Source organism: Streptomyces sp. CNH287, assembly GCF_000424825.1.
On record NZ_AUKQ01000003.1, the window covers coordinates 1 to 57,671 of the forward strand.

The following is a 57,671-nucleotide window of genomic DNA, read 5'->3' on the forward strand; positions in this document are numbered from 1 at the left end:
GGAGTTGACCGGTACTAATAGGCCGAGGGCTTGTCCTCAGTTGTTCGCGTCCACTGTGTGGTTTCTGAGACCACAACCAAGCCGGCACACACTGCTATCTGTTTTTTGGGGTGGGTGGTGTGGTGCTGCTGGTGTGTGTTTCACCGTGTTTCGGTGGTCATAGTGTGAGGGAAACGCCCGGTTACATTCCGAACCCGGAAGCTAAGCCTTGTTACGCCGATGGTACTGCATGCGGGAGCGTGTGGGAGAGTAGGTCACCGCCGAACAATCATTGTGGGTCGGGTTCTCTGAGTTCATTTCAGAGAACCCGACCCTCTTTTTTTGCGCCGCACCAGCGCTGGTCGCGGCGCCTGCTTTTGTTCATCGATCCCTGGCGCGGCTGAAGCTATTCCGGCACTCTTACAGCCGCCCGGCGGCCTTCAGCGCCATGTAGGAATCAGCGAGCATCGGCGCCAGCTGGGCGGGAGGCGCGTCCACGACGAGGGCGCCGTGACCGCGGAGCCGTTCTGCGGTGCTTCTCCGCTCCGCCTGGGTTCGGGCTGCCGCCGCGGCCTCGTAGACCGCGTCCACTGTGCCCCGTGACCTCGCCATCTCCTCGATCCTGGGATCGGAGATGGCTGCCACGAGGACCGTGTGCCGCCGTGTGAGCTGAGGAAGTACAGGAAGCAGTTGCTCCTCCACCGCTGCTGCCTCCAGCCCGGTGAGCAGTACGACCAGAGACCGGCGGCGGGCGAACCGCAGCGCGGTCGCCACCATCCCCCGGGTGTCGCACTCCACGAGGGCGGGTTCGATGAGCGCCATCGCCTTCACGAAGGCCGGGAGGACGTCCCGTGCCGTGCGGCCCCGGACGGTGGCCCGGGGGCGGCGGTCGTAGGCGAGCAGGTCCACCTGGTCGCCGGCCCGGGAGGCCAGGGCGGTCAGCAGCAACGCGGCGTCCATCGACGCGTCGAGCCGTGGCGCGTCGCCGACGCGGCCCGCCGAGGTGCGTCCGGTGTCGAGCACGACGAGAACGCGCCGGTCCCGCTCCGGACGCCAGGTGCGGACGGCGACGGTCGTCTGGCGGGCGGTGGCACGCCAGTCGATGGAGCGGGTGTCGTCGCCGGGGATGTATTCGCGAAGGCTGTCGAACTCGGTGCCCTCACCGCGGGTGAGGATGCTGGTACGGCCGTCGAGTTCACGGAGCCGGGCCATCTTCGCGGGCAGGTGCTTGCGGCTGGCGAAGGCGGGCAGCACGCGCAGTGTCCAGGGAACCGCGTGGCTGCCCTGGCGTGCCGCCAGCCCGAGCGGTCCGTGCGAGCGGACCGTGACGCGGGCGGCCCGGCGGTCGCCCCGTCGGACGGGGTGCAGGGGAGTGGTGAGCCGCCGCCGTTCACCAGGCGCAACGGTGAGCCGGTGGCGGGAAGCGGTGACCCCCTCGTCGCCCGGCCAGCTACTGGGAGGCCAGGCGTCGCGAACGGAGGCGCGCAGGGGGCGGTGCGAAGGATTGCTGATCAGCAGGTCCACGTGCGCACGTTCGCCAAGTCGAACTGAAGTATCACCGGATCGGGTGAAATGGAGCTTTCGCACTGGCGCCGCGAGGAGGAGGTCGTAGAGGATTGCCAGCAGCAGGGGGAGTTCCACGGCGAGCAGGCCGGTCCAGCTGGGCAGCAGCAGACCGACCAGCAGCGCGCCGAGGGCGGCGATCAGGGCAGTGCGTCCGGTGAGTGCCATGGTGTCGGGCTCGTCAATCGGTGGGTGGAGTCTCAGCGGGGGACCGGGACCTGGGCGAGGATCGAGCTGATCACACTGTCCGGGGTCACGCCTTCCATCTCCGCCTCCGGCCGCAGCTGGAGGCGATGGCGGAGGGTCGGCAGCGCGAGGGCCTTCACATCGTCAGGGATGACATAGTCGCGCCCGGTCAGCCAGGCCCAGGCGCGCGCGGTGGCGAGCAGGGCGGTGGTGCCTCGGGGAGAGACGCCGAGGGAGAGCGAGGGGGATTCGCGAGTGGCACGGCAGATATCGACGACATAGCCGGTGATCTCCGGGGAGACGGAGGTCGTGGCGACGGCGGCTCGCGCGGCGTCGAGTTGTGCCGGGCCGGCGACGGGTCGTACTCCGGCGGCGTTCAGGTCGCGGGGGTCGAAGCCCTCGGCGTGACGGGTGAGGACGCCGATCTCGTCGGCGCGGCTCGGCAGCGGCACGTTCAGTTTGAGGAGGAAGCGGTCGAGCTGGGCTTCCGGGAGAGGGTAGGTGCCCTCGTATTCCACCGGGTTCTGCGTGGCGGCGACCAGGAAGGGTTGGGGGAGGGCGCGGGGAGTGCCGTCGACGGAAACCTGGCGTTCCTCCATCGCTTCCAGCAGTGATGCCTGGGTTTTGGGGGGAGTGCGGTTGATCTCGTCGGCGAGCAGCAGATTGGTGAAGACGGGGCCGGGCTGGAAGGAGAACTCCGATGTGCGGGCGTCGTAGACGAGTGAGCCGGTGACGTCGCTGGGCATCAGGTCGGGGGTGAACTGAACGCGCTTGGTGTCGAGTTCGAGTGCTGCGGCCAGGGTGCGGACGAGCAGGGTCTTGGCGACGCCGGGCACTCCTTCGAGCAACACGTGGCCCCGGCAGAGCAGGGCGACGACGAGGCCGGTGACGGCGGCGTCCTGGCCGACGACGGCCTTGGAGATCTCGGTGCGCAGGGCCTCGAGGGCGCTGCGGGCGCTGTCTGCGGAGGGGGCGCTCACGCGGTGCCGTCCTTGTCTGTGGGTGCGGTGGCTTCTGTCGGTGCCGGGGTCGGGCCGGCCGTAGGGGCGATGCGGCTCTCGAGTGCGTCGAGTTCGTCTGCCAGGCGGATCAGGGAAGCGTCGTCCTGCGGGGGCGGACCGAAGAGCAGTGCTCGGACGGCTACCGCGCCGTCGGTGCCGGTGAGCGAGGCGTGGCCGAGCTGCGCGGCGACGGCCTGCGGCAGCTCGTCCGGCGAGTCAGCGCGGGCCGACGCGACGCCGACCAGCGGGGCGAGCCGTGCGCGGCTGGCGCTGCGCAGGGCGTGTGCCGCGCGGTCACGGGCGTTCGCCTTCCGGTAGAGGCGGGCCCGTCCCTCGGTCGCTTCGGACGCGCGTACGACGACGGGCAGCTCTTCGGAGACGAGTGGGCCGAGCCTGCGGGCGCGCCAGAGCGCGGCGAGCAGGGCGGCGAAGGCGAGTTGGTAGGTGGCCCAGGTCCAGCCGTCCGGCACGAGCGCGAAGAAGCCGCGGTCGTCCTCGCCGTCCGCCGAGTCGGAGAGGGAGGGGAGGTACCACACCAGATGCGGGCGGGAACCGAGGAGCTGAAGGGCGAGGGAGGCATTGCCGTGGTCGTCGAGGCGGTCGTTGTAGAGCGGGTCCGGGGCGCCGAGAAGGACGGTGTCGCCGCCGCCCGTGGCGGCGGGCAGGCGCACCAGGGTCGCGGACTGGCCGCGCAGGTAGCACGCGTCACCGGAGCCCTCGGGCAGCTGGTAGCGCACGCCACCCAGCTCGGCGTCGCCCGCGCGCTGCGCCGCAGGGAAGGCGCAGTCGGGCGGCGTGGGCTCTACGGGGGCGGGGAGGTCGTCCGCCCGCACGGTGGGGGCGAAGGCGCTCAGGGACGCCGGGCCCGGGGAGAGAAGTACGGTTCGGCCCCCCGGCGCGGCTTCGCGCAGCGCGGCCCGCTGCTTCGGGGTGAGGGATTCGGGTCCGGTGACCAGCAGCGTCGTATCAGGGCCCGCGGCTGCCACGGCCTCGGCCGTAGTCGTGACGACGGTGGTCCGCACGCCCCGGTCGGTGAGAAGCTCCGCGGTGGCCCGGCTGCCGTACCGGTCGGCGGAGCGGGGATCGAGTGCTCCGTGATGCTCGCCGGAGCGGAGGGCAGCGATGATCACTCCGGTCAGCGCGAGGACGGCGGCGCCCAGGAGCAGTCCGCGGGCGCGGCGCCAGAGCTGACCGGCGGTCGGCGACGTGGAGGTGGTGGCCGAGGGAGGGGAGGCGAGGGTCAACGGTCTACTCCGTGCGGCGCGGCGGAGGAGGCGGCGACCGCGAGGTCGGGCCTGCTGGCCAACAGTGCGTCGTCCAGGTCGCGCAGGCGGGCGTACCCGGGCGCGTCCGCCGGGCGGTCCGCGTATGTGACCTCGTCGAAGGCCCGCGCGGCGGCGTGCAGCGCGTCCGCGTGTGCGGGCAGCGGCCGTGCCGCCTCGGTGGCCGCCTCGTCGGCCGTCCGTCCGGGGCGGGGGTCGAGCAGCGCGCGCTCCTCCAGAGACCGCACGATGGCGCGCATCTGTTCCTGGAGCGCCTCGCTCCAGCGGCCGTGGGCCGCGTGCGCCTCGGCGGCGGCACGGTGCTCGGCGGCGCTGCGCGGACCGTTCTCGAAGAGCGTCTCGCGGGCTGCGGCGCGGCTGCGGCGCGGTGTTCCCAGGCGCAGCCAGAGGGTGAGGAGGAGCAGCAGCACCGCAGTGAGGATGACGAAGAGGCCGACGGCGCCCCCTGGTGAGACGTCCGCAGCGGAGTTGAGCAGGGTGCCGATGCGCTCCCAGATCCAGTCCAGGACGCGCTGGAGCAGCCCTGGATCGTCCTGGTGGTACGCGGGCTTGGAGAGTTCGTCCTCGGCGGCGCGCCGGGCCGGCTCGCGCGGGATGGTCACCGGCCCGTCCTCCCCGGGGGCGGCGGTGACCCGGCCCGGGGCCGTCACCGTGCCGGGTGCCGCCGCGGCCGGGCCCCACGTCATGCGGTCAGCTCCCCGGTGCCGTCGGTGCGGAGGGCGACGGGCCGCCGTCCTCCGCGCTCGCGGCACGGGCCAGCTCGAGGTCGAGTGCCTCGCGCCGGATCCGCTGATCCATGTAGAGGAGGGCGGTGATGCCCGCGCTGAGGGGAAGGGTGATGGTGGAGGCGACGACGGCGCCGACACCGAGAATGATCAGGTAGGTCCAGGAGACGGAGAAGTCGGTGCCGGAGAGGATGTTGTTTGCTCCGTTGCCCTCCGCCAGCTCGGCGACCAGGGTGGCGGGGATCTGAACGATGAAGCCCACCACGGTCACCAGCAGGACGGCCAGGACCTGGATGCCGAAGATGCGCCACCAGCTCCCCTTCACGAGCTTCGCCGACCGGCGCAGCGCGCCGGTCACGGGCTGCTTCTCGAGCATCAGGGCGGGCGCGGCGAGGCAGTAGCGCACCCACAGCCAGATTCCGGCCACCAGGCCCGCCAAGCCGCCGAGGACGGCCAGCAGGGCGCCTCCCGCCGTGGCTCCCGCGAGGGCGAGGAGCAGGCCCGGTGCGAGGCCGAGGGCGAACGCTCCGAGGACGATGAGCAGGACCAGCAGGGTCAGGCCGAGCAGTCGCGGCAACTGCGGTCGGGATTCTCGCCAGGCTTCACCGAGCGTGATCGGCCGGCCCAGTACGGCGCGGCTGACCACGATGGTGAGCATGGCGGTGGCCACCACCGTGCCGACGAGGGTGGCCAGCAGTTCGACGCCCGCGCTGCTGAGGGTGGAGCGGAGCGCGTCCGTCAGCTCCTCGGTGGAGGGGTCGGGGTCGTCCTGCAACGCCTCCAGGCCGCTGTTGTTCCGCAGCCAGATGCCGGTGGCCGCCGTGGAGGCGATCTGGATCATGACGGCGACGCCGAGGGCGATGCCCAGAGCCGTCCGCCAGTGGGCGCGGGCGCTGGAGACCGCGCCGTCGAGTATCTCGCCGACGGCGAGGGGGCGCAGCGGGATGACGCCGGGCTGGGCGGCGGGCGGCTGCGTCCAGGCGGGGTTCCACTGGTTCCAGCCGGGCGGGCCGGAGTGTCCGGGCGGGCCCTGGTATCCCGGTGGGGGCGGTGGTGGCGCGCCCGCCCAGCCCGGCTCGCCGGCCGTCGGCGGCTGCTGCGGTGCCCAGTTGCGCGGCGGCTGGTCCTGGGGCGGCTGCGAGTCGGGCCGCGCGGGGCGGTCGGGCTGCCCTTCGGCGCCCTCTGCCGCCCCGGTCGGGTCGGCCTGTCCGGTCGGGTCGGACGGGGAAGATCCGGGCGAAGCCCAGCCCGGAGAGTCACTCATGGTTCTCCTACTCCTTCGCCTGGTTGGCAGCCATCGTGTCACGGAGGCCCGCGGGACGGGTCGCGGCCTGTGGCCATCTGCGGCCTGTGGCCGGGCACGGGCAGCAGGCAGACTGTGCGGATGGCTGATCAGAATCTTCCGGTAGTGCGATGGCAGGAGCCACCCGAGGGGCCCGCCGTGGTCCTTCTCGACCAGACGCGGCTTCCGTCGGAGGAGGTCGAGCTGGCGTGTACGGAGGTGTCCGCGCTGGTGGAGGCGATCCAGCGGCTTGCTGTGCGCGGTGCGCCGCTGCTGGGCGTCGTCGGCGCGTACGGGGTGGCGCTCGCTGCGGCCCGCGGTGACGAGGTGGCCTGGGCGGCGGCCCGGCTCGCGCACGCGCGGCCGACCGCCGTCAATCTGGGCTACGGCGTGCGGCGGGCGGAGCGCGCGTACCGTGCGGCGGTCGAGGGCGGTGCCGGGCCGGAGCGGGCCGCCGCCGCCGCGCTCGCGGCGGCGCGGGAGCTGCACGCGGAGGACGCGCGGGCGAGCGCGGCGATGGCGGAGCACGGGCGGGCCCTGCTGGCGGAGTTGTTCCCCGGTGGCGGTCTCCGTGTCCTCACGCACTGCAACACGGGGCGGCTGGTCTCCGGCGGTGAGGGGACCGCGTTCGCGGTGGTGCGGGCGGTGCACCGCACGGGTGAGTTGCGGCGGCTGTGGGTGGACGAGACGCGTCCGCTGCTCCAGGGTGCCCGGCTCACCGCGTACGAGGCGGCCCGCGAGGGCATGCCCTACTGCGTACTGGCGGACAACGCCGCGGGTTCGCTGTTCGCGGCGGGTGAGGTGGACGCGGTGCTGATAGGCGCGGACCGGATCGCGGCGGACGGCTCGGTGGCCAACAAGGTGGGCAGCTATCCGCTGGCGGTGCTCGCCCGCCACCACCGGGTGCCTTTCGTGGTGGTCGCCCCCGCGACGACGGTCGACTCGGAGTCGGCGGACGGCGCGGCGATAGAGGTGGAGCAGCGGCCCGCGCGCGAGGTGACCGAGCCCGCGGGTGTGCGGATGGTTCCGGAGGGTGCCGAGGCGTACAACCCGGCGTTCGACGTGACTCCGCCGGAGCTGGTGACGGCGCTGATCACCGAGCGCGGTGTGGTGTCCCCGATCGACGGGAAGGGCATCGCGGAATTGTGTTCCATGTCACGATCGGGAGAGTCACGATCGGGTAATGGGATGATGAACTCATGAAGGGACGCGTCCTTGTCGTCGACGACGACACCGCACTGGCAGAGATGCTTGGCATCGTGCTGCGCGGCGAAGGCTTTGAACCGTCGTTCGTGTCGGACGGAGACAAGGCGCTGGCCGCCTTCCGCGAGACCAAACCCGACCTAGTGCTGCTCGATCTGATGCTGCCGGGGCGGGATGGCATAGAGGTGTGCCGACTGATCAGAGCGGAGTCCGGGGTGCCGGTGGTCATGCTGACCGCCAAGACGGACACCGTGGACGTCGTGGTCGGGCTGGAGTCCGGCGCTGACGACTACATCGTCAAACCGTTCAAACCCAAGGAGCTGGTCGCCCGTATCCGGGCCCGGCTGAGGCGGTCCGAGGAGCCCGCGCCGGAGCAGCTGGCCATCGGCGACCTGGTGATCGACGTCGCCGGCCACTCGGTCAAGCGGGAGGGGCAGGCGATCGCGCTGACCCCGCTGGAGTTCGATCTGCTGGTGGCGCTCGCGCGCAAGCCGTGGCAGGTCTTCACCCGCGAGGTGCTCCTGGAGCAGGTGTGGGGCTATCGGCATGCGGCGGACACCCGCCTGGTGAATGTCCACGTGCAGCGGCTGCGGTCGAAGGTCGAGCGGGACCCGGAGCGGCCGGAGATCGTGGTGACGGTGCGCGGCGTGGGGTACAAGGCTGGGCCTGGCTGAGATGTCCGGCACGGGCGGTGGCCCCCGGCCCACGGGCGGGGGCGGCACCGGGGACCAGCCGCGCGAGTCCTCGAAACTCGGGCGGCTGAGGCCCGCTGGCGGGTTCTTCTCCGACGGACTGCTGCCCGAGGGCGCGACAGGGACCAGGGCGCATCCGGTGTTCCGGATGTTCGTCCGGCTGGTGCGCCGCCCGCTGCTGCCCGCCATCCGCCTGTGGCGCCGTAATCTCCAGCTCCGGGTGGTCGCGGCCACGCTCCTGATGTCGCTGGGCGTCGTGCTGCTGCTCGGGATCGTCGTCACCGGCCAGGTGCGGAACGGCCTGCTCGAAGCGAAGGAGCAGTCCGCGCAGAGCCAGGCGATGGGCGGGTTCGCCTTCGCCCAGCAGGCGGCCGACAACAGCAACCCCCGGGGCTCCGGTGACGCGGAGACGGGTGCGGTCAACAGCAGCGCGCAGTCCGCGGGCACCTGGCTGAACAGCCTGATGGAGCAGCTGGCGAGTGGCGGGCAGGGCGTGTACTCCGTGGTCGTGCTCAGTTCGGAGAGCGACGAGATCCCCATCCTCGGCAACGCCGACGCGCGGCTGAAGGGCTCGCGCGCCACCGGCGACATCCTGCCGGAGGAGAGCATCCCCACGGATCTGCGTGCGGCGATGGACGAGCACGACGGCACCCATCAGCGGTACGCGGAACTGCACCGCAAGAGCGGCGGCACCGAGCCCGCGCTGATCGTCGGCAAGCGGGTCACCGACGGGAACGGCAATCCGTACCAGCTGTACTACGTCTTCCCCTTCGAGCAGGAGGAGGAAACGCTGATCCTGGTCAAGGGGACGCTGGTCACCGCGGGCGTCTTCGTCGTGGTGCTGCTGGGCGCCATCGCCTGGCTGGTGGTGCGGCAGGTCGTCACGCCCGTGCGGATGGCGGCCGGGATCTCCGAGCGGCTGGCGGCGGGGCGGCTCCAGGAGCGGATGAAGGTCACCGGTGAGGACGACATCGCCCGGCTCGGTGAGGCGTTCAACAAGATGGCGCAGAACCTCCAGGTGAAGATCCAGCAGTTGGAGGGCCTCTCCCGGATGCAGCGGCGGTTCGTCTCCGACGTCTCGCACGAGCTGCGTACCCCGCTGACGACGGTGCGGATGGCGGCCGATGTGATCCACGCGGGCCGGGCGGACTTCGACGCCGCGACGGCGCGCTCCGCCGAACTGCTGCTGGGCCAGCTCGACCGTTTCGAGTCGCTGCTCAACGACCTGCTGGAGATCAGCCGCTTCGACGCGGGCGCCGCCGCGCTGGAGGCCGAGCCGACCGACCTGCGGGACGTGGTCCGGCGGGTGGTGGACGGCTGCGAGCCGCTCGCGGAGCGCAAGGGCAGCACGGTGGTGATCCTGGGGGACGAGGAGCCGGTGGTGGCCGAGGTGGACAGCCGCAGGATCGAGCGGGTGCTGCGCAATCTGCTCGACAACGCGATCGAGCACGGCGAGGGCCGCGACGTGGTGATCCGGCTCGCGTCGGACGGCGGCGCGGTGGCCGTGGCGGTCCGCGACTACGGCGTGGGCCTGAAGCCCGGCGAGGTCAACCGCGTCTTCAACCGCTTCTGGCGGGCCGATCCGGCGCGGGCCCGCACGACCGGCGGCACGGGTCTGGGGCTGTCCATCGCGATGGAGGACGCCCGGCTGCACGGTGGTTCGCTGCGGGCGTGGGGCGAGCCCGGTGGCGGTTCACAGTTCCGGCTCACGCTGCCCGCCGCGCTCGGTGATCCGCTGCACGGCTCTCCGATCCCGCTGGAGCCGGCCGATTCGCGCCGCCACCGCGGGGTGGCCGGCGCCTTCCCCGCCCACTCACGGGTCCCGGCGGGCGCCGGCGCGGCGGGCGGCACGGCAGGGAGCACGGGCAACGGGGCCGGGTCGCGCCCGGAGAAGACCGGGGACTGGGGAGAGGAGCCGGACGATGCGCGTTGAGCGCCGTGGTACGGCCGGAGTGCTGCTGCTGGTCGGCGTCCTGCTGCTGTCCGCCTGCGCGTCGATGCCGTCCGGGGGGAAGGTCGACCGGGTCGACTCCTCGCACCGGGCGGAGGGCGAGTCCAGGGTGCGGGTCTTCGGTGTGAGCCCGCAGAAGGGCGAGGGGCCGCAGGAGATCGTCCGGGGCTTCCTGGAGGCGACGACGAGCGACGAGCCGACGTTCGCCACCGCGCGCGAGTATCTGACCGACCAGGCGGCGAAGGACTGGGACCCGTTCCGGCGGACGACGGTGGTCACCGGCGGACCCAACCCGGGCGCCTCGCTGCCGGACGGCGGGGGTGCACACGGCTATTCGGTCGAGGTGGGCGGCAGCCGCACGGCCGTGGTCGACGGCACGCACGGCTACGACTCGGCGAGCGGCGACTACGGCGAGCGGTTCCACCTCACCAAGCTGAAGGAGGGCTGGCGGATCGACGACCTGCCGGACGGCCTGATCCTCAGTGAGTCCGACTTCGAACGCATCTACCGCTCGGTCAACGTCTACTACTACGCGCGTCTGGGACCGGACATCGAGACGGTCTCGCGAGGCAGGGACGTGCTGGTGGCGGACCCGGTCTACGTGCGCGGCCGGATCGACCCCGTGACCGAGACGCTGGAGGCGCTCCTCCAGGGTCCGACGGCCTGGCTCGACCCCGTGGTCTCCTCGGCCTTCCCGGCGGGCACCCGCCTCGCGGGCAAGGGCAGGCGGCACCTGTCGCTGGACGACTCGGGCCAGCTGACCGTACGGATCAACGAGCGCGGTGCGCGGGCCGGGCGGGCGCAGTGCGCCCGGATGGCGGCGCAGGTGCTGCACTCCGTCCAGTCCCAGGGCTCCTCCACGGTGAGCAGGGTGACGCTGGAGGGCCCCGGCGGCGAGGAGTTGTGCGGGCTCTCGAAGGAGGGTGCCGAGTCGTACGAGCCGGGGCGGCTCAACGGGCGCGGCGACCGGCAGTACTTCATCGACGGCAAGCACCGGGTCGCCGCGGTGACCGCCACCAGTGAGGACACCAAGGTGGTGGAGGGCGCGCTGGGCAGCGGCGAGGTGGAGATGGGCTCGGTCGCGGTCAGCCGCGACGAGCGGCAGGCCGCCGCGGTCTCCCTCGACGGCCGCTCCCTCTACGTCGCCCCGCTCTCCAGCGGCGGCGAACTGGGGGAGCCCGTGCTCCGCAGCGGAGCCGAGCGGGAGAAGGACCGGCTGACCGCCCCCAGTTGGGACGGGCTGGGGGATCTGTGGGTCGCGGACCGGGACCCGGAGGACCCCCGGCTGCTGCGGCTGCGCGGTGGCCGGGAGAAGCCCGAGGAGGTCGACGTGCCCGCGCTGGGCAAGGGCGAGCGCATCGAGTCGCTGCGCATCTCCTCCGACGGCGTGCGGATCGCGATCCGGGTGCGTGAGCCGGACGGACAGCGGTCTCTCCAGTTGGGCCGCGTCGAGCGGACGGGCACCCGCGAGGAGCCGCGGATCGCGGTGGCGGCGTTGCGGCCCGCCGCGCCCCAGTTCGAGGATGTGATCGCCGCGTCCTGGGCGGGGGACAGCCAGCTGGTGGTGGTCGGGCGGGAGACGGAGAGCGTCCAGCAGCTCCAGTACGTGGGTACGGACGGCTCGACGACGAACCAGCCGACGCTTCCCGGTATCAACGACGTGACCGGGGTGGCCGCGTCCGAGGACGAGGGCAGGCCCCTGCTGGCGGAGTCGGCGTACGGGATCGTGCGGCTGCCGCCGGACGCGAACTGGAAGACGCTGACGGACAAGGGCACCGCACCGGTCTATCCGGGGTAGATGTCCGGACTTATCCACAGCTCTGGCGGTCCTGTGAAGGTGCTGGGACAGTAGAGGTATGCGAGGGATGTGGCAGGAGCTGGCGGATCTGGTGCTGCCTGTCGGCTGCCCCGGATGCGGCGCTCCGGGCGCCGGGTCGCCCTTGTGCGAGGAGTGCCGGGGCAGGCTCGGTGCGGCGGTGGCGCGGCGTGTCCGGCCGACTCCGGAGCCCGCCGGGCTGCCCCCGGTCTACGCGGCCGTCGGTTACGCGGACGAGGTGCGGGCCGCGCTGCTGGCGCACAAGGAGCGGGGTGCGCTGCGCCTCGCGGCGCCGCTGGGAGCGCTGCTGGCCGTTGCGGTGCGCGCGGCAGTCCCCCTCGGGGCGGCGGGCCGCGCGCCGCCGGTGGCGCTGGTGCCGGTGCCCTCCGCGCGCCGGGCCGTGGCGGGGCGCGGTCATGACCCCGGCCGGCGCATCGCCCTGGCCGCCGCCGGCGAGCTGCGGCGCGGTGGGGTGCCCGCCCGGGTGCTGGGTGTGCTGCGCCAGCGGCGTGCGGTCGCGGATCAGGCGGGGCTCACGGCGGGGCAGCGGATGCGGAATCTCGGCGGTGCGCTGGAGGCGGTGCCCCGCTTCGGCAGGCCGCTGTCGGCGGCGGAGGTGGTGCTGGTGGACGACGTGATGACGACGGGCGCCTCGTTGGCGGAAGGTGCGCGTGCGATCGGCGCGGTGACCGGCCGGGCGCCGGTGGCCGCGGTGGTGGCGGTGCGCGTCCGGCGCTGAGCCGGCCCCCGGGCGGAACCACCGAGGATCTCGTGTCGTTACTCCTGGCAGAGGGAGAACGGCCTCTGAACGGAGGTACGTATCGGTAGGGGGGTGTCGAGTTACCCCCCGCTGGATGTACGTTCGGAGTGGGGGTGACGATCTTCCCCCCGGGGGAGAAGGAGGTGAAAGCCGCAACCCGACGTTATGCCGGAGGGCGTCCGCGGTTTCACCGCGAGCCTCCGGCGTCAGTGCACAACGGACGCGTTCCGCTCGATCGCGCGGAGCGGTCCGGGAACGGAGTTCTGCGTGGACATCGTCGTCAAGGGCCGAAAGACAGACGTGCCGGACAGGTTCCGCAAGCACGTGGCCGAGAAGCTGGAGAAGATCCAGAAACTCGACGGCAAGGTGATCAATCTGGACGTCGAGGTGTCCAAGGAGCACAATCCCCGCCAGGCCGACCGTTCCGACAGGGTGGAGATCACCCTGCGCACGCGTGGTCCGGTCATCCGGGCGGAGGCCGCCGCGTCCGATCCGTACGCGGCACTGGATCTGGCAGCGGGCAAGCTGGAGGCGCGGCTGCGCAAGCAGCACGACAAGCGCCGGGTGCACCGCGCGGGTGGCCGGGCGCCGATCAGCGTGGCCGCCGCGACCGCGCATCTGGCCGCGGAACTCAACGACGAACTCGATGCGGCTGCCTCGGCCCCGCCCGCGAGCGACGGGCAGCCGGTGACCACCAAGGTGGGGCCGCTGGAGGTGCAGGGCGACGGACCGCTCGTGGTCCGGGAGAAGACGCACGCGGCAGCGCCCATGCCGCTCGACCAGGCGCTCTACGAGATGGAGCTGGTAGGTCATGACTTCTATCTCTTCGTCGACGCCGAGACGAAGCAGCCGAGTGTCGTCTACCGGCGGCACGGATACGACTACGGCGTGATCCATCTGGACCAGGACCCGTTCGCCGAGGAGGCACCGCCCGGCGCGGGCGGAGCCCTCGGCGGGTGACCGACGTGATCGCGCCCCCGGCCGGGCCTTGGGCCCGGCCGGGGGCGCGGGCATGGAATCATGTCCTCACCGCCAACCGGCGCCGCTCGCGGTCCGGTTGACGCGGCACAGCCTGCTGGGGGAGGAACGATGGCGGACAGCTTCGGTCCCGCGATGCCCGTGCCCGGGACCCGCGCGGACCCGTCCGGGGACGCGTCGGACGCGTGCGATCCGCGCAAGGAGCCCATCCGGGTGCTGGTGGTGGACGATCACGCGCTGTTCCGGCGCGGGCTGGAGATCGTCCTTGCACAGGAGGAGGACATCCAGGTCGTCGGCGAGGCGGGGGACGGCGCCGAGGCGGTGGACAAGGCCGCCGACCTGCTGCCCGACATCGTGCTGATGGACGTGCGGATGCCCAAACGCGGCGGCATCGAGGCGTGCACCGCGATCAAGGAGGTCGCCCCCAGCGCGAAGATCATCATGCTGACGATCAGTGACGAGGAGGCCGACCTCTACGAGGCGATCAAGGCGGGGGCCACCGGGTACCTGCTCAAGGAGATCTCCACGGACGAGGTGTCCACGGCGATCCGGGCGGTCGCCGACGGCCAGTCCCAGATCAGTCCGTCGATGGCGGCGAAGTTGCTGACCGAGTTCAAGTCGATGATCCAGCGCACCGACGAGAGCAAGCTCGTGCCCGCGCCCCGGCTCACGGACCGGGAGCTGGAGGTGCTGAAGCTGGTCGCCACCGGGATGAACAACCGAGACATCGCGAAAGAACTCTTCATCAGTGAGAACACCGTGAAGAACCACGTGCGCAACATCCTGGAGAAGCTCCAGCTGCACTCCCGGATGGAAGCCGTGGTGTACGCGATGCGGGAGAAGATCCTCGAGATCAGGTGAGGGCGAGGTCCTGCCCGGCCTGCACCTGCCCGCGCTCGTACCGCCCGCGCCCGCCCCAGCGGCCCGCCCGCCCCGCGGTCCGTCCCCTGTGCCCGTATCCGCTCAGCCCGCCGCGGGCAGCGCCTCCCGGAGTGCCGCGTCCAGCGGCCCGCGCAGCTCCGCCGCCACCCGCTCCACCCGCACCTCCGTGCAGCCCGCCCAGGAGGCGGCCTCGGCCAGCGCCTGCGCCATCGGAGCCACCGCGCCCGGATCGCTCAGCGACAACTGCCGGGCCACCAGCGTCGTGCCCTCACGCGCGGGATCGACGCGCCCGCGCAGCCGCCCGCCCGTCAGCAGCGGCATCGCGAAGTAGCCGTGCACCCGCTTGGGCTTGGGCACGTACGCCTCCAGCCGGTGGGTGAAGCCGAAGATCCGCTGCGTGCGCGGCCGGTCCCAGATGAGCGAGTCGAACGGGGAGAGCAGCGTCGTACGGTGGCGGCCGCGAGGCGGTGCGGCGAGCGCCTCCGGGGCGGCCCAGGCCGGCCGCCCCCAGCCCGCGACCTCCACCGGGACCAGGCCGGTGTCCGCCACGGCCGAGGCCACCTGCTCGCGCTTCAGCCGGTGGTAGTCGGCCAGATCCGCCTCCGTCGCGACGCCCATCGCGCCGCCCGCCTGGGCGACCAGGCGGCGCACGCACTCCTGGTCGGACAGGTCGTCGTGCAGCAGCGCGCCCGGGACGGCGCGCTCCGCCAGGTCGTACACCCGCTTCCAGCCGCGCCGCTCGGCGCACACCACCTCACCGGTGTCCAGCAGCCACTCCACCGCGATCTTGGTCTCCGACCAGTCGTACCACTCCCCGCCGTTCTTCCCGCCGCCCAGCTCGGTGGTGGTCAGCGGGCCCTCGGCCTTGAGGCGGTCGCGCACCAGGGCGCAGGCGACGTCCCGCTCGGCGAGCTGGTGCCAGCGATGCCCGCGGGCGCGCATCGCCCGGCGCCGGAACGCGAAGTGCGGCCATTCCTCGATCGGCAGGATGCACGCCGCGTGCGACCAGTACTCGAACGAGTGCCCCTCGCTCCAGTACGCCGACTCCACCGTCCCGCGGCGGACCGCGCCCAGCCGCGCGTACGGAATCAGCTCGTGCGAGCGGGCCAGCACGGAGATGGTGTCCAGCTGCACCGCGCCCAGCTGCCGGAGCACGCCGCGCACGCCCGCACGCCGGTCCGGCGCGCCCAGCAGCCCCTGGGCCCGCAGCGCGATACGGCGGGCTTCGTCGGCGGAGAGGGAGAACTCGGGTTTCATACAGGACACCGTAGGCGCCGCCACTGACACCCCGGTCCGGTGCTCCCGCCCCGGCCGGCTCCCGCGCCAACGGCCGCTACCCGCCAGCCGCTTCGGGGCCGGGCAGATAGGGCGTGGGCGAGCCGCGCCCCCAGTCCGACGGCAGCAGCGCACCGATCCACGCGTCCCGCCGCGTGCCCCGGTGCACGATCCGGGCCCGCTGCACGCCCTCGACGACGAAGCCCAGCTTGCGCGCCACCGCCAGCGAACCGTCGTTGCCCGTCTGCGCGACCCACTCCAGCCGTTCGACCCCGAGCCCGCCGAAGGCCCAGTCGATCACCGCGCGGGCGGCCTCGTCCGTGTACCCCTTGCCGCGCTGTTCGGGGGCGGCCCAGAAGCCCAGCTCGGCCTGGTGTTCGGTGGTACGCAGCAGGGCCAGCCGTACGAGCCCCATGGAACCGGTCAGGGTGCCGTCCCGGGTGAACACCCCGAAGTTGTACATGGTGTCCTCGCGCCAGGCGGCCGGACTGGTGTTGCGTACGAAATCCTCCGCGTGCCCGCGCTCGTAGGGGTCGGGCACGGGTATCCAGCGGCGGATCGCCGGGTCCTGGCAGGCGGCGAACACGGCCTCCACGTCGCGTTCCTCGAAGGGGCGCAGCAGGAGGCGCGGAGTGCTGAGCGTGATCGGTTCCATGCCGTTCATTCTCACGCCGTCACGCGGCACCTTCCGGATGTCCGGCACGTTGGGGGTACAGCGGCCATCTCCACTGTCTTACGATGGCCGGTGCGGCGGGGGTCCACTCCGCTGTGCCCGCGCACCAGACCGTGCCAGGCCCGACCGGCAAGGAGTCACCCTACGTGTCCGTCTTCGGCAAGCTCATGCGCGCAGGTGAAGGCAAAATCCTGCGCAAGCTGGACCGCATCGCGCGGCAGGTGAATTCCATCGAAGAGGATTTTCTCGATCTCTCCGACGCCGAGCTGCGGGCTCTCACCGATGAGTACAAGGAGCGGTACGCCGGTGGTGAGTCCCTGGACGACCTGATGCCGGAGGCCTTCGCGACAGTGCGCGAGGCGGCCAAGCGCGTGCTCGGCCAGCGCCACTACAACGTGCAGATCCAAGGCGGCGCGGCGCTGCACCTCGGCTATGTCGCCGAGATGAAGACCGGTGAGGGCAAGACCCTGGTCAGCACGCTGCCCGCGTATCTGAACGCCATCTCGGGCGACGGCGTCCACATCATCACGGTCAACGACTACCTGGCCGAGCGCGACTCCGAGTGGATGGGCCGGGTGCACCGCTTCCTCGGCCTCTCGGTGGGCTGCATCCTCGCCAACATGACGCCGACGCAGCGCCGCGAGCAGTACCACAGCGACATCACCTACGGCACGAACAACGAGTTCGGCTTCGACTACCTGCGCGACAACATGGCCTGGTCGCAGGACGAGCTGGTCCAGCGCGGGCACAACTTCGCGATCGTGGACGAGGTCGACTCCATCCTGGTCGACGAGGCGCGTACGCCGCTGATCATCTCCGGCCCGGCCGACCAGGCCACCAAGTGGTACAGCGACTTCGCCAAGCTGGTGAAGCGGCTGGAGAAGGGCGAGGCCGGCGACACGCGGCTCCAGAAGCCGGAGACCGGCGACTACGAGATCGAGGAGAAGAAGCGCACCGTCGCGATCCACGAGGCCGGAGTCGCCAAGGTCGAGGACTGGCTGGGCATCGACAACCTCTACGAGTCGGTCAACACCCCTCTCGTCGGTTATCTGAACAACGCCATCAAGGCGAAAGAGCTGTACAAGAAGGACAAGGACTACGTCGTCATCGATGGCGAAGTCATGATCGTCGACGAGCACACCGGCCGTATCCTCGCGGGCCGCCGCTACAACGAGGGCATGCACCAGGCCATCGAGGCGAAGGAGGAGGTGGACATCAAGGACGAGAACCAGACGCTCGCCACGATCACCCTCCAGAACTTCTTCCGCCTTTACAGCAAGCTCTCCGGCATGACCGGTACGGCGATGACCGAGGCCGCCGAGTTCCACCAGATCTACAAGCTCGGCGTGGTCCCGATCCCGACCCACCGCCCGCTCGCCCGCGCCGACAAGGGCGACCTGATCTACCGCACCGAGGTCGCCAAGTTCGACGCCGTGGTCGACGACATCGCGGAGAAGCACGAGAAGGGCCAGCCCGTCCTGGTCGGCACCACCTCGGTCGAGAAGTCCGAGTACCTCTCCAAGCAGCTCAACAAGCGCGGCGTCCGGCACGAGGTGCTCAACGCCAAGCAGCACGACCGGGAGGCGGCGATCGTCGCCCAGGCGGGCCGCAAGGGCTCGGTCACGGTCGCGACGAACATGGCCGGCCGAGGCACGGACATCAAGCTCGGCGGGAACCCGGACGACATCGCCGAGACGGAGCTGCGCACCAAGGGCCTGGACCCGGTCGAGCACGCGGAGGAGTGGGCCGCGGCGCTCCCGGCGGCCCTGGAGCGGGCCGAGAAGGCGGTGGAGGCCGAGTTCGCGGAGGTCAAGGACCTCGGCGGGCTGTACGTCCTGGGCACCGAGCGGCACGAGTCGCGCCGTATCGACAACCAGCTGCGCGGCCGTTCCGGGCGCCAGGGAGACCCGGGCGAGTCCCGCTTCTACCTCTCGCTGGGCGACGACCTGATGCGGCTGTTCAAGGCGCAGATGGTCGAGCGCGTCATGGCCATGGCCAACGTCCCCGACGACGTGCCGATCGAGAACAAGATGGTGACCCGCGCCATCGCCTCCGCCCAGTCCCAGGTGGAGCAGCAGAACTTCGAGATCCGCAAGAACGTCCTGAAATACGACGAGGTCCTCAACCGGCAGCGCGAGGTCATCTATGGCGAGCGCCGCCGGGTGCTGGAGGGCGAGGACCTCCAGGACCAGGTGCGCCACTTCATGGACGACACCATCGACGCCTACGTGCAGGCCGAGACGGTGGAGGGGTTCGCCGAGGAGTGGGACCTCGACCGCCTCTGGGCCGCTTTCAAGCAGCTCTACCCGGTGGTGGCGACCATTGAGGAGCTGGAGGACGCGGCCGGTGAGCGGGAGGGCATCACCGCCGACTTCATCGTCGAGTCGATCAAGGACGACATCCACGAGCAGTACGACAAGCGCGAGGAGCAGCTCGGCTCCGAGATCATGCGCGAGCTGGAGCGCCGCGTGGTCCTCTCGGTGCTCGACCGCAAGTGGCGCGAGCACCTCTACGAGATGGACTACCTCCAGGAGGGCATCGGCCTGCGTGCCATGGCCCAGAAGGACCCGCTGGTCGAGTACCAGCGGGAGGGCTTCGACATGTTCCAGGCCATGATGGAGGGCATCAAGGAGGAGTCCGTCGGCTACCTGTTCAACCTGGAGGTCCAGGTCGAGCAGCAGGTCGAGGAGGTGCCGGTGCAGGACGAGGTGCCGGTCGGCGCCCCGTCCCTGCGGAAGGAGGCGCGGGACGCGGTACCCGCCGGAGCCGCACCCGCGATCCGGGCGAAGGGCCTGGACGCGCCGCAGCGCCCCGACAAGCTGCACTTCTCCGCGCCCACCGCTGAGGGCGGCGTGGTCGAGGGCGAGATGTCCACGGGGGAGGACGGTGCCTCGGACGCGGGCGACTCGGCGGCTGCCGACGACGGTCCCATCCGCTCCCAGGCCGACGGCCTGACCCGCGCGGAGCGGCGGCGCAAGACCCAGAAGGGCCGTCGCCGCAAGAAGTGACACACGGCGCGCAGGCGCCGATGCGACGGGCCGGGCCCGTGCCCCCGCGGGGAGCGCGGGCCCGGCCCGTCGTTGCGGGGCGAGGCCCGGCGTCAGCCGGGCTGCCGGGGGAGCGGGGGCGCCGCCGCTGCTGGGCGTGACCGCCCTCCGGCCCCGGTGCCGGTACCGCTGCCGGTGCCGTCCAGTTCGAAGGCCGAGCAGCGCCAGCGGTGATCCTCGCCCAGCTCCAGACGGAAGGCCAGTGCCTGCCGCCGGCCGCCCGCCGTGATCCGGGCGAACGCCTCGACGACCCCCGCCCGCGGCTGCTGCACCCCGACGGCTGCCACCTCCGGCGCCGTACGGTCCGCCCCGCGCGGCCGGAGCGGGGCCTGCGGCGCGATCCTGGTCAGCTCGTCGAACGCGTCGCCCCGTACGTGGCGCAGCATCGTGTGGGCGGGCCGCTGCCCGCTGAGCACCAGCAGGAGCTGCTGGGCGAACCAGCGGTGCGGCCTGGCCTCGCGGCGCCGCCGTGCGGCGGCGCCCACGGCCGACTCGGTGGGCCGCGCGCGCCGCGGGTCGGGCCGCCGCGAGTCCCGGCGCCCCGGTGGTCCGGTACGCGCGGGTGCGCGGCTCGGCCCCTGGCCCGGTACGCGCGCCTCCCCGGGCTCCGTGGCGCCCCGGCGCGCGGCAGCGCCCGGCGGCGGTACCGCGGCTGGTGTGTGTGCGCTGGTGCTGGTCATGGCTCCCCCGCTCCCGGCCGGCCCGGTCGCGGCAGGTGGATACCGGGCAGTAGCTTTCGGGTCGGTTGTAGCGGTCGGCTTCCCCGACCGCAACGCGCGCGAGCCCGTGGGGCGGGTGCGGCGGAATTCACCCGTCCGGGTCATGTGTGCCGCACCACTGACGCATGCCGCCGGTGAGCTGCGGGTTTCCGTGCGCGCTCGGATGCCCTCGGGCGTACCGGGGCCCGTATGCTGGCGGATCAGTCGGTACGGCGATACACGAAAGCGGCAAGTCATGCGTGTCTATGTCCCCCTGACCCTCCCCGCGCTCGCCCAGGCGCACCGGTCGGACGAGCTGGCAGCGGGCACGGTCGACGCGTACGCCGTCACCCCCGGGCTCCGGGAGTGGCACCCGTCCGGCCATGACGAGGAGCTGGAGTACGCGGCGCTCGGTCACGCGGCCGAGTCCTCCCTGCACCTCCTCGCGGCCGACCCGGACGCGGTACGGCGCCGGGTCGTCGTCGCGCTGGACGTGGCGCCGCAGGACCTGGCGGTGCCGGGCGACGCCGCCGCGGCCGACGCGGCACGCGGCGAGGTCCGGATCACCGGGCCGGTGCGGCTGAGCGAGGCCGCCGCGGTGCACGTCGACGCCGAGGAGGCCGCGGCGCGGATCGCCGCCGCCGTGTCGGCCCTGGCCGCGGCGGAGCGGGACGAGGCGGGAGCGCGGCAGGCGGTGGAGGACGCGGAGGAGCACGAGCTGCTGTGGTTCGCCACCCAGGAGATCCCCGCACTGCTCGCCTGAGCCGGTCCCCCCGACTCGGCCAGCCCAGCCGAGCCCCGGCCCCGCCCAGCCGCAGGGGCCCTCGGGAAGCCCGCCACCGGTTGTCAGACCCGGCGCGTACGGTCGGGACCATGGCACTGGAGAACGCAGAGCACGGCGCCGCCCCCGCGCAGGCCCGTGTCGGCGTCACACACATCGTCTGGGACTGGAACGGCACGCTTCTGCACGACGTCCACGCCGTGCTGGAGGCGACGAACGCCTCGTTCGGGGAGGCGGGCCTGCCCCCGATCACGCTGGAGCGCTACCGCGAGCTGTACTGCGTGCCGGTCCCGCTCTTCTACGAGCGCGTGCTGGGGCGGCAGCCGACGCGGGAGGAGTGGGAGGTGCTGGACACCTCCTTCCACCGCTACTACTGGCAGCTGGTGCGGGAGGTCGGGCTCACCGAGGGGGCGGCGGAGCTGCTGGCGGCCCGGCAGCAGGACGGGCACACCCAGTCCCTGTGCTCGCTCGCCCCGCACGACCGGCTCGTCCCGCTCGTCCGCACCTACGGGATCGACCGCCGCTTCCTGCGGGTCGACGGCGCCCTCGGGCCCTCCGACGGGGGCAAGGCGGATCAGCTGGCCCGGCACCTCTCGGCCCTTGGGGGGATCGATCCGGCCCGTACGGTGGTCGTGGGCGACGCGGTGGACGACGCGCTCGCCGCCGCGCGGGCCGGTGTCGGCGCCGTGCTCTACACGGGCGGTTCGCACAGCCGCGCGAGCCTGGCGACGGCCGGGGTGCCGGTGGTGGACACCCTGCTGGACGCTGTCGAGGTGGCGGAGCGGATAGCCTCCGCCGGGTAGCGGCGGCCTGATCTGGGCGTCTGTCCATTATGGACAAGCCGGGGTTCTGGTTTGTCCACATAACCTCATGACGATCAGCCTCGGGGGGTTAGCCTTACCGTCGTGATCAGCGCCATATCCGTCGAAGGGGACGCAGCCTTCGCACCGTGTCCCCAGCGCGACAGCGCCCGGGCTGCCGCTGTTCATCCCCTGTGGCATAACGTCGGTGAGGCGCGGGCACCCCGCGTTCCGACGTCATGCCTTCGCCACACCGACGTCACGCAAAGGCGCGTTGACAGGAGTCAGAGGACATGCAGACCAAGCTGGACGAAGCAAAGGCCGAGCGGCTCGCGGAAGCCGCACGGGTAGCCGAGCAGAACCCGCTCGGGGGACACCCCGCGCAGGGGCCGGGGGACTTGGGGGGTCTCGGGTCCGGCGAGCATCACGCCCTCGCCGTGTATCTCCAGCGCTACTACCTGCATGCCGCTCCCGAAGACCTCACCGACCGTGACCCGGTCGACATCCTCGGCGCGGCCCTCGCCCACCACCGGCTCGCGCAGGACCGGCCGCAGGGCACGGCGAACGTCCGCGTCTACACGCCGACGGTCGACGAGAACGGCTGGACGTGCACCCACACCGTCGTCGAGGTCGTCACCGACGACATGCCCTTCCTCGTCGACTCGGTCACCAACGAGCTGTCCCGGCAGGGCCGCGGCATCCACGCCGTCATCCACCCCCAGATCACCGTGCGCCGCGACGTGACCGGCAAGCTGCTGGAGGTGCTCGACTCCGGCCGGGACACCCGCCTTCGGGCGGGCCACGCCGAGACCGAGGAGGCGCTGCCGCACGACGCGGTCACCGAGTCGTGGATTCACGTCGAGATCGACCGCGAGACCGAGCGGGAGGATCTCAAGCAGATCACCGGTGACCTGCTGCGCATCCTGTCCGACGTGCGCGAGGCGGTCGAGGACTGGGAGAAGATGCGGGACTCCGCCCTCCGCCTCGCCGAAGGGCTGGCCGCCGAGCCCATCGCCTCGGACGTGCGCGACCAGGAGGTGGAGGAGGCGCGCGAGCTGCTGGACTGGCTCGCGCAGGACCACTTCACCTTCCTCGGCTACCGGGAGTACGAGCTGGAGGTCGACTCGGGCCATGGCGAGGAGGAGCTGCTGCTGAGCGCCGTCCCCGGTACCGGGCTGGGCATCCTGCGCTCCGACCCCAAGCACCTCGACTCCGAGGGGCATCCGGTCTCCCCCTCCTTCAACCGGCTCCCGGCGGACGCCCGGGCGAAGGCGCGCGAGCACAAGCTGCTGGTGCTGACCAAAGCCAACAGCCGGTCCACGGTGCACCGCCGCTCCTACCTCGACTACCTCGGTGTGAAGAAGTTCGACGCCGAGGGCAACGTCATCGGTGAGCGCCGCTTCCTCGGCCTCTTCTCCTCCTCGGCCTACACCGAGTCGGTGCGCCGGGTCCCGGTCATCCGCCGCAAGGTGGCCGAGGTGCTCAGCTCCGCCGGCTTCACCCCCGACAGCCACGACGGCCGGGACCTGCTCCAGATTCTGGAGACCTACCCGCGCGACGAGCTGTTCCAGACCCCGGTCGACCAGCTCCGCTCCATCGTCACCTCGGTGCTCTACCTCCAGGAGCGCCGCAAGCTGCGGCTCTACCTGCGGCAGGACGAGTACGGCCGGTACTACTCGGCGCTCGTCTACCTCCCGCGCGACCGCTACACCACGGGTGTGCGGCTGCGGCTGATCGACATCCTCACGGAGGAACTGGGCGGCACCAGCGTCGACTTCACCGCGTGGAACACCGAGTCGATCCTCTCCCGGCTGCACTTCGTCATCCGGGTCACCCCCGGCAGCGAGCTGTCCGGGCTCACCGACGCGGAGACGGACCGGATCGAGGCCCGCCTCGCCGAGGCCGCCCGCTCCTGGGCCGACGGCTTCACCGAGGCACTCGTCGCCGAGTGCGGCGAGGAGCAGGCCGCCGAGCTGTCGCACCGCTACGGGCACGCCTTCCCCGAGGGGTACAAGGCCGACTTCGCGCCGCGCGCTGCCGTCGCCGACCTCCAGTACATCCAGCGACTGTCCACCGGGGGCGACTTCGCGCTGAGCCTGTACGAGCCGGTGGGCGCCGCCGAGGGCGAGCGCCGCTTCAAGATCTACCGCACCGGCGAGCCGATCTCCCTCTCCGCCGTCCTCCCCATCCTCCAGGCCCTGGGCGTCGAGGTCGTCGACGAGCGGCCGTACGAGCTGCGCTGCGCCGACCGCAGCAAGGCGTGGATCTACGACTTCGGGCTGCGGATGCCCGTCGCCCAGACGCAGGAGTTCGGGGACGACGCCCGCGACCGCTTCCAGGAGGCGTTCGCCGCCGTCTGGTACGGCCGGGCGGAGAACGACGGATTCAACTCCCTGGTGTTCTCCGCCGGTCTCGGCTGGCGCCAGGCGATGGTCCTGCGCGCGTACGCCAAGTACCTGCGCCAGGCGGGGGCCACCTTCAGCCAGGACTACATGGAGGACACCCTCCGCCGCAACGTCCACACCACCCGGCTGCTGGTCAACCTCTTCGAGGCGCGGATGTCCCCGGAGCGCGCCTCCGCCGGGCACGAGCTGACGGACGGCCTGCTGGAGGAGCTGGACGGCGCGCTCGACCAGGTCGCCAGCCTGGACGAGGACCGCATCCTGCGCTCCTTCCTGACGGTGATCAAGGCCACCCTGCGCACCAACTACTTCCAGTGCGACAGCCACGGCGCCCCGCACAGCTACGTGTCGATGAAGCTGGACCCGCAGCGCATCCCCGACCTCCCCGCGCCCCGCCCGGCGTACGAGATCTGGGTGTACTCGCCGCGGGTCGAGGGCGTCCACCTGCGCTTCGGCAAGGTCGCGCGCGGCGGCCTGCGCTGGTCCGACCGGCGGGAGGACTTCCGTACGGAGATCCTCGGCCTGGTCAAGGCGCAGGAGGTGAAGAACACCGTCATCGTGCCCGTCGGCGCCAAGGGCGGGTTCGTCGGCAAGCAGCTGCCCGACCCCTCGGTGGACCGGGACGCCTGGCAGGCCGAAGGCATCGCCTGCTACCGGACGTTCATCTCCGGCCTCCTCGACATCACCGACAACCTCGTCGCCGGCGAGGTCGAGCACCCCGCCGACGTCGTACGGCACGACGGCGACGACACCTACCTCGTGGTCGCCGCCGACAAGGGCACCGCGAAGTTCTCCGACATCGCCAACGAGGTGGCCGTCGCCTACGGCTACTGGCTGGGCGACGCCTTCGCCTCCGGCGGCTCGGCGGGCTACGACCACAAGGGCATGGGCATCACGGCGCGCGGCGCCTGGGAGTCGGTCAAGCGGCACTTCCGCGAGCTGGGCCACGACACCCAGACCCAGGACTTCACGGTCGTCGGCGTCGGTGACATGTCCGGAGACGTCTTCGGCAACGGCATGCTGCTCTCCGAGCACATCCGCCTGGTGGCCGCCTTCGACCACCGGCACATCTTCCTCGACCCGGACCCGGAGGCGGCGACCTCGTACGCCGAGCGGCGCCGCGTCTTCGAACTGCCCCGCTCCTCCTGGGAGGACTACGACACCAAGCTGCTGTCGGCGGGCGGCGGCGTCCACCCGCGCAGCGCGAAGGCCGTCCCGATCACCCCCCAGGTGCGTGCCGCGCTCGGCATCCCCTCCGGCGTCACCAAGATGACCCCGGCCGACCTGATGAAGGCGATCCTCAGCGCCCCCGTCGACCTGCTGTGGAACGGCGGCATCGGCACGTACGTCAAGGCGTCCAACGAGACGCACGCGGACGTGGGGGACAAGGCCAACGACGCCATCCGGGTGGACGGGCAGGAGCTGCGCGTCAAGGTCGTCGGCGAGGGCGGCAACCTCGGCCTGACCCAGCTGGGCCGGATCGAGTTCGCCACCCGGGGCGGCCGGATCAACACCGACGCCATCGACAACAGCGCGGGTGTGGACACCTCCGACCACGAGGTGAACATCAAGATCCTGCTCAACACGGTCGTCACCAACGGCGACATGACCGTCAAGCAGCGCAACGCCCTGCTGGCCGAGATGACCGACGAGGTCGGCGCGCTCGTGCTGCGCTCCAACTACGCGCAGAACGCCGCGCTGGGCAACTCGCTGGACCAGGCGCCGAGCCTCCTCCAGGCCAACCAGCGCCACATGCGCAGGCTGAGCAAGGAGGGCAAGCTCGACCGGGGCCTGGAGTTCCTGCCCAGCGACAAGCAGATCCGCGACCGGCTGGCGGGCGGTCAGGGCCTGACCCAGCCCGAGCTGGCCGTCATGCTCGCCTACACCAAGATCACGCTCACCGAGAAGCTGATCACGGGCGAGCTGCCGGACGACCCCTACCTCCAGCGGTTGCTGTACGCCTACTTCCCGCAGGCGCTGCGGGACCGCTTCACCGAGGCGATCGACACCCACGCGCTGCGCCGCGAGATCGTCACGACGGTGCTGGTCAACGACACCGTGAACACCGGCGGTTCCACCTTCCTGCACCGCATCAAGGAGGAGACCGGCGCGTCGACGGAGGAGATCGTCCGGGCGCACACGGCCGCCCGCGAGATCTACGGGCTCGGCGCCATCTGGGACGAGGTGGAGGCGCTCGACAACGTCGTTCCGGCGGCCGTCCAGACCCGCATCCGGCTGCACTCGCGGCGGCTGGTGGAGCGCGCCGCCCGCTGGCTGCTCAACAACCGGCCGCAGCCGCTGCTGCTCGCCGACACCATCGAGCTGTTCGGCGAGCGGGTGGAGGCGGTCTGCGCGGAGCTGCCCAAGCTGCTCAAGGGCGAGGACGCCTCGTGGTACGAGAAGGTGTACGACGAGCTGGCCGAGGCGGGCGTCCCGGCCGAGCTGGCCCGGCGCGTGGCGGGCTTCTCGGCCGCCTTCCCGGCGCTGGACGTCGTCGCGGTGGCGGGCCGTACGGACAATGAGCTGCTGGACGTCGCAGCGGTCTACTACGACCTGGCGGACCGGCTGGCCATCACGCAGCTGCAGGAGCGGGTGGGCGAGCTGCCGCGTGCGGACCGCTGGCAGTCCACGGCCCGCGCCGCGATCCGCGAGGACCTGTACGCGGCTCATCAGCTGCTGACGGCGGACGTCCTGGCGGCGGGGAACGGCTCGGCGTCGGCCGAGCGGCGCTTCGCGGCCTGGGAGGAGAAGAACTCCGCGATCCTGGCGCGGGCCCGGGCGACGCTCGACGAGATCCACTCGTCGGACACGTTCGACCTGGCCAACCTGTCCGTCGCCATGCGCACGATGCGGACGCTGCTGCGGTCGAACCGCTGACCGCGGCGCCGGGCGGGGAGCCGGGCCCGGTGGTCCGGGCTCCCCGCCCAGGCCGCTGACCAAGCTCCCCGTCCGGGCGGCGGCCGTCCGGACCACAGCCCGTGTGCACGGGCGCGGGGCCACCGCTGGGCCGATTGCCGCATCCTGTCCTCCGTACGGGCGACGGCGGCGAGCGCTGCCGTGCACGCAGATACGTTTTGCGTATTTTCGGCCAGGTGGCACCCGAGACCTTCCCTCCCTCCCGCCGCACACCGGCGGACGACGCCCCCGCGGCCGACCGCGACAGCTACTTCGACAACGCGAAGTTCCTGCTGGTGCTCCTCGTCGTGGCCGGGCACAGCTGGTCCCCGCTCGTCGACCGGATGAGCGGGGTGAAGGCGGCGTACCTCCTCGTCTACGCCTTCCACATGCCCGTCTTCGTCCTCCTGTGCGGCTACTTCTCGCGCCGCTTCACCGGCACCCCCGCGCAGCTGCGCAAGCTGGTCAGCGGGGTGCTGCTGCCGTATCTGCTCTTCGAGGCCGTCTACGCGGCGATATACACGCTGGTGTGGGACGAGCCGTTCTCCGTCACTCCGACCGAGCCGCGCTACCTCACCTGGTTCCTGCTGGCGCTCTTCCTGTGGCGGCTGACCGCGCTGGTGTGGCGGGCCGTGCGCTGGCCCGTCGCGGTGGCGGTGCTCATCTCGCTCGGCGCGGGGCTCACCAGCGTCGGGGAGGAGCTGGCGCTGCCGCGGGTGCTCCAGTTCCTGCCGTGGTTCGTACTGGGCCTGCGGCTGCGGCCCGAGCACTTCCGGCTGCTGCACACCGTCCTGGTCCGCCGGCTGGCCGTGCTCGTGCTCGCGGGGGCTGCGGCGGGCGCGTACTGGATCGCGCCGCGGGCGCGGACGGCCTGGCTGCTGATGCAGTCGGGCAGTGCCGAGCTTGAGGTGTCGCCCGGCCGGTACCTGGCGGTGCGGCTGGCGCTCTTCGCGCTCACCGCGCTGCTCGGCGCCGCCTTCCTGGCCCTCGTGCCCACCGGGCCCACGGTCTACACCCTGCTCGGCGCCGTCACGCTCTACCCGTACCTGCTGCACGGCCTGCTGGTGAAGACCCTCCAGGGGAGCGGCGGTTACGACCTCCTCGCGCCGGGCGGGCTGCTGGTGGCCGGGCTGCTGACGCTGCTGGCGGCGGTGGTCGCGGTGCTCCTGTGCGGCGTGCCGGTACGGCGGGCGCTGTGGCCGCTGGTGGAGCCGCGGCTGCCGGAGTGGCTGTGGCACACCTCCGCCGCCGCGCGCGCCCCCGCGCCCGAACGCGCCCCCGGGCCACCGCAGCCACTCCCGCCACCGCAGCCCCCGCACACCCCGCCGTCGTCCTCGTACGCGGCCACGTGAGCACGTGAGCACGTTCGGTGAGCGGGGATGAACGAGGGATGGCCAGCTGTCGTCCCGCTGTGGAATGTTCGGAATGCACTCCTACCGGGCACCCCGTCACCCGGCAGCCGCCCCTATACAGGCAGTCAGTCACTCCACCGCCGAGGAGGCCCCCATGACCGCAGCAGCCACCGCTTCCGCGGCCGAGGAACTGCCCGTGCCGAGGAACTTCTACGACGTGCCGGGCTGGTTCTACAACACCGACGTCGTCCTCTTCGACTGGTTCCTCTCCCGCCAGAAACGCCTGGGTGAGCGCGGCGACCTGCTGGAGATGGGCGCGTACATGGGCAAGAGCGCCGTCCTGATGCGCGCCTACCTCCGGGACGACGAGCAGTTCACGGTCTGCGACCTGTTCGATTCGGACGCGCCGGACGAGCACAACAAGCGGGAGATGCGCGGCTCGTACGCGACGCTCACCCGCCGCTCGTTCGAGAGCAACTTCCTCTCCTTCCACGACGAGCTGCCGCGCATCCTCCAGGCGCCCACCTCCGTGGTGCCCGACGAGGTGGCGGCGGGCAGCTGCCGCTTCGTGCACGTCGACGCCTCGCATCTGTACGAGCACGTCCACCCCGACATCACGCACTCGCGCGACGCGCTGGCCGCCGACGGGCTCCTCGTGCTCGACGACTACCGCTCAAGCCACACGCCCGGCGTCGCCTGCGCCACCTGGCAGGCGGTGCTGGAGGGGGAGCTGCGGCCGATCTGCGTGAGCAACAACAAGTTCTACGGGACCTGGGGCAACCCGGCCCCGATACAGGACCAGCTGCACGCCGAGCTGAAGGAGCGGGGCGACTTCTGGCTCCAGTGGCAGGACGTGGCCGGCCACCGGCTGCTGCTCGTCGGCGGCGGGAAGGCGGCGCCGCCGCCGCTGCCGGTCTCCCGGTACGCGGACTCCCCGGGTGCGGGTGCGGGTGCCGGGCCGTCCGCCGGGGCCGGGGCCGCGGGCGGGGGGCCTGCGGGGCGTACGGCCGCGCCCGGCGCGTCGCGGCGACAGCGCTCCCGAATGGGCCGGGTGGCCGCTGACGTCCTGCCGCCGGTCCTCACCCGGGCGCTGGTGCGGGCGCGGAAGGCCCAGCGGCGCCGCGGGTGAGACGCGCCGCCCCGGGCGGCCTGAGAGGGTGCGCGCGGGGCGGGATCACCGTAATTGTGTGATATTAGGCCAATCAGGCCCAATGTGTGCGGTGATCCGCCAACACGCCCGCCCGGGACGGCGGAGGCGGACGCCTCCTGGTCGACAGTCGGAAGCCGTTCGGCTGTCGTCAGCGAGCGTTTGCTCCGTCGTCCGGCGGGTACTGCGCGACGCGTGTCCGCCTAGGAATGGTGATCATGCCCCGTCTCAGTGTCATCGTCCCTGTCTTCAAAGTTCAGGGCTACCTCAGAGAGTGCCTGGACTCCGTCCTCGGCCAGTCGTTCACCGACCTGGAGATCATCGCCGTCGACGACTGCTCGCCGGACGGCTGCGGCCGCATCCTGGACGAGTACGCCGCCCGCGACAGCCGGGTCACCGTCCTCCACCTGCCCGCCAACGTCGGCCTGGGCCGGGCCCGCAACGCGGGCGCCGAGCGGGCGCGCGGCGACTACCTGCTCTTCCTCGACAGCGACGACAGCTACCTGGACGGTGCCCTGGAGGCGGTCGCCGGGCGGCTGGAGGAGTGCGGGGAGCCGGACGTGCTCGTCTTCGACCACGTGCGCTCCTACTGGTGGAACGCCGTGCGGCCGAGCATCTTCGGCGAACTGCTGGCCGGTCCCGGCACCGCCACCGCCGACGTCTTCGAGCGCCCGGAGCTGCTCCGCCTCTTCGCCGTGGCCTGGAACAAGGCGTACCGCCGCGCGTTCTACCAGCAGCACGGGCTGGCGTTCGAGCCCGGCCTCTACGAGGATGCGCCGCTCGCCTACGAGGCCATGGTCTCCGCCCGGAGTATCGGCTGCCTGCCGCGCGCCTGCCTCAGCTACCGGCAGCGCCCCCAGGGCGCCATCACCCGCTCGCCCGGCCGGAAGCACTTCGACATCTTCCGCCAGTACGAGTCGCTGTTCGCCTTCCTGGACGCACGGCCGGAGCTGGACCCGCTGCGGCCCCTGCTCTTCGAACGGATGATCAGCCACTACTTGTTCTGCGTCCGGCGGCCCGACCGGGTGTGGCCGTCCGACCGGCGCGCGTACTTCCGTGCCGCCGCCCGCCACTACCGCCGGTTCCGCCCCGCCGGGTTCCTTCCGCCCACCGGCCCCGAGGGCGTCGCGTTCCGGCTGCTGGCGGCCCGCTCGTACGCCGGGTTCGCCGCGCTGGAAGCAGCCAAGCGGGGCCGCAGGTCGCTGCTGCGCACGGGACGGCGGGCGCGGCACGTGCTGGGCGGGCCCGGCTACCGGCTGTACTACCGGCTTCAGCGGCGGCTTCCGCTGGACGCGCGCCTCGCCGTGTACAGCGCGTACTGGGACCGGGGGGTGACCTGCAACCCGGCCGCGGTCGCCGCCAAGTGCGCCGAGCTGGCGCCGCGGGTGCACGCCGTGTGGATCGTCCGCCGCGACGCGGTGCCCGACCTGCCGCCCGGCACGGACTACGTGCTGCCGCGCTCCCGCCGCTACTGGCAGCTGATGGCACGCGCCACCTACTTCGTCAACAACGTGAACTTCCCCGGCACCGTGGACAAGCGCCCGGGGCAGATCCACCTCCAGACCCACCACGGCACCCCGCTCAAGAAGATGGGGCTGGACCAGCAGCCCCACCCGGCCGCCGGTATGGACTTCCGCGCGCTGCTGCGGCGCGCCGCGCGCTGGGACGTCAGTGTGTCCGCCAACCCGCACTCCACGGAGGTCTGGGACCGGGCCTACCCCTGCGCCTACGAGCATCTGGAGAGCGGCTACCCGCGCAACGACGTCCTCGCCACCGCCACCGGCGAGGACGTGCTCGCCGCACGGGACGCCCTCGGCATCCCCCGCGACCGGATCGCGCTGCTCTACGCGCCCACGATGCGCGACTACCGCAAGGGCTTCGTGCCGCAGGCCGACCTCGCGCGGCTGAGCCGGGAGCTGGGCGAGGAGTTCGTTCTGCTGGTGCGCACGCACTACTTCTACGGCGACAGCCCGGCGCTGCTGGAGCTGCACGAGCGCGGCCTGGTACGGGACGTGTCGCGCCACCCGCGCGTCGAGGAGCTGTGCCTCGCCTCGGACGCGCTGATCACCGACTACTCGTCACTGATGTTCGACTACGCGGTACTCGACCGCCCCCTGATCACCTACGCCCCCGACTGGGACGCCTACCAGGCCTCCCGCGGCGTCTACTTCGACCTGCTCTCCGGCCGCCCCGGCGACACCCCCGGCGCCGTGGCCCGTACGGAGCGGGAGCTGGCCGAGGTGTTCACCTCCGGGGCGTGGCAGGGGGCCGCGGCGGACGCGCTGCGCGGCGCGTTCCGCGAGCGCTTCTGCCCCTACGACGACGGGTACGCCGCCGAGCGCGTGGTGCGCCGGGTCTTCCTGGGCGAGGAGGCCGCCTCGCTGCCGCCGGTCGTGCCGGTGGCCGAGCGCCGCCCCGCGCCGCCCGCCCGGCACGTGGAGCCGCCGGAAGGGCCGCCGCCGCCGAAGGTGCCGCTGGGGTCACTCCCGTGAACCGGCCGCGCGCCGCCGCGCCGACCTGCCCGGCGGGGCCACGGCGAGCATCCGGTCCACCACGCGGGCGGCGGCGCTGCCGTCGTCGAGGTCGCAGAACGCCTGCTGGAACTCCGCGTAGCGCACGGTGTGCTCGGCGGCCACCGCCTCCACCTCGCGCAGCGCCCCGATCACCTCGTGCGAGGTGGCCAGCAGGGGGCCGGGCGCCCGTTCGGCGAAGTCGAAGTAGAAGCCGCGCAGCACGTCGCGGTAGCGCTCCAGGTCGTAGGTGAAGAAGAGCATCGGACGGCCCGTGTGCGCGAAGTCGAACATCAGCGACGAGTAGTCCGTGACCAGGACGTCCGCGATGAGCAGCAGTTCCGCCAGGTCCGGCCAGGCGGAGACGTCGCGCACGAAGCCGTCGCCGGCGGCCGGCACCGCGTCCGCCACCAGGTAGTGCTTGCGTACCAGCAGCACGTGGTCGGCGCCGAGCGCGGAGCGGGCCGCGTCCAGATCGAGCCGCAGGTCGAACTTGCAGTTGTTCCGGTCGAAGCGGCTGTCGTCCCGCCAGGTCGGCGCGTAGAGCACCACCCGCTTGTCCGCCGGGACGCCGAGCGCCTCGCGGACCTCCTCGGCGTGCTTGTCCCGGTCGGCGGCGTACAGCAGGTCGTTGCGCGGGTAGCCCGACTCGAGGATCTCGCCCTCGTAGCCGAACGCCCGCCGCAGGATCGGGGTGCTGAAGCGGTTGGGGGAGACCAGGAAGCTCCACTCGGCGGTGCGCCGGGTCAGCCCCGCGAGGTAGGCGTGGTTGGCGTAGACGCTGTCCGCCAGGTCCAGCCCGATGCGCTTGAGCGGGGTGCCGTGCCAGGTCTGCACGGCCGCCTGCCCCTCCCGGCGGGCGAACCAGCGCGGGAAGTGGGTGTTGCCCACCAGCCAGCGGCAGCGGGCGAGCGCCTCGTGCCACTCGGCGCTGCCCAGCACCACGGCCCGGGCCCCGGCCGGTACGGCGGCCTGCCCGTCGCGCACCGCCCACAGGTGCTCCACCCCGAGGTCCCGGTGCCGCATCTCCTCGTAGAGGGCGCGCGGTGAGTCGGAGAACTGGCGGCCGTCGAAGCTCTGGTAGAGCACCGCGTCCCGCAGCGGGCGGCGCCGCGCCGCCGGGTAGCGCACCGTGCTCAGCCGGTGCTGCTGGTACGCGCCCTCCTCGCGCGGGCCGAGCACCGAGCCGGACAGCAGGAACAGCCGGTCGTGGAAGCGCCGCTCCAGCGTGTACGTGCGGTCGGCCTCGTGGGCGGACGGCAGCGTGGCGTGCAGCGCTGGCCGCAGCCGCAGCGGTACGTCGGCGGTACGCCGCTCCGCGCCCGGCACCCGCAGGAAGGGGTACCAGCGGCCCTGGCGCAGCGGCAGGCCGCCGGGCGCGGCCGTGGCCGGGCGGAGCCGGGCGGTGAAGCGGTCGCCCGCCCGCTCGACGGGCACCGTCACCTCCTCCCGGTGGCCGCTGTGCTGCCAGACCAGTTCCCGGGCACCGGCCGCCCGGGCCGGGAAGCTGCCGGAGACGACGAGTTCGCCGTCGGTACTCCAGGCGAGCGTGTCGGCGACGGGGTGGATCGTGCGGTCGGTGAGCACCAGGTGGCCGGAGGCGTCGGGGCCCAGGCACAGCTCGCGCGGCGCGCCGCCGAGCCGGGCGTCGGCGCCCAGCGGGTAGCGGCCCGGCGCGGTGTCCTGGGGCGCCACGATCCGGTGGGCGGCGCCGTCCGCGAGCACCAGGGTCACCCGCCAGGTGTCGGACGGGCGGGGCGCGAGGCGGGGCGGGGGCGGGGCAGCGGCGTCCGGTGCGTCCGCCGCCTCCGGTGCTGTGTCCGGTGCGGCGTCCGGAGCCGCCTCCCGTGCCGCCGCCTCCGGCTTCCCGCCCGGCCTCTCCGGCGCCGCGTCGGCCGGTGCCTCCGCCTGCGCCTCCGCCGTCTCCGGTGCCCCCGCCGTCTCCGCCTCCGCCCCCGCGCCCCCGTCCTCCGGTGCCGTGCGCGCCGCCGCCAGTTCCGCGAGCGGCACCCGCACCGTGAAGCGCGTCCAGCCGTCCCCGGCGGCACCCTCGTCGCGCACCGGGTACTCGGCCGAGGCCCCGGAGTGCTGGTGCCCGGCGCGCAGCAGCACCGGCCGGTGCTGCTCGCGGACCCGGCCCGTCAGCTCCAGCGTCCGCCCGTCCCAGCGGTGATCCTCCAGCCGGGCCGCCGTCTCCTCCAGCGACAGCCGCAGCCAGCCGCGCCGGAACGCGGGCACCAGCCGTCGCCCGTCGCCGAGTTCGCGCGCCTGCGGCTGCGCCCCCGAGCCGTCGCCGCCCGGCTCGATCCGGCCGCGCCGCAGCAGCCCGCCGCTCAGCACCCCGAGCACCGGGGTCCACGAGACGGTACGGCCGTCGGGCCGGCGGGAGCCGGGCAGCCGCGCCGGGTCGATGGTGATCTCGAAGCCCGAGGCGTCGTACGAGTACAGCCGCTGCCGCGAGTTGCGGGTGGCCTCCGGCGCCGGGACGCTCCGGACGCGCAGCGGTGTCCGGCGGCGGCTGCCCTGCTGCCGCAGCCAGCCGACCTTGCGGGAGCTGCGGCGGTGCCCCGCGTCGACCGAGCGGACGTACGCGTAGCCGCGCAGCAGCAGGGTGCCGTCCGGCTGCCAGCGCGCCTCCCGCAGCCGGGCGACCAGCGGCAGGTCCGCGGAGCGCGGGCGGGCGACGGTGCGGGGCACGGGGATCTCGCGGCCGTCCGGGTGCTGGTAGGCGGCGCGACGGGCCCGGATGCCGTGCGTACGGAAGACCCGCGGGTTGTCGCGCTCGAAGGCCAGCGCGTCGAGCAGGTCCGCGGTACGCCGCTCGCGGATCAGGTGCCATTTCATCCGCAGGCCGACGGGCAGTCCGGCGAAGACCGCCGGGTCCACGCGGGAGGCGAACTCCGCGGCCAGCACGGTGAACAGGCCCTGGTAGCCCTCGCCGCCGCGGTGCAGCGCCTTGATGAAGGGGATCATGTCGCCGGTGAGCACCGAGCGGTCGTAGTGCCGCTTCGCCGCCTGTCCGGCCCAGCCCGGCCCGCCGTGCTCCGCGAGCCTGCGGCTGACCTCGTCCACCACGGCCAGCCGGTCCCGCAGCACCGCGAGTCCGGCGTCCTGGCCCGCCGGGGCGCCGGGGGGCGGCTGCTGCGTCCGGCAGATGTACTCGCTGCGTACGTCCACAGCCTCCGCGAGGTAGTGCGCGGGCAGTGTGACCGCGGTGTCCTCGCGCAGCGGACCGTCCGGCCAGTGCAGGGCGTGCCGCTCCCAGAAGGCGCGGCGGAAGACCTTGTTGCCGATCGGGCGGTCGTGGGCCAGCGAGGGGTGGCGGGTGATGTGGGTGCCCTGCCGGGTGCTCTCCATCGCCTTGCGGAACGCGCCCGCCTGGGCGCTGCCCGTCGGACGCCCCCGCAGCACGTTGCCGGTGGCGAAGTCCGAGCCGGATTCCTCCAGGCTGCCGACGAGCAGCGCGTACGCGTCCGGCGGCAGCGTGTCCGCGGGGTCGGCGAAGGCGAGGTAGGTGCTGCCGGGGTCGGTGTGCCGCAGCCCCGCCGCCCGTGCCCGGCCCAGGCCCTCGCCGTCCTGCTCCACCACCCGGAAGCGGCCGTCGCCCGCGGCGAACCCGACGGCGGCCGTACGGGCGGCACCGTCGGCGGCCGTCGTCACGAGTACGACCTCCAGGTCCGCCAGGGTCTGCGCGGCGATCGAGCGCAGGCACTCCTGGAGCGGCCTGCCGGCGTGCTGGACGGGGACGACGACGGAGAGACGCGGACTCATCGGACACGACCGTTCATCAACAGCGGACATCTGGCTCGCGGACGGCCGCGACGGAGCCGCCGCGTCCGGCCGTACTGCTCAACCCCGGTACGGCGCGGGGGTCACGGAGGTCCTCCGTCCGGGTGAGTCATCGCACGCCCGTCCGGCCGTCCGGCGCCTCCGCCTGTCCGGCCGTCCGCGCGTGGCCGCCCCCGGCCGCACCGCAGCGGGCGTCCGGCCCGGCCGTACGCAACCGCTGCGCCGTCGCCCGCGCCCAGCGGCGCAGCTCGGGCAGCCGCTCCGGCGCGGTGAGCGCGCTGCGGTGCACGAAGTCGCCGCCGCCGCCCCGGCGCAGCAGCGGACGGTAGCCGTGGTCGGCCAGCCGCTCGGGGGTGAGCCCGGTGCCGCGCGCGAGCGCGCCGTCCACGTGCAGGAACTCCGGCCGGGCGCGCTCCAGTACGTGGCGGCGCAGCGCCGCCATGTCGTGCGCGGCGTAGGCCGCCGCGACCTGGGGGTCGGTGCCGCCGGTCAGCCCCAGGACGCGCTGCGGGCCGGCGACCAGCAGGGCGCCGCCCGGCTCGGACAGCCCGGCCGTGCTCCGCTCCAGCCCCAGGCGGTGCGCGTACACCGCGAACATGGCGCCGTACCGCTGCGCGGTGAAGCACAGCGCGGGACCCTGCGGAGCCACCGGCGGCGCGGCCGGTGCCAGCAGCAGCCCGCAGCCGACGGTGACCGCCAGCCCCGCCCGTACGTACGGCCGCCCCGCCTGGCGCAGCAGCGCACCCGCGCCCCGGCGCAGCCGCCCCGGCCGGGTCAGAGCCAGAGCGAGCACGGAGGCGGTGGCCAGCGCGGCGGCCTGGGCGCCGGGCGGCGGGTCGGTGGTGCGCGGCAGCCAGTGGCCGAAGGAGGCGTGCCACCACAGCAGTCCGAGGCCGCAGGGCAGCCCGAAGGCGAGCGCGTACGCGCCCAGGGCGCGCGCCGCCGCAGCGGCCCGCGGCCGGTGGAGGGGGAAGCGGCCCGCCCGTACGGCGCACAGCAGGACCACGGCGGGGAAGACCGCGGCGAGCCCGAAGGCGTCGGTACGGGCACCGGCCGCCAGCGCCGCGCACCCACCGGCGGCCATCGCCGTACGGGGGCTCAGCAGGTGCCCGTGCACGAGGCCGCGCACCACGGTGCGGGTGAACAGCGCCAGCGCGAGCGCGTACAGCGGGCTCGCCAGGCCGGAGAAGAGCCACCGCAGCACCGGCGGCGGCACCGCCAGCGCTCCGGCCGCCAGCAGGACCACCGGCCAGCCGTCCCGGCGCAGCAGCGCCCGTGCCGTGCCCGCGACGGCCGCCAGCACGCCCGCCACGCACAGCAGGGCCAGCAGCTTGGGGAACCAGACCAGGTCCGGCACCCCCCACAGCGAGCGGTGGTCGAAGAGCGCGAGCCGCCGGGCCAGCACGAGCAGGCCCAGCCAGCCCGGTCCGGTGAAGCCCTCGGAGGGGTCGGCGCCGGGCTGCGGCACGGGGCCGTGCCCCTCGTCGAGGCTGCGCGCGTAGGCGAAGGTGACGGCCGCCTCGTCGGTGATCCAGGAGCCGAGCCGCAGCGCCTGGGCGCCGACCAGCGCGGTGCCCGCCGCGACCGCCGCGGCCTCCGCCCGGCGGGGGCGCGGGCGGCCCGGGGGGCGGGTTGGCACCGGGTCGGTGCCGGACACGTCGTCAGGGCGGGGGTGTACGACGGGTTTCGTCATGCTCGGCACAACTGGACGGCGGGGGCGGGGTTACTCGGCCTCCCCCGGTCCGGTGAGCGGATAAGCCCACTTGGCGCAGTGCGCTGCGCCGGTCGCCGTACGCCCGTCGCGACGCGCGGCGCGCGGCGGCGGAAGGAGCTTCCGCCACCGCGCGCCGCACCGGCCCGGCCGCCGCCGCGGCCGGGAGCTCACTTCACCGCGCCCGCCATCACGCCGGAGACGAACTGCCGCTGGAAGGCGAAGAAGACCGCCAGCGGGATGATCATCGAGACGAACGCGCCGGGCGCCAGTACGTCGATGTTGCTGCCGAACTGGCGCACCTGCTGCTGGAGCGCCACCGTGACCGGCGGCGAGCCGGCGTCCGCGAAGATCAGCGCCACCAGCATGTCGTTCCACACCCACAGGAACTGGAAGATCCCCAGCGAGGCGATGGCCGGGCCGCCCAGCGGCAGCACGACCCGGAGGAAGAGGCGGATCTCGCCCGCCCCGTCGAGCCGGGCCGCCTCCATCAGCTCGCGCGGGATCTCGGCGAAGAAGTTCCGCAGCAGGAAGACGGCGAAGGGCAGCCCGAAGGCGGTGTGGAAGAGGACCACACCGGGTGTCGTCTCGAAGAGCCCGAGCGTGTTGAACAGCTTGGACACCGGGATGAGCGCCACCTGTACGGGCACCACGAGCAGCCCGACCACCACCAGGAACCACCAGTCGCGGCCGGGGAAGTCCAGCCACGCGAAGGCGTATCCGGCCAGCGCGCCCAGGATGACGACCAGCGCCGTCGACGGCACCGTGATCATGAGGGTGACCAGCAGCGAGTCGGTGATGGCGTCGTTCGCCAGCAGCGTGTCGTAGTTGCTGAAGGTGAGCTGGCCCGGGTCGCCGAAGACGCTCCACCAGCCGGAGTCCGCGATGTCGGTGGAGTCCCGGAAGGAGGAGCCGAGCAGACCGGCGGTCGGCAGCAGCCAGAAGAGGCCGACCAGCAGCAGCACGACCCGGGTGGCCGTACCGCCGGTCAGCGCGGCGATCCGGGACGCGACGGACCGCTTGGCCCGTACGGAGGTCACCTCGGTGACCGGCGGGGTCTTGCGGGCGGGTGCGGGGGGCAGGGTGCTCATCGGCGGTTCTCCCTCCGCAGTCGGCGGATGTTGATGATCATCACGGGGACGACGAGCAGCAGCAGGACCACCGCGATGGCGCTGCCCACGCCCTGGTTCGCGCCGCCGCCGAACGACGACAGGTACAGCTCCAGCGCGAGCACGTTGGCGTCGGACTGGGTGGCGCTGGGCGCGATGATGTAGACGAGGTCGAAGATCTTCAGCACGTTGATCATCAGGGTGACGACCACGACCGAGAGGACCGGGGCGAGCAGCGGTACGGTCACCTTGCGGAAGACCTGCCACTCGTTGGCGCCGTCCATCCGCGCCGCCTCCAGCAGTTCGCGCGGAATCCCGGCGAGCCCGGCGGCGATCAGCACCATCGCGAAGCCCGCCCACATCCAGATGTACGAGGCGATGATGGCGGGGGTCACCAGCGAGGGGCCGAGCCAGTCGACACCGTTGTACGGCTCCGCGAAGTTCGAGGCGGGGAGCCGGAGTGCGGCGCCCTCGGCCTCCTTGGGCAGGGCGTACGTACCGTCGTCGCCGGTCTTCGCGGAGGCGACCACCTCGCCGCCCTTCACCGCCTCCACGGTGATCCCGGCCAGCGCCTTCTCCTTCGGGTCGATCGCGCCGGGCTTGCCGCCGCCGCCCTTGGTGAAGTCCAGCCAGACCGTGCCGCGCACGCCGCCGCCGGCGGGCTTCGCCTTGCCCGCCTCGCCCGCGCCCGCCGCGTCCTGCGGGGGCACGCCGACCAGCGGCAGGTCCGCCGTACCGGAGCCGTCCACGGGGGACTCGGTGGTGAACGAGCCGCCGCCCGATTCCTTGAGGTCCGAGGTCGGCCGGGGCCGGGCCCCGGGCCAGGCGGAGGAGTCGGTGAAGGTGTCATGGACGCCCACCCACACCGCGTTGGCCACCCCGCGGTCCGGGTCCTGCTGGTAGACGAGGCCGAAGATGATGCCCGCGGCGAGCATCGAGATCGCCATCGGCATGAAGACGACCATCTTGAAGGCCGTGCCCCAGCTCACCCGTTCGGTCAGCACCGCGAAGACCAGGCCGAACGCCGTGGCGACCGAGGGCGCGACGATCACCCAGACCAGGGTGTTCTTGACGGCGGTCAGCCGGTCGCCCGAGAAGACCTCCGTGTAGTTGTCCAGGCCCACGAAGCCGGAGCCGGAGGAGTCGAAGAAGCTGCGGTAGAGGGAGTAGACGATGGGATAGGCGACCAGCGCCCCGAGCAGCAGCAGCGCGGGGAGGAGGAAGCCGGCGGCGATCCAGGGACGGGTGCTCATGAGCGAGCCGCGCCCGCCGGCGCCCCGCCCCGGCGGCTTGCTGCCGCCGGAGGGGGACGCCGCCGCACCGGATGGTGTGTCGGGGGCGGGTGCGCCGGTGGCGCCGGTCTCCTTGGAGACCGGCGTACCGGGGCCGCCCGCCGATGCGTTCGACATGGAGGTCCTGTCCCTGCCCGTCAGCTCTTGAACGCCTTGGCGGCGGACGCCTCCAGCGCGCGCTGGGCGCCGGCCACGTCCTTCGGGTTCTTCAGGAAGTCCTGGAGCGCCTTCCACTCACCCTCGCCCTTGGTGCCGCCGAACGCGGCCGGTGCCTGGTCGGACATGTCGAAGCGGAAGTCGTCACCCGCGTCGACCAGTGCCTTGGCGATCTCGCGCTGCACGTCGTTGGGGTAGGCGGCGGTGTCCATCTCCTTGTTGGGGGAGACCACGCCGCCCTGCCCGGTCCAGATCTCGGCGGCGTCGGTGGAGGCGAGGAAGGTGAGCAGAGCCTGTGCGCCCTTGCTGTCCTTGAGCGCCACGGCCGCGTCCCCGCCGGTGACCACCGGCGGCTTCGCGCCGACCTTGGGGAACGGGAAGACCTTGGCGTCGGTGCCGATCTTCGCCTTCGTGTCGCTCGTGATGTTCGCCCCGACGAAGTCCGCCTCGAAGACGATGGCGGCCTTGGGCGCGTCCGTGCTGGAGAAGGTCTTGGTGACGGACTCGGGGAACGGCGTCTGGAGCGCGCCCTTCTTGCCGCCTGCCAGCAGCCGGTCCTTGCCGAACAGTTCGCCGAGGGTGGTCAGCGCCTTCTTCACGGACGGGTCGGTCCACTTGATCTCGTGCTTGGCCAGCTGGTCGTACTTCTCCGGGCCCGCCTGCGAGAGGTAGATGTTCTCGAACCAGTCGGTGAGCGTCCAGCCGTCGGCGCCGCCGACGGAGACGGGCTCGACACCCGAGTCGGAGATGAGCTGCGCCTGGGTGAGGAAGTCCTTCCAGGTCTTGGCCTCGGTCGCGCCCGCCGTTTCGAACGCGGTGGTGTTGTACCACATCAGGGACTTGTTGGCGGCCTTCGCGTAGACGCCGTACTGGGTGCCCTCGTGCGCGCCGAGGTCCTGCCAGCCCTGCGAGAAGTTCTTGCTCAGCTGCTTCTTGGCCGCATCGCCCAGCGGCTTGATCCACTTCTTCTTCGCGAACTCGTGCAGCACGCCGACCTGCGGCAGGAAGGCGACGTCCGGCGGCGCGCCGCCCTCGATCTTGGTGCCGAGGAAGGTGGCGGTGTTGTCGCCGGTCGGGACGAGCTTGACCTCCGCGCCGGTGCGCTTCTCGAACTCGTCGAGGACCTTGCGGAAGTTCGCCTCCTCCGGGCCGGTCCACACGGCGGCCACCTGGAGCTTCTGGCCGTCCAGCTTGGGCAGCTCCACGGAGGGCGCGGCCTTCTTGTCGCCGGTCTTGCCGCCGTCGCCTGAGGAGTCGTCGTCGCTGCCGCAGGCGGCGGTGAAGGAGAGGGCGAGCGCGGCGAACAGGGCGGTCGCGGAGCGGGTGCGGAGGTTCCGGTGTGCCGTACGGGATCTCATGTCGGGGGTTCCTTCCGGAGTGGACGAGCAGAGCGGACAGAGTCGTCAGGGGGACGGGGAGGGGACGGGGGTGCGGGCAGGCGGAGGTGCCGTCAGGGGGCGGTGCGGTCGCTGATCCACCAGGCGGCGGTGGAGCCGGGCAGCACCGGGCCCTCGCACGGCCCGCTGGCGAGCAGCAGCGTGGCGGGGACGGGGGCGTCCACGGGGGTGGTGCCGAAGTTGACGGCGCACACCAGGCCGTCACCGCGCGCGAAGGCCAGCACGTCGGGCGGCGAGTCCAGCCACCGCATGCTGCCCGTGCCCAACTGCGGCAGCCCGCGCCGCAGTTGCAGCGCCTCGCGGTAGAGGTGCCAGAAGGAACGCGGGTCGGACAGCGCACGGTCGGTCGCGTGCTCCGCGAACCATTCGGGCTGGGGCAGCCACGGCTGTACGCCCTCGGTCCCGGCCGTGAAGCCGAACGGCGAGGCGTGCCCCGACCAGGGCAGCGGCACCCGGCAGCCGTCGCGTACGCCCGTACGGCTGCCGGTGCGGCGGAAGATGGGGTCGGTGAGCAGTTCGTCGGGCAGGTCCACGACCTCGGGCAGGCCCAGCTCCTCCCCCTGGTAGATGTACGCGGCGCCGGGCAGCGCCAGCATCAGCAGGGCGGCGGCGCGGGCGCGGTCCGAGCCGAGGCCGCCGCCGTCGATGCCCGGCTCGCCCGCGTAGCGGGTCACCGACCGCACCTGGTCGTGGTTGTTGAGGACCCAGGTGGTGGTGGAGCCGGTGTCCGCGATGTCGCGCAGCGCCTCGGAGATCGACTTGCGGAAGGCGTCGGCGTTCCAGGGCGCGCTGAGCAGGTCGAAGAAGAAGGCCTGGTGCAGTTCGTCGGGCCGGATGTACTGCGCGTGCTCGCGGGTGGTGGGGACGGATATCTCGCCCACCAGCAGCCGGTCGCAGCCGTCCTGCGCGGTGTACTCCTCGCACACGGCCCGCCAGCGGCGCCACACCTCGTGCACCTCGGGCTGGTTCCAGGCGAGCGGGTTGACCGAGTCGCGCGACCGCTCGTCGGCCAGCGGGTCGGGGGAGTCGGGCAGCGCGCGGTCCTTGAAGAGGCCGGCCGCGACGTCGATGCGGAATCCGTCGATGCCCCGGTCCAACCAGAAGCGGAGGATGTCGTCGAAGGACTCGGCGACGTCGGCGTCCCGCCAGTTCAGGTCGGGCTGCTCCGGGGTGAACAGGTGCAGGTACCACTGGCCCGGGGTGCCGTCGGGCTCGGTGACCCTGGTCCAGGCCGGGCCGCCGAACATCGCGTGCCAGTTGTTGGGCGGCTCGTCGCCGCCGGGGCCGCGCCCGTCGGCGAAGTGGAAGCGGTCGCGGGGGGCGCTGCCCGCAGGGGAGGCGAGCGCCTCGCGGAACCAGGCGTGCTCGCTGGAGCAGTGGTTGGGCACGATGTCGAGGACGAGCTTCATGCCGAGCCGACGGGCGTCGGTGACCAGCCGGTCGAACTCGTCCAGGTCGCCGTAGACCGGGTCCACGTCGCGGTAGTCGGCGACGTCGTAGCCGTGGTCGTGCTGGGGCGAGGGGTAGAAGGGGCTGAGCCAGATGCCGTCGACACCCAGTTTCTTCAGGTACGGCAACCCCGCCCGGACGCCGGCGAGATCACCGATCCCGTCGCCGGTGCTGTCCAGGAAGCTCCGGACGTACACCTGATAGATCACCGCGTCGCGCCACCAGGCGTCCGTCGTACGCGGGGGGAGGCCGTCACCATGCGTGAGTGCCGACATGTTCGCTGCCCGTTCTCTGGAGATACACGGCGCCCGCTGGCCGCCGGTTGCCTGCATGTTAGGTAGGCGTGTCCAGGGCGTGTCAACGGAAGTGCGGAGCGGGAAACTGAACTTCAGTGGGAATGGCCGGATATGACGGGGGTTTGAGCGCGTTGCGAGATGGTGAAGATAGCGATTGACTACTTAACAAGTGACTACAGAGCCGGGGGAGTGCCCGATGTGCCGGAGGTACCGGAGGTGCGGCACCGCGCGGCGGGAGAGACCGCGGGGGCCGGCACCCGGCCCCGTCTCAGTCCCGGCGCGCGATCGCCGTCAGCTCGCGGGAGAGCCGGTCCACGGCACTCCTCGGCGACTGCCGCAGCGCCAGCACGTCGTGCACCACCGCCTGGACGGCCAGCGTCACCTGGTCGTAGTGCGGGCTCTTGGTGCGCGGCTCGGCGCGGAGCAGGCTCCGGCGCAGTATCGGCAGATAAGGGTGGTCGCGTACGAGCGCCGGATCGTCGTACAGATCGGCGCGCACGGGCGGCAGCCCGCCCTCGGTGAGCACCCGGCGCTGGGCGGGCGCGCTGGTGAGGTACGCGATCAGGTCCGCGGCCGACTCGCTGTTGCGGGAACCTTTGTTGACCGCGAGGTTGGAGCCGCCGAGCACGCTGGTGCCCGGCCCGTCGGGCCCCGGCAGCGGCACGGCCCCGAAGTCACCGGCGACGGCCGAGTCCCGCTGCCCGGCCAGGGAGTACACGTACGGCCAGTTCCGCAGGAAGAGCAGCTCGCCGTCCTGGAACGACTCGCGCGACTCCTCCTCCTTGTAGCGCAGCGCCGCGCGCGGAATCCAGCCCTCGCGGACGCCCTCGGCGAGGAACTCCAGCCCCTCGCGCACCCGCCCGTCGACGGTGACCCGCGCGCCCTCGTCCGCCAGCAGTGTGCCGCCCGCCGACAGCACGGCCTCGGTGAGGTTGGCGGTCAGCCCCTCGTACGGCAGGAACTGGCCCGCGTAGCCGTCGAGTCCGTACTCCGGCGCGATCGTGCCGGCCTGCCGGGCCAGCTCGGCCCAGGTCCGCGGCGGACGCTCACCCTCCCGGTCCAGGATGTCCTTGCGGTAGTAGAGCAGCCCGGCGTTGGTGACGTAGGGGACGGCGTACAGGCGCCCGTCGAAGGTGGCGGTGTCCACCACCGGGGGCAGGAAGGTCTCCAGAGGGAAGCGGTCCCGGCGGAGCGGGGCTATCCAGCCCGCGGCGGCGAACTCCGAGGTCCAGGCGACGTCGATGTTGAGGATGTCGTAGCGCGGCCGGTCCGCGCGCAGGTCGGTGATCATCTGGGCGCGGGTCTCGTCGGCGGACTCCGGCAGCTCGACGACCGTGACCTTCTCGCCTGGGTGCGCGCTGTTCCAGTCGTCCAGCAGCGGACCCAGATAGCGGGTCAGGTCGTCGGAGGTCGCCAGCGTCATCGGCCCCCGGCCCGCCGGGGCGTCGCGCTGCGGCCCCAGACCCGCGTAGCCGGAGGCGACCACGGCGGCGGCCAGAAGACCCCTGCCCGCGGCTCGCGTCCACCGCATCAGCACCCCCTTGTGCGTCGGCCCGTGGCTTCTTGCCCCCACATCTGGGGCTCATATATACCCGTTAGGCATAGGCGATACTAGGGAGTGTCTTCGAAGTAGCGTCGTCCGCCCCTTGGGCGGTGCTCGTGGTGTTTGGCGCGTGCGAGCGCAAGGCGGAGGGAGGAGAGCGCAGCGGGCTGCGCCGACGACCGACAACGCAGCGGGCGTGCGTGCCAGACACCACGAGCAAGACGAGACTTCGAAGACACGACCCAGAGCCTGAGGAGGGGTGCGGAAGCGTCCGCGGACCACCCCGCACCAGCGGATCGTCCCGCACCGCCCGCGCTGACAGCGCTCACGAGACCGGAGGAGGAGAGCGCGCTTGCGTCTGCCGCTCCTGGCTCTCCTCGCACGCGGCCCGGCCCACGGCTACGAGCTGAAACAGGACCTTGAGAAGCTCCTGGGCTCCGCGTATCCTCAGCCGAACGTCGGCCAGATCTACGTCACGCTCGGCCGGCTGGAGAAGGCCGGGCTGATCGCCGGCGAGGATGTCGAACAGACGAGTCGGCCCAACAAGCGCATCTACCAGCTCACCGAAGCCGGGCAGGAAGCCGTGCTCGCCTGGTTCGAGGACACGACGGACGAACCACGCGTCCGGGACGAGTTCTTCATGAAGCTCGCGCTCGCCACGCCCTCCGGCATGGCCGACCGCATCGCCCTGATCAACAAGCAGCGGCGCCGGTACCTGAACACCATGCGCGATCTGTCCAAGCTGAGCACCGCCGAGGACGTGGACAACCGGATCGCGCAGCTGCTGATCGAAGGCGCGATGCTGCATCTCCAGGCGGACCTCGACTGGCTGGAGCGATGCCAGGAGGAGCTGGAATGAGTGCTGACGGCTCCGCGGCCCCCGCCGCCCCCGCGCGGACCCCGCTGGTGCGGGCCGAGGGCCTCACCAAGACCCACCACGGCGAGGGCGTCCCCGTACAGGCGGTCCGCGGGGTCGACCTGACCGTCGAGCGCGGCGAGTTCGTCGCCGTCACCGGCCCCTCCGGCGCGGGCAAGTCCACCCTGCTGCACCTGCTCGGCGGGCTCCAGCAGCCCGACAGCGGCAGCATCTGGATCGACGGCCGCCGCATGGACGGCCTCTCCGAAGCCCGCTGGGCGGTGCTGCGGCGCAGCGGCATCGGCATCGTCTTCCAGTTCTTCAACCTCGTCTCCAACCTCACGGTCTCCGACAACATCGAACTCCCCGCGCTGCTCGCCGGGGCCTCGCCCCGCAAGGCGCGGGCCGCCCGCGAGGAACTCCTGGCCGACCTGGGCATGGCGGGCAAGGAGCGCGCCATGCCGGGCGAGCTGTCCGGTGGCGAGCAGCAGCGCGTCGCCCTCGCCCGCGCCCTGGTCAACCACCCCGCGCTGCTGCTCGCCGACGAGCCCGCAGGCAGCCTCGACAGCAAGGGCACCCGGGAGGTCCTGCGGCTGCTGAGCAGCTTCCATCGGCGGGGCCAGACCATCCTCATGGTCACCCACGACGCCCGCATGGCCAGTGCCGCGGACCGGGTGATCAGCTTCTTCGACGGCCGGATCGCCGACGACGCCGACCTGGGCCCCGCCCGCAGGCCCGCCGGCCGGGGCGTCTCGGGCGTACTGGAAATCGACCCATGACGGTCCGCGCCACCCTGCGCTGGGCCCACGCCGACCTGCGCGCGCACCGAGGGCAGGCCGCCGTCACCGTGCTCACCACCGCCGGGGTCATCGCCTCGCTGCTGCTGGCCGCCGCGCTCTTCAGCTACGCCACCAACCCGTGGGAGCGGATCTTCAGCCAGACGCGCGGCGCCCACGTCTGGCTCAGCACCGGTGCCGACGCCGACGTGGCGGCGCTGACCAGGCTCGACGGGGTCGCGGACGTCTCCGGGCCGTTCCCCACCGCCCGTACGACCGCCGAGTCCGGCGGTGTGCGCGCGGCGATCGAGATGCGGGCCGCCGACCCCGAGCCGCCCGAGGCGGGCGCCCCGCTGCTGGTCGACGGGCAGTGGCTGGCTCCGGACGCGCCCGGCGGCATCGTGCTGGAGCGCTCCTTCGCCCAGGCGCTCTGGGCCGACACCGGCGACACGCTCACCGTGCCCGGCGCTGGCGGGCCCCGCACCCTGACCGTCATCGGCGTCGCCGAGACCGCCGAACCGCACTACCGCCCCGGCGAAGGGCCCGGCGTCGGCTGGGTGCTGCCCGCCGCGCTGGCGGGGGCCCCGCAGGAGGGGGCGGGACAGACGCTCGGGCTGCGGCTGCACGACCCGGACGACACCGACTTCATCGTCCAGCGGGCCGTCACCGAACTCGGCGCCGACCAGGTGGCCGGTGTCACCAAGTGGCAGGAGGCACGCGCCGACGCCGAGGAGGGCTACCGCCTGCTCGGCATCGTCTTCGGCCTCTTCGGCTTGGGCGCGCTGCTGGCCGGAGCCCTCGTCGCCTCCGGAGCCATCAGCACCCGTATCCGCGGCCAGTTGCGGGACGTCTCGGTGCTCAAGGCCATCGGCTTCACCCCCGGCCAGGTGATCCGGATCTTCCTGATCCAGCACCTGGCCATGGCACTGCTCGCCGTCGCCCTCGGCACCGGCGCCACCCTGGCACTCGGCTCGCGCATGCCCGGCCGGGTGGGCGAGGCGGCGGCCGTGTGGCAGGAGCTGCCGGGGCACCTGACGCTGCTGCTCGGGCTGCCCGTCTCCGCCGTACTGCTGATCGCGGTGGCCACCGGCCTGGCCGCCTGGCGGGCCGGGCGCGTCTCGCCCGTGCCCTCCGCACGCGGTGCGGGCACGGCACCGGCCGTCGGGCCGCTCTCGCGACTCACCCGGGGCGCCCTCGGACTGCCGCTCGGGCTGTCGGTGTCGTCGATGGCCTCGATCCTCGTACTCGGCTGGCGCAGCGCCTTCCCACGCCGCCCGCAGGCGGCCTCGGCGGTCCTGCGGCTGGCGCTGCCGCTGCTGCTGATCACCGTCGCGCTCAGCGTCTGGTCCACCATGGAGCGCTTCCAGGACCACCCGGAGGAGGTGGGCCTGCCCGCCGCGCTCACCGCCCGCTCCGGCCCCTCCGGCGACCTCACCGAGCAGCAGACACGGCGGCTGCTGGCCGGGCACCCGGACGTCACCGCCGTCCATCCCGGCGCCGAGGTCGACGCGCTCATCCCCGGGCAGACCGGCACGATCACCCTGCGCGCGCTGGGCACCACCGCGCACCCGTACCCCTACGCCGTCGCGGAGGGGCGCCACCCCGACGGGCCGGACGAGGCGGTGGCGGGCGAGGGGCTGCTCGACCTGCTCCAGGCGGACGTCGGCGACTGGGTGCGGATGACCGTCGGCGGCCGTCCGCAGATCCTGCACATCGTCGGCCGCAGCCTCGAACCCGCCGACGGCGGCAGAGTCATCTCCGCCTCCCTCGACACCCTCCGCGAACACACCCCCGGCCTGCGGCCCGACTTCTCCCTGCTGGAGCTACGCCCCGGCAGCGACCCCCGGGCCGTCAGCGCCGAACTGGGCGAACGCGTGGACGGCGGCCTGGAGATCTGGGAGGTCGCCAACCCCGCCGACGGCCTCTCGCCCGCCCGCTGGGGGATCGCCGGACTGGTCGTCGTCCTCGCCCTGATCTGCTTCACCGAACTGCTCACCACGATCGGCGCCTGCGTACGCGACCGGGGCCGGGACCTGCTTGCCCTGCGCGCGATCGGGCTGACTCCGCGTCAGATCAGCGGGGTGGTGGTGACCTCCACCGGCCTGATCGCGCTGGCGGCGGCGGGGGCGGGCATCGGGGGCGGGGTACTGCTGAGCGGCTGGCTCATCGACACCCAGGCCAGACTGAACGGCATCGGCGCGGGCATCGCGCAACTGCCCTCGGCCTGGACGCTGTTCGGGCTCGGGGCGGGGGCCGTACTGGGCGGCGTGGCGTCCGCGCTGCTGCCCGCGGCACGGGTGGCGCGACGGCGGCTCGCGGATTCGCTCAGCGAAACGCTCTGAGAGCTTCTGCGGCACGCCGTTCCCCGAGGGCTGTCCGGTGACTCCCGGTGGGACTTCGGGGCCACGGAGGGGGAGGGAGCCGGGCTGGCGGGCTGGTGACCGACGACGCAGGGGGCTTTCCGGCGAAGCCAGGGCGAGATGTGCTGTAGCTGTCGCGTGAGCCCGGCGGGACCTACGGGGTGGCCCGGCGGGCCTGAGGGAGGTTGGGGGCTGGGGCTTGGCGGGGCCTGGGAAGCCTCGGTCCGCGCTGCCCCGTCGGTGTGTTCCCTGTGCGGGGGCGCGGGGACGTGCGGGAGCCGCTGCGGCCCTGCGCGGCTTGGGGCGGCTGGCGGGCTTGGCAGGGCCTGGGAAGCTCCTGTTCGTCCGTGGTGTCGGTGCCTTCCCTGCGTGCGGTGCGCGGACGAGGCCGGAGCCCCGCGAGCGCCTTCGGCTCGGGGAGGCGGGAGGAGCCGGGGTGTAGCGGGCCTGGGATCTCCCCGGGGCCGGGATGCCGCGACGCGGCACACGGTGCGCCGGACGCCGCGAGCTGCCCGACCAGTGAGCAGGCCGGTCGGCGCAGCGCTCCGGGATCGGCCGCCTGTCGTCGGCCCACGGCTGCCGGGGCGGCGTGGCCCCGCCCCGGCGAGGGTCAGCCCCGGGTGCGGGAGCGGTCCGAGGCCAGGCCCGGCCCGCCGGTGCCGCCCGTCTCGCGGGCGCCGCCGGTGCCCGTCGCCCGCAGCCCCTCGCCGGTACGGAAGTCCGCCACGCCCAGGGTGCGCGCGGCGCGGTCCATCGCGCTGGCGAGCAGCGCCAGGTCCGTCGGGCCGTTGCCCAGCTCCCGGATGGGGCGGCGGGTGGGCGGATCGCCCGAGCGCGCCCAGTCGAGCGGCACCACCGTGGGGCGGAGCGTCGCGGTACGCGGGATGCGGCCCGTCACCCGGCCCGCCTGGAAGGCGGTCACGGCACCGCCGGGGAGCCGCATGATGCCGCGCCCGGGCATCGGCTCCTCATCCTCCCGGCCGGTCAGTTCGATGCGTATCGCCGCGCCCTTGTCCACCGCCGTACGGCCGGTGCGCTCCGGGCGGGCGGACGCGGTGACCAGGTGCACGCCGAGCCGCACCCCCTCGCGCGCCACCGACTCCAGCGCCCGCACGACCGACCCGGAGGCCGGGCGGCCCGGATTGCCGAGCGCCGGGTCGACCAGGGTGTCGAAGTCGTCGACCAGGACGACGAGCCGGGGCAGCGCGGTATCCGGCGCCCCGGCGGGCTCCGGCTCCGGTACGGGAGCGCGCCGCGCGTCCTCGGCCGGGCGCCGGGGCGCCACCACGCGGGGGGCGGTCGCCGGGGCGACCGCTGCCACGTACTCGTCGTACGAGCTGTGCTCGCCGATCAGCTCCGCCCGCCGCTTCAGCTCGGCGCTCAGCGACTGGGCGAACTCGCGCATCCGCACCGGGTCGCCGGCTGTCAGATGAGCGCCCGCGTGCGGCAGTTCCGCACACGCGTGCAGCCCGCCGTCCCGTGCGTCGCCCGAGCCGTCGATCAGGACCAGGCCCAGGCGGTCGGGCCGCTCACCGGCAGCCAGCGAGGCGGCGAGCGCGCGCAGCAGCTCCGTACGCCCCGACCCGGCCGGGCCGGTGATCAGGGCATGGCCGCGGTCCAGCGCCAGATCCGCGCCGACGGGGCCCTGCGGCCCCGCCCCCAGCACGAACGGCGCCCGGCTCGCCGTACGCGGCGCCTCGCCGCGGGCCGAGCCCGACCAGCGGGCCAGCACCGCGACCGGCGTGGCGCGGGCGAGACCCAGCTCGTCCAGCAGGCGGCAGCTCTGCGGCAGGGCGACGGCCGCCGCCCGATGACCCCGCGCGCCGCCGCGACCCGTGCCCTCCGGCTCGCGCAGGGGCGCGAGCGCGCGGGCGAACCGCTCCGCCCAGGCCGCCGAGACACCGTCCATCGAGGCGATCGTGCCGCCCTGCGCGGAACCGGCGGCGCGCCGGACCACCTGGACGGCGGTGGCGACGGCGCCGCTCAGCAGCGCCAGCGTCCGGCACTCGCGGAAAGGGGGCGCGGCGGTGTAGGCAGCCTCTATCGTCGCGTCCAGCGGGGAGGCCGGGGTGGCGGGCGGGGTCTCGGCGAGGCAGAGCACGTGGATACCGGCGGCGGCGCCCTCGCCGGTGAGGCGGGCGACCGCCCCGCGCAGCGCGGCCGAGCCGGGATCGCCGTCCACGACGAGCACGGTGCGCGGCCCGTGGTAGCCGCCCGCGGCCGGTGCTTCCCCGCCCACTGCCGCCCCGGCAGGCCGCGCGGCGTCCGCCGACCGGCCCGGACCCGGCGGCGCGGCCGGGGGCGACGCCTCGTCCAGCCGCCGGATCAGCTCCGCCGTACGGGCCGCCGCCTGCTCGCGGTCGTAGGCGACCAGCAGGCGGCAGTCCTGGCCGCGCGCCGGGCGCAGATGGGGCAGCCAGCCCAGCCAGGCCCACTCCTGGACCCGGCTCTCCACGGCACGGGTCCGGTCCGCCGAGATCAGCACGATCTCCAGATCGCTCGGCGCGTGCAGCGCCGCCAGCTGGGCCAGCAGCGAACGCGCCATCCCGGCCAGCCGCGACCGGGGACCGGCCAGGCCCACGCCGCCCGCCTCCCGCAGGCTGACCGTCACCGGCTCGCCCGAGCCGTCGCTGCGGTGCGCGCTGCCCAGCCGCACCGTCAGCGCCTCCGGATGCTCCGGGCCCCGCTCCCACAGCCGGGGGCCGGGGCCGAGGGTGGTCAGCAGCACCGTGGCCGGATCGGGCCAGCGCTCCTCGCCGCTCCCGGAGGCGGCGGCGCCGGGCGGGCCCTCGCCGTCGGCGCCGTACGCATGGCCGACGAGGGGCTCGCCGAGGCCGCCGGGGGCGCCCCGGGTGTCGTAGCCGTCCGGATCGCCGGAGCCGTGCCGGGCCTCGTCGGGCGGCTCGTCACGCGCCGCGGTGAGCCGCCGTGCCCAGGCGCCTATACCGCGCCCGCGTCTGCGCCGCCGGCCCTCCTCCTCGTCCTCCGGAGGCCCGGGAGGCAGCGCGGCCGGGCCTGCCGGCGCGGCGAAACCGGCCCCCCGGGTGCCGTCGGAGCCGGGGAAGGGACCGCTCGGTGCGTAGGTGTGCGTGGGGACCGGGGGCTCCGCCGCACCCGGCCAGGGGGACGCGGGGCCGGGCGCCGCGCGCGGCGGCGGCTCGGTGCCGCGCACCGGGGTGTCCAGCCGGGCGCTGACCGGCGCGCCGTCGGCCCCGGCCCCGCCGTCGGCCCCGCGGCCGGGACGGGCAGCACCGGGGGAGTGGCCGGGCGCGGCAACGCCCGCGGCGGGCGCCGCCGCGGCGGGCACGCTGCGCGGCGCCGGGCCCCCGGTCAGCCTGCCCCCGGGGGGCCGGGCGGACGGCTGCCCGGTGGCGGCCCCCACCGGCGCTGCGCCGTCGGCGGGCTCCGCTGGAGCCAGCCGCAGATGGCCCTCGCCGTCCGGGGCGGTGGGCACGGCCGGCGGCAGCCCGGCGGGAGTGGCCGCGGCGAGTTGGATCGCCGTCTCCCCGACCCGCAGCACCGCCCCCGGCGCGAGCAGCGCGGGGCGGCCGTCGACCACCGATCCGTCGACCGTCGTGCCGTTGGTGGAGCCGAGGTCGGTCACCGTCACGGCACCGCTGTCGGTGACCGTGACCGTGCAGTGCAGCCGGGAGACGTCCGGATCGTCCAGCGCGACGTCCGCCTCGGCGGACCTGCCCAGCTGGACCCGGCCGCCGCGCAGCAGATGGACGCCGCCCGCGTCCGGGCCGCTCACCACGTGCAGCCGGGCCTTCGCCGCGCCGTACGCCGAGACGGGGACGGGGGCCGCCGGGCCGTACAGGGAGAGCACCGCGCCGTCGATCAGCGGCGGCTCGCCGAGCACCTGGCGGTGCGGGTCCAGCCGCTCGCCGCCCGCGTAGACCGGCGCCGCGTCGTGCGAGGTCTCGGCGGCGGGGGAGCCCTGGGCGGCGGCAGCCGCAGCGGCCGTCGCCACCAGGGAATCCGCCACCGCCGCGAGCGCCGTGCCCGGCGGGGCCGTCACCAGCACGTCGCAGGGCCGCACGGCGGCCTGGCCGCTGCGCGACGCGAGGACAGTCAGACGGATCTGCATCGGCCCCTCCCGGTCCCACCAACGCTCCGTAGCTGGATGCATCCTCGCACCCGGCACTGACAATATGCTGCGCCGGCACTATCTAATGATCTTGGTTTTCCGGCCTGGCGCGCAAGAGTGCCTGATGGGGCAGGTGATCGACCGGTAGCGACCGCGAATGACCGATCCCGTCCGCTTCCGCTTCCACCCCGTCCTGCCTCCTCCACCGGTTTCCCGCCCCGCTCCGCAACCAACCGCCGGCCCCGCGCGTCTAGCCGTGTGGCCGGAAGGCGTCCCGCGTCCCGGAGTTCAGCGAGGGACGCGGCCGGTGATCGTCCCGCGCGGCGGCACTACAGTGTGCGGGATGGCAGGACGAGACAGACCAGGGAGCGCATGACGTGCGGCCGGTAGGCAGTAAATACCTGCTCGAGGAACCGCTCGGTCGCGGCGCCACGGGCACCGTCTGGAGGGCCCGGCAGCGTGAGACGGCGGGCTCCGAGGCGGCCGTCGCCGGGCAGCCCGGCGAGACCGTCGCGATCAAGGTGCTCAAGGAGGAGTTGGCCAACGACCCGGACGTCGTGATGCGCTTTCTGCGGGAGCGCTCCGTCCTGCTCCGGCTCACCCACCCCAACATCGTGCGCACCCGCGACCTGGTGGTCGAGGGCGATCTGCTGGCGCTGGTCATGGACCTGGTCGAGGGCCCGGACCTCCACCACCACCTGCGGCAGAACGGGCCGTTCTCGCCGATAGGCGCGGCGCTGCTGACCGCCCAGATCGCGGACGCGCTGGCGGCCAGCCACGCGGACGGCGTCGTGCACCGGGACCTGAAGCCGGCCAACGTGCTCATGGCCGAGGGCGAGGACGGCATGCGCCCGCTGCTCACCGACTTCGGCATCGCCCGGCTCGCCGACTCACCGGGGCTGACCCGCACCCAGGAGTTCGTCGGCACACCCGCCTACGTGGCGCCCGAGTCCGCCGAGGGCCGCCCCCAGACCTCCGCCGTCGACATCTACGGCGCGGGCATCCTGCTCTACGAACTGGTCACCGGCCGCCCGCCGTTCAGCGGCGAGAGCGCCCTCCAGGTCATCCACCGGCACCTGGGCGAGGAGCCGCAGCGTCCGCCGGGCCTGCCGGACCCGCTGTGGACGGCCATCGAGCGCTGCCTGCGCAAGCGCCCGGAGGAGCGGCCCAGCGCGGAGAGCCTGGCCCGCGGGCTCCGTACGATCGCCGCCGGGATCGGCGCGGGCGCCACCCCCGAGCAGGCGCGCGCCGCGCTCGGCGTCGCGGCGCTGCTGGCACCGGACCCGCAGCCCGCGCCCGTGCCGGAGGGCCAGCTCAGCGGCGACGCCGACCCGACCCAGGTGCTCCCCAGCTCCGGCCACGGCCCGGGGCAGGGCGGCCAGGGGCCGGGCCACGACCCGAACGCCGCGACGAACGTGCTGCCCCAGTCGGGCGGACCCGGCGGCCGCGGCCCGGGGGCGCCCGCCGACCCCACCCAGGCCCTGCCGCCCGTACCCGGCGGCCCGCCGCCGCAGCCGGACGGCCCGCACCCCTGGCAGAACCAGATGCGGGCCGCCCGCGACCGCAACGAGCAGACGCAGGTCCAGCCGCTCGACCCGAGCCTGGACCCGCTGCGCCGCCGCCCGCAGCGCCAGCAGCCGCCCCCGCCGCCGCCCCAGCAGCGCCAGCAGTACGCGCCGGCGCCCGCACCGCCGCCCCGGCGCCAGCAGCCCGCGCGCCGCCCCGCGCAGCCGGAGCCGCAGCGGTACGAGCCGCCGCGCCCGCCCGCCCCGCAGCCGCCGCCGCAGCGGCGCGAGCCGCGGCAGCGCGGCGCGAACCCGATGCGCATCCCCGGGCTGGGCTGCCTCAAGGGCTGCCTGTTCATGGTCCTGATCCTGGTCGTCATCGGCGTCCTGGTGTGGAACTTCACCCCGATGCCCGAGTGGTGGGCGGAGGGCAAGAGTTTCTGGGAGAAGACGAAGGACCTCTTCGGGGAGGTTCGGGACTTCTTCGAGAGGCTCGGGTGAGCGGCCGAACGGGGGCCGGAAGGGGCCGTAGGTTCGGCGATCTCAGCGATTTATCGACTTCCCCGTGGTAAATCGCTCGCAGAAGTGACATTTGGCACCAGTATTGGGTCCCCGACGGGCCCGCGACGCGTAGCTTGTCGCCGTGACGCTCTGACGCACCCTGCTCCGCGGCGGCGGAGCTGTTTCGTGCGGCTCACTCGGCACGGTCGGCTCACTCGGCTCCAGCGAGGGACGGATGGTGGCACGGAAGATCGGCAGTCGCTACACCGCTCACCAGATCCTGGGACGCGGCAGCGCGGGCACGGTGTGGCTCGGCGAGGGCCCCGAGGGCCCGGTCGCCATCAAGCTGCTGCGCGAGGACCTCTCCTCCGACCAGGAACTGGTCGACCGCTTCGTCCAGGAGCGCGCGGCACTGCTCTCGCTGGACCACCCCCGGGTGGTCGGCCTGCGCGAGCTGGTGGTGGACGGGAGTGATCTCGCCCTCGTCATGGACCTGGTGCGCGGCACGGATCTGCGCACCAGGCTGGAACACGAGCGGCGGCTCGCCCCGCAGGCCGCCGTGGCCATCGCCACCGACATCGCCGACGCCCTCGTGGCGGCGCACGCGGCGGGCATCATCCACCGCGACGTCAAGCCCGAGAACGTCCTGCTCGACGCGCACGCCCCGGCCGGTCCGGGCGGCGCGCCGCCCGCCCTGCTCACCGACTTCGGCGTCGCCAAGCTGATCGACTCACCCCGCCGTACGGCCGCCCTGCGCACGTCCGGTGCCGGGGGCGGGGGCCAGTCCCCCGGCGGCGCGGTCTCCTCGTCCCAGGGCCCGCGCGGCATCATCGGCACGCCCGACTACCTCGCCCCCGAGCTGGTCGAGGGCCTGCCGCCGCGCGCCGCGGTGGACATCTACGCCCTGGCCACCGTCCTGTACGAGCTGCTCGCCGGGTTCACCCCGTTCGGCGGCGGACACCCCGGCGCGATCCTGCGCCGGCACGTCACCGAGCGGGTGGCGCCGCTGCCCGGCATCCCCGACGACCTGTGGCAGCTCATCCACCAGTGCCTGGCCAAGGCCCCGGCCTCCCGCCTGCGCGCGCCCGAGATGGCCGCCCGGCTGCGCGAGATCCTGCCGGAGCTGGCGGGCTACCCGCCCCTGGAGATCGACGAGCAGCCCGACGAGCCGTACGAGGAGCCGCCCCCGGGCCGTTCCTCGGCCGGTGCCCCGGCTGCCGCCGATCCGGCCTCCGGGCACCTCGTACGGGGTGCCGTGCCGCTGGTGGAGACGAGCACCGGGCCGGAGTCCAACCGGGACACGCACACCTCGATGCGGGTACCGGGTGCGGACGAGCTGGCGGGCGGCGCGCACGGCACCGCGCGGGCACCCCGGGAGACGGGCGCCCGCCGGGCGGGCTCCGCACGCAACCGCGCCGCGCAGGCTGCGGAGCTGCGGAGGCGGCGGGTGCGGCTCGGCGTGGTCGCGGGCGTGCTCGCGCTCGCCGCCGCGCTGGGCGGCTGGCTGGCGACCTCCGGCGGTGACTCCTCCACCCGCCCCGCGCCGGTGGTCCAGCAGTCCGCCGGCCCCTGACCGGCTCCTTGACCGGCCCCGCACCCGCGGGGCCGCGGGTCCCGTACGCAGGCGCGGCAGCACCCGTGCGGTCAGCCGTTAGGCTGGACCCGTGGCAGTCGTCGATGTATCCGAACAGCTGAAATCCCTCTCCTCCACCATGGAGTCGATCGAGGCAGTCCTCGACCTGGACAGGATGAGGGCCGATGTCGCCGTGCTCGAGGAGCAGGCCGCGGCCCCCGACCTCTGGGACGACGCCGAGAACGCGCAGAAGGTGACCAGCAAGCTGTCCTATCTCCAGGGCCAGCTGCGCAAGGCCGAGGAGCTGCGGTCGCGTATCGACGATCTCGAGGTGCTCTTCGAGCTGGCGGAGGCCGAGGACGACGCCGACGCGCGCGCGGAGGCCGAGGCCGAGCTGGCGTCCGTACGCAAGACGGTCGACGAGCTGGAGGTCCGTACGCTGCTCTCCGGCGAGTACGACCCGCGTGAGGCGGTCGTCAGCGTCCGGGCCGAGGCGGGCGGCGTGGACGCCGCCGACTTCGCCGAGCAACTCATGCGGATGTACCTGCGCTGGGCCGAGCGCCGTGGCTACCCGACCGACGTGTTCGACATCTCCTACGCGGAGGAGGCGGGCATCAAGTCCGCCACCTTCGCGGTCAAGGCCCCGTACGCGTACGGGACGCTCTCCGTCGAGCAGGGCACGCACCGGATGGTGCGGATCTCGCCGTTCGACAACCAGGGGCGCCGCCAGACCTCCTTCTCCGGTGTCGAGGTGCTGCCCGTCGTCGAGCAGACGGACCACATCGACATCCCGGAGAACGAACTGCGCATCGACGTCTTCCGCTCCTCCGGCCCGGGCGGCCAGTCGGTCAACACCACCGACTCGGCGGTCCGGATGACCCACCTGCCGACGGGCATCGTCGTCTCCTGCCAGAACGAGAAGTCCCAGATCCAGAACCGCGCCGCCGCCATGCGCGTCATGCAGTCCCGCCTGCTGGCACACCGCCGCCAGGAGGAGCAGGCCAAGATGGACGCCCTCAAGGGCGACGGCGGCAACTCCTGGGGCAACCAGATGCGTTCCTACGTGCTGCATCCGTACCAGATGGTCAAGGACCTGCGCACGGAGCACGAGGTGGGCAACCCACAGGCCGTGCTCGACGGGGACATCGACGCCTTCCTGGACGCGGGTATCCGCTGGCGCAAGCAGCAGGAGAAGTCGACCGACTGACGGCGGCGCGCGCCGAGGTATCCGGCTGGTAACGATTACCCGGCGCCGCGTGGCGCCCAGGCCGCAACTCCGTCCGCTCACAGGACACTTCCCCGCTCGCGGCAGCCGCCGAAACCGGGACAGAACGTTTCGGCCGGCATGCGGTCGACGTGTCGACACTCTGGCCTTTCCGGGACGAAC

Annotated in this window: 36 protein-coding genes and 1 rRNA gene; 21 read left to right on the forward strand and 16 right to left on the reverse strand. The window is 73.3% G+C overall.

Going from position 1 to position 57,671, the window contains the following annotated elements:
• Window positions 1–149 precede the first annotated feature (149 nt).
• Window positions 150–266 (forward strand): 5S ribosomal RNA (rrf, locus tag H299_RS0100005).
• A 133-nt stretch (window positions 267–399) separates the two neighbouring features.
• On the opposite strand, the gene H299_RS0100010 is transcribed toward rrf, so the two are convergent.
• From H299_RS0100010 to H299_RS0100030, 5 genes are read right to left on the reverse strand one after another with little or no spacing between them, the layout of a single operon-like run.
• Window positions 400–1,710, reverse strand: coding sequence for a DUF58 domain-containing protein (locus H299_RS0100010; RefSeq protein ID WP_027746736.1), 1,311 nt, complete (start codon window positions 1,708–1,710; stop codon window positions 400–402).
• Between the two features lie 32 nt (window positions 1,711–1,742).
• The gene (locus tag H299_RS0100015) at window positions 1,743–2,708 is read right to left on the reverse strand and encodes an AAA family ATPase (protein WP_027746737.1); all 966 of its coding nucleotides are present in this window, start codon (window positions 2,706–2,708) and stop codon (window positions 1,743–1,745) included.
• Window positions 2,705–3,973, reverse strand: coding sequence for a DUF4350 domain-containing protein (locus H299_RS31295; RefSeq protein ID WP_078512340.1), 1,269 nt, complete (start codon window positions 3,971–3,973; stop codon window positions 2,705–2,707). Before H299_RS31295 ends, H299_RS0100015 begins: the two co-directional genes overlap by 4 nt.
• A complete protein-coding gene (locus H299_RS31300) occupies window positions 3,970–4,698 on the reverse strand; it encodes a DUF4129 domain-containing protein (protein ID WP_078512341.1) in 729 nt (242 codons plus the stop codon). Before H299_RS31300 ends, H299_RS31295 begins: the two co-directional genes overlap by 4 nt.
• Before the next feature lie 4 nt (window positions 4,699–4,702).
• A complete protein-coding gene (locus H299_RS0100030) occupies window positions 4,703–6,001 on the reverse strand; it encodes a glycerophosphoryl diester phosphodiesterase membrane domain-containing protein (RefSeq protein ID WP_027746738.1) in 1,299 nt (432 codons plus the stop codon).
• 120 nt (window positions 6,002–6,121) lie between these two features.
• Here H299_RS0100030 and mtnA point away from each other — a divergent pair, with 120 nt between their 5' ends.
• The 7 genes from mtnA (at window position 6,122) to H299_RS0100065 (ending at window position 14,280) form a co-directional block, all read left to right on the forward strand.
• Window positions 6,122–7,222 (forward strand): S-methyl-5-thioribose-1-phosphate isomerase, encoded by a 1,101-nt coding sequence (gene mtnA, locus H299_RS0100035; protein ID WP_027746739.1) that lies wholly within the window; start codon window positions 6,122–6,124, stop codon window positions 7,220–7,222.
• Window positions 7,219–7,896 (forward strand): two-component system response regulator MtrA, encoded by a 678-nt coding sequence (gene mtrA / locus H299_RS0100040; protein WP_027746740.1) that lies wholly within the window; start codon window positions 7,219–7,221, stop codon window positions 7,894–7,896. Before mtnA ends, mtrA begins: the two co-directional genes overlap by 4 nt.
• Before the next feature lies 1 nt (window position 7,897).
• Window positions 7,898–9,847 carry an MtrAB system histidine kinase MtrB gene (gene mtrB, locus H299_RS31305; protein WP_078512342.1) on the forward strand — a complete coding sequence of 650 codons (1,950 nt, stop codon included), beginning with the start codon at window positions 7,898–7,900 and terminating at the stop codon, window positions 9,845–9,847.
• Window positions 9,837–11,663: an LpqB family beta-propeller domain-containing protein gene (locus H299_RS0100050; RefSeq protein ID WP_027746741.1), complete on the forward strand. Its 1,827-nt coding sequence runs from the start codon at window positions 9,837–9,839 to the stop codon at window positions 11,661–11,663. The genes mtrB and H299_RS0100050 overlap by 11 nt, the downstream gene beginning before the upstream one ends.
• A gap of 58 nt (window positions 11,664–11,721) precedes the next feature.
• Window positions 11,722–12,420, forward strand: a complete 699-nt coding sequence (locus H299_RS31310) for a type I phosphoribosyltransferase (protein WP_037757162.1) — start codon at window positions 11,722–11,724, stop codon at window positions 12,418–12,420.
• Between the two features lie 288 nt (window positions 12,421–12,708).
• Window positions 12,709–13,401 (forward strand): ribosome hibernation-promoting factor, HPF/YfiA family, encoded by a 693-nt coding sequence (gene hpf, locus H299_RS0100060; RefSeq protein WP_027746742.1) that lies wholly within the window; start codon window positions 12,709–12,711, stop codon window positions 13,399–13,401.
• 129 nt (window positions 13,402–13,530) lie between these two features.
• Window positions 13,531–14,280, forward strand: a complete 750-nt coding sequence (locus tag H299_RS0100065) for a response regulator transcription factor (RefSeq protein WP_027746743.1) — start codon at window positions 13,531–13,533, stop codon at window positions 14,278–14,280.
• A gap of 102 nt (window positions 14,281–14,382) precedes the next feature.
• Here the strand turns inward: H299_RS0100065 and H299_RS0100070 are convergent, their stop codons facing one another.
• Window positions 14,383–15,558 carry a DNA glycosylase AlkZ-like family protein gene (locus tag H299_RS0100070; RefSeq protein WP_037757165.1) on the reverse strand — a complete coding sequence of 392 codons (1,176 nt, stop codon included), beginning with the start codon at window positions 15,556–15,558 and terminating at the stop codon, window positions 14,383–14,385.
• Window positions 15,559–15,634: 76 nt separating this feature from the next.
• The gene (locus tag H299_RS0100075; RefSeq protein ID WP_027746745.1) at window positions 15,635–16,231 is read right to left on the reverse strand and encodes a GNAT family N-acetyltransferase; all 597 of its coding nucleotides are present in this window, start codon (window positions 16,229–16,231) and stop codon (window positions 15,635–15,637) included.
• Window positions 16,232–16,395: 164 nt separating this feature from the next.
• On the opposite strand from H299_RS0100075, the gene secA reads away from it, so the two are divergent.
• Window positions 16,396–19,257: a preprotein translocase subunit SecA gene (secA, locus tag H299_RS0100080; protein ID WP_027746746.1), complete on the forward strand. Its 2,862-nt coding sequence runs from the start codon at window positions 16,396–16,398 to the stop codon at window positions 19,255–19,257.
• Between the two features lie 92 nt (window positions 19,258–19,349).
• On the opposite strand, the gene H299_RS37840 is transcribed toward secA, so the two are convergent.
• On the reverse strand, window positions 19,350–19,976 hold the full coding sequence (locus tag H299_RS37840) for an Rv3235 family protein (protein WP_106965682.1): 627 nt from the start codon (window positions 19,974–19,976) through the stop codon (window positions 19,350–19,352).
• 274 nt (window positions 19,977–20,250) lie between these two features.
• Here H299_RS37840 and H299_RS0100090 point away from each other — a divergent pair, with 274 nt between their 5' ends.
• From H299_RS0100090 to H299_RS31325, 6 genes are all read left to right on the forward strand, one after another.
• Window positions 20,251–20,757: a DUF6912 family protein gene (locus H299_RS0100090; RefSeq protein ID WP_027746747.1), complete on the forward strand. Its 507-nt coding sequence runs from the start codon at window positions 20,251–20,253 to the stop codon at window positions 20,755–20,757.
• Between the two features lie 110 nt (window positions 20,758–20,867).
• Complete coding sequence (locus H299_RS0100095) at window positions 20,868–21,578, forward strand: HAD family hydrolase (RefSeq protein ID WP_051261972.1); 711 nt, start codon at window positions 20,868–20,870, stop codon at window positions 21,576–21,578.
• 290 nt (window positions 21,579–21,868) lie between these two features.
• A complete protein-coding gene (locus tag H299_RS0100100) occupies window positions 21,869–26,854 on the forward strand; it encodes an NAD-glutamate dehydrogenase (protein ID WP_027746749.1) in 4,986 nt (1,661 codons plus the stop codon).
• Window positions 26,855–27,069: 215 nt separating this feature from the next.
• Window positions 27,070–28,224: an acyltransferase family protein gene (locus tag H299_RS31320; protein ID WP_051261973.1), complete on the forward strand. Its 1,155-nt coding sequence runs from the start codon at window positions 27,070–27,072 to the stop codon at window positions 28,222–28,224.
• 154 nt (window positions 28,225–28,378) lie between these two features.
• Window positions 28,379–29,353: a class I SAM-dependent methyltransferase gene (locus H299_RS0100110; RefSeq protein WP_027746750.1), complete on the forward strand. Its 975-nt coding sequence runs from the start codon at window positions 28,379–28,381 to the stop codon at window positions 29,351–29,353.
• A gap of 236 nt (window positions 29,354–29,589) precedes the next feature.
• Window positions 29,590–31,863: a bifunctional glycosyltransferase family 2 protein/CDP-glycerol:glycerophosphate glycerophosphotransferase gene (locus H299_RS31325; RefSeq protein ID WP_078512411.1), complete on the forward strand. Its 2,274-nt coding sequence runs from the start codon at window positions 29,590–29,592 to the stop codon at window positions 31,861–31,863.
• On the opposite strand, the gene H299_RS31330 is transcribed toward H299_RS31325, so the two are convergent.
• The 7 genes from H299_RS31330 to H299_RS0100150 all read right to left on the reverse strand — a co-directional run bounded on the left by H299_RS31330 (window position 31,852) and on the right by H299_RS0100150 (window position 44,611).
• Window positions 31,852–35,652: a bifunctional glycosyltransferase/CDP-glycerol:glycerophosphate glycerophosphotransferase gene (locus H299_RS31330; RefSeq protein ID WP_051261975.1), complete on the reverse strand. Its 3,801-nt coding sequence runs from the start codon at window positions 35,650–35,652 to the stop codon at window positions 31,852–31,854. The two genes, H299_RS31325 and H299_RS31330, sit on opposite strands and share 12 nt — an antisense overlap.
• Window positions 35,653–35,779: 127 nt before the next feature.
• Window positions 35,780–37,363 (reverse strand): hypothetical protein, encoded by a 1,584-nt coding sequence (locus tag H299_RS0100125; protein WP_158692237.1) that lies wholly within the window; start codon window positions 37,361–37,363, stop codon window positions 35,780–35,782.
• A gap of 188 nt (window positions 37,364–37,551) precedes the next feature.
• On the reverse strand, window positions 37,552–38,472 hold the full coding sequence (locus H299_RS0100130) for a carbohydrate ABC transporter permease (RefSeq protein WP_078512344.1): 921 nt from the start codon (window positions 38,470–38,472) through the stop codon (window positions 37,552–37,554).
• Window positions 38,469–39,899: a carbohydrate ABC transporter permease gene (locus H299_RS0100135; RefSeq protein ID WP_037757168.1), complete on the reverse strand. Its 1,431-nt coding sequence runs from the start codon at window positions 39,897–39,899 to the stop codon at window positions 38,469–38,471. The genes H299_RS0100130 and H299_RS0100135 overlap by 4 nt, the downstream gene beginning before the upstream one ends.
• Before the next feature lie 20 nt (window positions 39,900–39,919).
• A complete protein-coding gene (locus H299_RS0100140) occupies window positions 39,920–41,296 on the reverse strand; it encodes an ABC transporter substrate-binding protein (RefSeq protein WP_027746754.1) in 1,377 nt (458 codons plus the stop codon).
• A gap of 92 nt (window positions 41,297–41,388) precedes the next feature.
• The gene (locus H299_RS0100145) at window positions 41,389–43,059 is read right to left on the reverse strand and encodes a glycoside hydrolase family 13 protein (protein WP_027746755.1); all 1,671 of its coding nucleotides are present in this window, start codon (window positions 43,057–43,059) and stop codon (window positions 41,389–41,391) included.
• A 289-nt stretch (window positions 43,060–43,348) separates the two neighbouring features.
• Window positions 43,349–44,611 carry an ABC transporter substrate-binding protein gene (locus H299_RS0100150; RefSeq protein ID WP_027746756.1) on the reverse strand — a complete coding sequence of 421 codons (1,263 nt, stop codon included), beginning with the start codon at window positions 44,609–44,611 and terminating at the stop codon, window positions 43,349–43,351.
• A 364-nt stretch (window positions 44,612–44,975) separates the two neighbouring features.
• On the opposite strand from H299_RS0100150, the gene H299_RS0100155 reads away from it, so the two are divergent.
• From H299_RS0100155 to H299_RS0100165, 3 genes are read left to right on the forward strand one after another with little or no spacing between them, the layout of a single operon-like run.
• Entirely contained in the window at window positions 44,976–45,482 is a 507-nt protein-coding gene (locus tag H299_RS0100155) for a PadR family transcriptional regulator (protein ID WP_027746757.1), read from the forward strand.
• The gene (locus H299_RS0100160) at window positions 45,479–46,258 is read left to right on the forward strand and encodes an ABC transporter ATP-binding protein (protein ID WP_027746758.1); all 780 of its coding nucleotides are present in this window, start codon (window positions 45,479–45,481) and stop codon (window positions 46,256–46,258) included. Before H299_RS0100155 ends, H299_RS0100160 begins: the two co-directional genes overlap by 4 nt.
• The gene (locus H299_RS0100165; RefSeq protein WP_027746759.1) at window positions 46,255–48,597 is read left to right on the forward strand and encodes an FtsX-like permease family protein; all 2,343 of its coding nucleotides are present in this window, start codon (window positions 46,255–46,257) and stop codon (window positions 48,595–48,597) included. Before H299_RS0100160 ends, H299_RS0100165 begins: the two co-directional genes overlap by 4 nt.
• A 628-nt stretch (window positions 48,598–49,225) precedes the next feature.
• Here H299_RS0100165 and H299_RS31335 read toward each other — a convergent pair.
• Window positions 49,226–52,705 (reverse strand): FHA domain-containing protein, encoded by a 3,480-nt coding sequence (locus tag H299_RS31335; RefSeq protein ID WP_078512347.1) that lies wholly within the window; start codon window positions 52,703–52,705, stop codon window positions 49,226–49,228.
• A 377-nt stretch (window positions 52,706–53,082) separates the two neighbouring features.
• Here H299_RS31335 and H299_RS0100180 point away from each other — a divergent pair, with 377 nt between their 5' ends.
• The 3 genes from H299_RS0100180 to prfB all read left to right on the forward strand — a co-directional run bounded on the left by H299_RS0100180 (window position 53,083) and on the right by prfB (window position 57,491).
• Window positions 53,083–54,711, forward strand: a complete 1,629-nt coding sequence (locus H299_RS0100180; RefSeq protein WP_027746760.1) for a serine/threonine-protein kinase — start codon at window positions 53,083–53,085, stop codon at window positions 54,709–54,711.
• A gap of 238 nt (window positions 54,712–54,949) precedes the next feature.
• Entirely contained in the window at window positions 54,950–56,284 is a 1,335-nt protein-coding gene (locus tag H299_RS0100185) for a serine/threonine-protein kinase (RefSeq protein ID WP_027746761.1), read from the forward strand.
• Between the two features lie 91 nt (window positions 56,285–56,375).
• Entirely contained in the window at window positions 56,376–57,491 is a 1,116-nt protein-coding gene (prfB, locus tag H299_RS0100190; RefSeq protein WP_027746762.1) for a peptide chain release factor 2, read from the forward strand.
• Window positions 57,492–57,671 lie beyond the last annotated feature (180 nt).

Bases quoted from the DNA above. Each gene is read 5' to 3' on its own strand.
- H299_RS0100160 (WP_027746758.1), top strand. From the start codon at position 45,479: ATGAGTGCTGACGGCTCCGCGGCCCCCGCCGCCCCCGCGCGGACCCCG.
- H299_RS0100145 (WP_027746755.1), bottom strand. From the start codon at position 43,059: ATGTCGGCACTCACGCATGGTGACGGCCTCCCCCCGCGTACGACGGAC.
- H299_RS0100110 (WP_027746750.1), top strand. From the start codon at position 28,379: ATGACCGCAGCAGCCACCGCTTCCGCGGCCGAGGAACTGCCCGTGCCG.
- H299_RS0100075 (WP_027746745.1), bottom strand. From the start codon at position 16,231: ATGGAACCGATCACGCTCAGCACTCCGCGCCTCCTGCTGCGCCCCTTC.
- mtrA (WP_027746740.1), top strand. From the start codon at position 7,219: ATGAAGGGACGCGTCCTTGTCGTCGACGACGACACCGCACTGGCAGAG.
- H299_RS0100125 (WP_158692237.1), bottom strand. From the start codon at position 37,363: ATGACGAAACCCGTCGTACACCCCCGCCCTGACGACGTGTCCGGCACC.
- mtnA (WP_027746739.1), top strand. From the start codon at position 6,122: ATGGCTGATCAGAATCTTCCGGTAGTGCGATGGCAGGAGCCACCCGAG.
- H299_RS0100100 (WP_027746749.1), top strand. From the start codon at position 21,869: ATGCAGACCAAGCTGGACGAAGCAAAGGCCGAGCGGCTCGCGGAAGCC.
- H299_RS0100140 (WP_027746754.1), bottom strand. From the start codon at position 41,296: ATGAGATCCCGTACGGCACACCGGAACCTCCGCACCCGCTCCGCGACC.
- H299_RS31300 (WP_078512341.1), bottom strand. From the start codon at position 4,698: ATGACGTGGGGCCCGGCCGCGGCGGCACCCGGCACGGTGACGGCCCCG.
- H299_RS0100150 (WP_027746756.1), bottom strand. From the start codon at position 44,611: ATGCGGTGGACGCGAGCCGCGGGCAGGGGTCTTCTGGCCGCCGCCGTG.
- H299_RS0100130 (WP_078512344.1), bottom strand. From the start codon at position 38,472: ATGAGCACCCTGCCCCCCGCACCCGCCCGCAAGACCCCGCCGGTCACC.
- H299_RS37840 (WP_106965682.1), bottom strand. From the start codon at position 19,976: ATGACCAGCACCAGCGCACACACACCAGCCGCGGTACCGCCGCCGGGC.
- H299_RS31330 (WP_051261975.1), bottom strand. From the start codon at position 35,652: ATGAGTCCGCGTCTCTCCGTCGTCGTCCCCGTCCAGCACGCCGGCAGG.
- H299_RS0100095 (WP_051261972.1), top strand. From the start codon at position 20,868: ATGGCACTGGAGAACGCAGAGCACGGCGCCGCCCCCGCGCAGGCCCGT.
- H299_RS31325 (WP_078512411.1), top strand. From the start codon at position 29,590: ATGCCCCGTCTCAGTGTCATCGTCCCTGTCTTCAAAGTTCAGGGCTAC.
- H299_RS0100135 (WP_037757168.1), bottom strand. From the start codon at position 39,899: ATGTCGAACGCATCGGCGGGCGGCCCCGGTACGCCGGTCTCCAAGGAG.
- H299_RS0100050 (WP_027746741.1), top strand. From the start codon at position 9,837: ATGCGCGTTGAGCGCCGTGGTACGGCCGGAGTGCTGCTGCTGGTCGGC.
- H299_RS31335 (WP_078512347.1), bottom strand. From the start codon at position 52,705: ATGCAGATCCGTCTGACTGTCCTCGCGTCGCGCAGCGGCCAGGCCGCC.
- mtrB (WP_078512342.1), top strand. From the start codon at position 7,898: ATGTCCGGCACGGGCGGTGGCCCCCGGCCCACGGGCGGGGGCGGCACC.
- H299_RS0100010 (WP_027746736.1), bottom strand. From the start codon at position 1,710: ATGGCACTCACCGGACGCACTGCCCTGATCGCCGCCCTCGGCGCGCTG.
- H299_RS0100030 (WP_027746738.1), bottom strand. From the start codon at position 6,001: ATGAGTGACTCTCCGGGCTGGGCTTCGCCCGGATCTTCCCCGTCCGAC.
- H299_RS0100065 (WP_027746743.1), top strand. From the start codon at position 13,531: ATGGCGGACAGCTTCGGTCCCGCGATGCCCGTGCCCGGGACCCGCGCG.
- H299_RS0100070 (WP_037757165.1), bottom strand. From the start codon at position 15,558: ATGAAACCCGAGTTCTCCCTCTCCGCCGACGAAGCCCGCCGTATCGCG.
- H299_RS0100090 (WP_027746747.1), top strand. From the start codon at position 20,251: ATGCGTGTCTATGTCCCCCTGACCCTCCCCGCGCTCGCCCAGGCGCAC.
- H299_RS0100165 (WP_027746759.1), top strand. From the start codon at position 46,255: ATGACGGTCCGCGCCACCCTGCGCTGGGCCCACGCCGACCTGCGCGCG.
- H299_RS31310 (WP_037757162.1), top strand. From the start codon at position 11,722: ATGCGAGGGATGTGGCAGGAGCTGGCGGATCTGGTGCTGCCTGTCGGC.